Origin of the sequence: Saccharopolyspora sp. NPDC000359 (genome assembly GCF_040300525.1) — a bacterium.
GTDB lineage: Bacteria > Actinomycetota > Actinomycetes > Mycobacteriales > Pseudonocardiaceae > Saccharopolyspora.
Window position 1 is genome coordinate 1 of sequence record NZ_JBEPDU010000047.1, and the last position, 56,712, is coordinate 56,712.

Below are 56,712 nucleotides of genomic sequence, written 5' to 3' on the forward strand. Positions count from 1 at the left end.
CCCAAGCCGGGCCGGTGCGGCACACCTTCCCCCCGCCACCAGCCGCACCGGCCCACCCCGGTGGCCGGGCGCGACCCCCTCCCCACGCCCGGCCACCACCCCTACAACCGAACCCGGTCAGAAAACGAAAGAACCCTCCTCGGCCGAGGCGAGGAGGGTTCTTCATGCCGTGACGATCACTCCGGCGGGATGAACGCCGTCTGGATCATCTGCGGGCCGCCCCGCAGGCTGCGGCTCACCAGGGTGCCGCGGCCCGCCGGGAGCTGGCGGGACTTGATGTTCGCCACCAGCTGGCCGTCGTCCTTGTTCGCGCTCATCGCCAGGCCCGGAGCCGACGTCTCGCGCATCTTGCCGATCAGCGGCTCGTACAACGCACGCCCAGCGCCACCGGAGTTGCGGGCCAGCACGATGTGCAGACCCACGTCGCTGGCGGTCGGGATGAACTCCGCCAGCGGCGCCAGCGGGTTGTTGCCCTGCGGTGCGACCAGCTCGTAGTCGTCGACGATGACGAACAGCTCCGGACCCTTCCACCAGGAGCGGTTCTTCAGCTGCTCCTGCGTCACGTCCGGACCCGGCAGGCGCTTCTTCAGCGACCCGACCACGTCCTTGACGTTGCCCTTGAGCTGGTCGGCACCCACCGAGTACTCCAGCAGGTGGCCGGTGTTGAGGAAGCCCAGCATCGTGCGGCGGTAGTCCACCAGCAGGATGAGCGCTTCCTTCGGCGTGTACCGCTCGGTGATGCCCTTGACGATCGTGCGCAGCAGGGCCGTCTTGCCGGACTCCCGCTCGCCGAACGCATAGAAGTTCGGCTCGGCGGCGAAGTCCAGGTACACCGGGTGCAGGCCGTCCTCGTTGATGCCGATCGGCACCAGCTTCGGGTTCGGCTGCTGCTCCGGCCGCGGCAGCTGCTGGTAGGGCAGCAGCTCCGGCAGCAGGCGGACCTGCGGCGCCGGACGGCCCTTCCAGGAGCTCTTGACCCGGTTCACGAAGTCCGCGACACCGTCGGAGACGTCGTCGTTGTAGAGCTCCCAGCCCATCCGCGGGGCGCGGACCGGCTTGCCCTCGTCGATCTCCCGCTTGACCTGCTCGATCTCCGCCTCGACGCGGTCACCGATCTTCTCGCTGTCCACGCGGGGCAGCGCGGTCAGGAAGTGCAGCTTCGAGCTGTGCATACCGCGGCCCGGCCGACCCTGCGGCACCTTCACCGCGAACTTGCGGTCGACCTCCGACTCGCTCGGGTCACCCAGCCGCAGCTCGATGCGGGTCTGCATCAGGTCCTTCATCGCCGGGCGGATCTCCGCCCAACGCGCGGCCGTGACGAACACGTGCACGCCGTAGGCCAGACCGTTCGCCGCCAGGTTCAGCACGTCCTGCTCGAGGGCCTCGAACTCCTCGCGGAACGTCCGCCACCCGTCGATGATCAGGAACGCGTCGCCGAACGGGTCGTCCTCGAACTCACCGCGGCGGCGCTTGTTCCGGTAGTCGTTCATGCCCTCGACGCCGTGCTGGGCGAAGCGGGCTTCCCGCTCGGCCAGCATCGTCTTGAGCTCGGCGATCGACCGGCGGACGGTGTCCGCGTCGCGGCGGGTGCCGTAGCCACCCATGTGCGGCAGGCCACGCAGCGCGCCGATCGAACCACCACCGAGGTCGATGCAGTAGAACTGCACCTCCTGCGGGGTGTGGGTCAGCGCCATCGAGGCGATCATCGCGCGGACCGTGTTCGACTTGCCCGCACCGACACCGCCGACGATCGCGCCGTGACCCCCCTGACCGCTCAGGTCGAGGATCATCGGGTCCTGGCGCTGGTTGTACGGCACGTCGATCAGGCCCACCGGGACCTGCAGGCGACCGCTGCCCGCGTAACCGGCGGCGGTGTAGCCGCGGTCGTCGGTCTGCTGCAGCGGCGGCAGCAGGCTGTCCAGCGTCGGCGGGGTGTCCAGCGGGGGCAGCCACACCTGGTGGGCGGGCGGGCCCTGGCCGTGCACCTTGTCGATGACGATCTGGAAGTCGGTCGGGTCGAGGTCGCTCTTCTTCTCCTCCTTGACCTCTTCGACGACCGGCTTCTCCGGCTCCTTCGGCTTCTCCACGTAGTCCGGGATGAAGAAGCGCGGCATCTTGTCACCGGTGACCGGCGAAGCAGCACCCTTGAGCGCGGGGCGCCGACCGCTGGTCTGGTGCAGGTGACCGGACACGAACGCGGCGCGGAACCGCTCCATGCCGTTGGGGTGCTTCAGGTACCCGTGACCACCGGTGGCCGGCAGGTCCGCGGCGTCCGGCACGCCGATCGCCGCGCGGGACTCGGCCGCGTTGAAGGTCTTCAGACCGATCCGGTACGACAGGTGGGAGTCCAGACCGCGCAGCTTGCCCTCTTCCAGCCGCTGGGAGGCCAGCAGCAGGTGGACCTGCAGCGATCGGCCCAGACGACCGATCATCACGAACAGCTCGGCGAAGTCCGGCTGCTGGGCCAGCAGCTCGGAGAACTCGTCGATGACCACGAACAGCGCGGGCAGCGGCTCCTGGCAGCGCTCGTCGCCAGCCTCGCCCATCTTGCGGTAGTCCCAGACGTTCTTCGCGCCCGCCTTGTTCAGGACCTCCTGGCGGCGGTTCATCTCACCGGCCAGCGCGTCCTGCATGCGGTCGATCAGCGAGCCGTCGCCCTCCAGGTTGGAGATGTTGGCCGACACGTGCGGCGCCGGGTCGAACCCGTTGAACGTCGCACCACCCTTGAAGTCGACGAGCACGAAGTTGAGCATCGACGACGAGTGGGTGGCGATCAGGCCGAGCACGATGGTGCGCAGGAACTCGGACTTACCGGAACCGGTCGCACCGATGCACAGGCCGTGCGGGCCCATACCGCCCGAGGCGGTCTCCTTGATGTCCAGGTGGACGATCTCGCCCTGCTCGCCGGGGCCGATCGCGACGCGGTACAGGTCGTCGCGGGACCGCGGCCGCCAAGCCTCGTTGAGGTCGAAGGTGACGACGTCACCGGCCAGGCCCAGCTGCTCGATGTAGTTCAGCGGCGTGGTCAGCGGCTCGTAGCCGCCGCTGTCCGCCTCCGACGCGCCCGCGCCACCGGCGACCCGGTACGGGGACAGCTGGCGGGCCAGCGCCGCGGCCTCCTCCATGGTCAGCGAGTCCGGCTTGCCGAACCACTCCACGCCGCTGCCGCCGCGGGCACCGATCCGCTCCTCCTCGACGACCATCCGCATGCCGCGGCGGGCGGTGAGCTGGCCGAGCAGGTCGGACAGGTCGATCATGGTGACACCCGCGAGGCCGCCCTCGACGTAGAGCGCCTCCTCGCGGCTGATCTCGGCGTCATCGATGATGATCACGATGTGCGGCTGGCCGTCCGGCGGCGCCGCGTTGCGCTGGAAGCGCGGGCGCTCGGCCAGCTGCTCGGAGAGCATCTGCTCGATCGCGGCCAGCGAACCGGCCATCAACCGCATCTGGCCGATGCCGTCGGTCTCGGTCGGGTGCTGCGCGTGCGGCAGCCACTTCACCCACTCCCACTCGGTGCGCGCGCGACCACTGCTGGCGACCGCGATCATCACGTCGTCGGGGGTGTGGAAGGCGGCCAGCTGGCACACCATCGCGCGGGCCAGCGACCGCACCAGTTCCTTGTCGCCCTGCAGGCCGACCGCGGCGAAACCGCGCAGCGAGGTGGCGATCGGCAGGTCCGGCACCAGCGAGTGCGCCCGGACGAAGCGGCGCAGCGCCAGCGTGGTGATCGGCTCCAGCTCGTCGACCGGGCCGGTCTGCGGCGGCACCAGGCGGGTCTCCAGCCGCTGCGAACCGCGACCCACGCGCACCTGGCAGAAGTCGTTGTCGTTCGGGCGTCGCTCCCACATGCGGCGGCTCGGACCGGCCGCCAGCGACCACAGGGTCTGCGGGTCCGGGTGCACCCACTCGCGCGCCAGCCGCTGCTCGTCGGCGGCCTCCCGCGCGCGGTCCCGCATCTGACCGAGGTACCGCAGGTAGTCCTTGCGGTCCTCGTTCATCTCAGCCTTCTTCTGGCTGCCTTCCTTGCCGCCACCAGCCATCATCCCGAAGGTTGAGATGAGCATCATCATCGGCATCATCATCATCATCGGGTTGTTCTGCGCCCGCTGGAGCATGAAGACCATCATTCCCAGCGAAGCGACGATCATGACGGCCGGGAGGACCTTCTGGACGATGTTGCCCGGAATCGTCCGCGGGATCTCCGGCGGTGGTTCGAGGTGCACCTCCCCGCCCGGTGGCCTGGGAGCGGCCAGGCGTGGCGTTCGCTTGAACTGCAGCGTGCTCACCGGACGCAACAACCTTTCCGTGTCAAACGTGCTCTCGATGTCGCGCCCAGCATTCTGCACAGCTGCGGCGCCACCGGCGGCGGGGTGGGAGTCGGACGTGACCAAGCAGATACGAAGTCGTTGGCACGAGTTCCGCCAAACCCGCCACCCCTCGACGGTCGGTGTGGCCATACTAGGGGCGCTCTCCGACCGGGCGGGTGGGTTTCGGAAGAAAAACCGGTCTTGGTTGGATCGAGCCCCAGACCGACAAATGAACGCAAGGCAATCAACCTCAGGGAGTAGGGGGCCCAAGTGGCGACCGGGACCACGGTGTTCAGCCGCGTGACGGTGGTGGCGCCTACAACTCGCATCGACCTGGCGCTGCCTTCCGACGTGTCGGTGGCAGACCTGCTGCCGATGCTGCTGGAAATGGCCCGCGAGACGGCCCCGGACGGCGGTTCGCGGCACGGCGGCTGGGTCCTGGCCAGGCTTGGCGACAGCCAACCGCTCGAACCGAACCAGTCACTGTCCGCGCAGGGCATCGTGGACGGCGACATGCTGCAGCTGCGGCGCGGCGCGGACAACCCGCCGCCGCCGCTGTACGACGACGTCGTCGACGCGCTCGCCGAGGCCGAGCCCGGCAGCTACCGGCCCTGGACCAAGGAAACCGCGGCGAAGGTCGGGCACACCGCCGGTGCGCTGGCGATGATCGGCGCGGCCGCGGCGCTCGGGCTGGCCGGACCGGCCGGGCTGCTGCACAGCATGGACCTGACGACCTCCGTCGTCTACCAGATCGTGGCCGCCGTGATCGGCGTGGTCGTGGCGATCTTCGCGACCGGCGTCGGCTCCATCGTGACCCGCGCGTACGCCGCGCCGACCACCGGCACCGTGATCGCGGCCGCGGGCGGTCTGCCGTTCGCCTTCGTCGCGGGCTTCAACATCGTGCCGGGCAACGCGCTGGAACCACGGCTGTTGCTGGCCAGCGCGCTGACGCTGATCTTCGCCTCGGTGGCCATCATGGTCATCGGCGCGGGCATCGTGACGTTCATCGCCGCGGCCACCGCGGGCGCCTTCGGCACCGTGGCCTTCATCATCGCGACGCTGGTGCCGCAGGCGAACTCGGCGGGCATCGCCGCCGGTGCCGGTGCCATCGGCCTGGCGGGCATCTCGCTGCTGCCGCGCATCACCATCCAGCTCGCGAAGCTGCCGCTGCCGCACGTGCCGGGCAGCGCCGAGGACCTGAAGGAAGACACCGGCTTCCCGGACTACCGGATGATCGAGAAGCAGACCGGGCTGGCGCACCAGTACATGACCGGCCTGATCGTCGGCTGCGGCGTGGTCGCCGCCATCGGCGCCGTGGCCGCCGCGGCGTTCAACCCGATCTGGGGCGCGGCGTTCGCCGTCGTGGTCTCCGCGGTGCTGCTGCTGCGCGGTCGCAACTACGCCAACGGCAGCCAGGCGATCGCGCTGCTGTTCAGCGGTCTGCTGTCCTCGCTGGGCGTGACCATCGGCCTGCTGGCGCAGGTCGGGACGATGCCGATCGCGGTGGCTTGGGTGTTCCCGCCGCTGCTGCTGCTCGGCGTGCTGTCGATCATCTTCGGCGTGGTGTTCCCGAACAAGCGGTTCTCCCCGGTGCAGCGCCGCATGGTGGACATCCTGGAGGCGGTCCTGATCGCCCTGGTGCTGCCGCTGGCCCTGGCCGCGATGGACCTCTACATGTACATCCGCGACCTCAACATCAACTTCTTCTGAGGAGCGGCTCGATGCGCTCAAGGTTCTCCCGCAGCACGCTGCGCACTTCCGCGCTGCTCGCCGCGGTCGGTGTCCTCGCGGTCGGTGGGCCGACGGCACCCGCGATGGCGCAGACGGTCGGTCCGCCCGAGCTGGACGAGTCCCAGCAGGCCCCGCCCGGCCTGCAGAGCTACCCCACCTACGAGCAGACGCAGCAGTGCATGCAGGGCAACCCCGGCGGCGGCCTGATCGAGGAGAAGTCGTGGGCCCAGCTCGTGCTCGGGTTCGAGCGGTTCCACGATGAGGGGCTCACGGGCGCGGGCAGGTCCGTCGCGGTCATCGACACCGGCGTGAACCAGCACCGCTGGTTGGGCAACCTCCGCGACGGTGGCAGCAGCGTCCCGGGCGGTGCGCTCCAGGACTGCGACGGGCACGGCACCATCGTGGCGGGCATGATCGGGGCCGACGCGAACCCGACGCACCAGACCAGCTTCGTCGGGATCGCACCGGACGCGGCGATCGTCTCCATCCGGCAGCAGTCCGCCCTGTGGGCCGACAAGGAGTCCGGCAAGACCATCGGCGACACCCAGACCATGGCGCAGGCCATCAACCGCGCGGTGGAACAGGACGTCGACGTCATCAACATCTCCCAGTCGTCCTGCCAGCCGATCGCGCGGGCCTCCAACCCCGGCGACTCCGGCAACCAGCAGCTGCAGACCGCGGTCAAGCGCGCGTACGACGCCGGGATCGTGGTGGTCGCCGCGGCGGGCAACGTCGGCGGCACCTGCCAGAAGAACCCGACCGGCAGCCCCACCACGGCGGTGCTGCCCGCCTGGTTCGACGACTGGGTGCTCACCGTCGCCTCGGTGAACGAGCAGGGCGCGCCCTCGGAGTTCACCGTGCCGGGGCCGTGGGTGGACGTGGCCGCACCGGGCGAGAACCTCATCGCGCTCGACCCGGGGGCCGGCGGCACTGGGCTGGCCAGCCAGATCGCGCACGGCCAGGACGGGCAGATGGGTCCGATCGAGGGCACCAGCTTCGCCGCCCCGTACGTGGCCGGGCTCGCGGTGCTGATCAAGCAGAAGTACGAGGAGCAGGGCAAGCCCCTCACCGCCCAGCAGATCATGGACCGGATCAAGCAGACGGCGCTGCACCCCGGTGGTCCCGACGGGCGCAACGACATCGTCGGCTACGGCATGGTCGACGCTGAGGCCGCACTGAGCGACGTGGTCCCGGCGGAGTGGGGCAAGAAGGACCCGCCGCAGAAGCAGGCCCGCCTCGGCGCCGACGTGATCCCGCAGAAGGACTACCCGGCCCTGATCGTCGCCCTCGGCGGTGCGGGTGCGGGCATCGCAGCGATCGTCTTCACGGCCTTCCTGACCAACGCGGTCCGCAACGTCCGAGCCCGAACCCGAGGCAACGGCTAACCTCCTGACAGGAAACGGCCCGGTGTCCACTCCGGACACCGGGCCGTTCTGCACCCACCCCTCGTGAGCGGCAACGGTGGCCCCAACAACCATCCCCACTCACGACCCGAACACACCCTCTCGTCAGCGCCAACGGTGGCCCCAACAACCATCCCCACTCACGACTTCGAAGCACGACCTCGTGAGTGGCAATGGTGGTTCTTGCCACCGTCACCGCTCACGAGGTTCTGGTGCGGTTCAGATCAGCTTTTGCTTCTGGGCTTGGGAGGTGGGGCGTCGCCGACCGATGCCGTGCCGGTTCTGGGCTTGGGCGGGGGCGCGTCGCCCACCGAGGCCGTGGCCGTCTTCGGCTTGGGGGGTGGGGTTTCGCCTGCTGATGCCGTGGTTGTTCGTGGCTTGAGCTGGGGGACGTCGGTGGCTGGTGCCGGGGCTGGTTTGGGGGTTTCGTCAGCGGTCTTGGGGTGGAGGGCGTCGTCGATGGACTTGCGCGGTTTGTCGGACTGGAAGACCGAGGGGAGGTCCAGCTTGCCCTTGCGGGCCACCGGCTCCTGCGGCGGCTGATTCTGGTTCTGCGGGGAGGCGCCGAAGACCGGTGGGGCCGTTTCCGGGGGCGTGCCGAACAGCTCCTCCGGCTTGGACTTCAGGCGGGACTGGTTCTTGCGGTCCTGGCCCGCGCCCTGCGCGCCGCCCATCATCCCGCCCATCGGCATCATGCCGCCGTACATCCCGCCGGTCGCTGAGGCACCCGCACCTGCGGCGACTGCACCGCCAGCGACCGCGCCACCGGCGACCGCAGCAGCAGGCGGCGCGGCCGCCGAGGGCTCGCCGGCCGCGGTTCGGCCGCCTTCCGGCAGCGGCGCTTCAGCGGTAGCCGCGGTAGCACCACCGACCGTGCCAGCACCACCACCGCCAGCCACACCGGCGCCAGCGCCACCGCCAGTCGACCCGGCGCCAGGCGAACCAGTCTCGGCCTCGTCTCCCGTCACGCCCTCGCCGGTCTCGCCACCAACTTGACCGGCCCCGGCCTCGCCACCACCCGGGCTGGTCCCGGCCTCGCCGCCAACTTGACCGGCCCCGGCCTCGCCACCATCCGGACTGGTCCCGGCCTCGCCACCGTCCGGACCGGCCCCGGTCTCGCCACCGCCGGTTGCTCCGGGGTCACCGACTGCTCCGACGGCTTCCGCCTCGGTCGCCGCTGGGGGCGGGGTGGGGGCGTTGAAGTCCCAGGCCTGCGCGGGCATCCGGTTGTCGAACTGGACCGATCCCGTCGAGCGGCCCGCCTGCAGGTCCTCGCAGAACCGGGCGAACGCGCGATAGGTGTCCGAAATGGACTCCGCCAGCTCCAGCGCGGGCTTGGCGAGCTCGCCCAGGTGCTTGCGGGCGCGCTCAGGTCCGGCCTCGGGGTCCAGCAGCGCCGCGGACACCGAGTCCGCCGCCTCCGCGACCAGATCGCTGAGGTCGTCCACCTGCTCCTGCACGCCTTCGACGGTGTGCTCCAGCACATCCGCCAGCGCGCGCATCGCGTCGATCAGGTCGTGGCCCGCCAGCCCGACCTCCCGGATGTGCGCCAGGAAGGCGTCGGCGTCCGCGCCCTGCCAGGCCGAGTCGATGCCACCGAGGCGGCCCTGCACGTCCCCGGTCGCCTGCTCGATCGCGTCCGCGGTCTTGCGCCAGGTGCGGGCCGCCTCGCGCAGGTCCTCGTGGTGACCGACCAGGTCCGCGAGCTGCGCCGGGATCGAGTTGGCGAAGTCCAGCTCGCGTGCGGACCGCCTCAGGTAGTCGAGGTGCTCGGCCACCGCGTTCTCGTCGCGCGCCATGTTCAGCTCCCCTGCTTCCGGATCTCGACGGCGCCGTCGTCGTCGCCGCTGGTGTGGAAGTCCACGACCTCCCGCAGCTCGTCCCCGGCGCGGGTCAGCGCCTCGCTGGCGCGGCGGCTCTGGTCCACCAGCAGCTCGACCAGCCGCTGGTAGGACTCGGCGGCACCGGCGCTGCGCCCGAGCTCGCCGAAGGACTCCGGGGCCAGCTCCGCGGCGGCCAGCTCCTGCGGTGCGGTGGCGATCTCATCACCCGCCGTGCGCACTTCCCGCGCGTACGTGGCCAACCATTCGACATCGACCCGGATCCCCGACATCCGGCACCTCCCGCGTAGCTCGCTTCAAGTCGTCGGCAGCAGCGCGTGCTCCTGCTCGTGAGGCGGACATCCAACTTGCCCCGCCCCGGGTTCCCAGCGCAATGCCGCCGCCGGAAAACCCCCTACTACGACGATCCGCCCGCAGCATCACCGTTGCTGCGGGCGGATCGCTTGTTCTCTCGGACGTTCGAGCTGGCCTGTTCGGTTCCCCTCCGGCTGGGCCGGGAGCGGGTCAGCTGCCCGCTTGGGCCATCCCGGCCTGCTGCTGCGGGTTCTGCGGCGGGCGGTTCACGCCCGGCCCGACCGGGACCGCGTCGTAGGTCATGCTGGCGTTGGCCGGGTCGAGGAAGTCCCCGTTCGGCAGCACCTGCGTCAGCCAGGACGGCCCCGCCTTGATGTCACCGCCCCCGCCGATCACGCCGAGCCCCTGCGCGGTGGCGACGTCCTTGATGCCGTACTGCACGCCCTGGTCGGAGACCAGGAAGATCGGGCCGCTGTCGGCGCCTGCCTCGTTCGGCGTGCTGCGCACCACGGCCGCCTTGCCCGCCGGCATGTAGAAGTAGTCGACCTGCGGGCCGGTGCCGTCGTACTGCGCGAGCTTCACGGCCGCCTTGGCAGCCGGGGTGCCCTTGTTCAGGGTCGCCGTGATGTGCTGGTCACCGTTGACGTTCTTCCAGCTCAGGCACGAGGTGTCGGCCCGCTGGAAGCTGACCGGCTGAGGCACCGCGATCGGGTAGCCGGAGACGTTGATCTGCTCGTTCTCGTCGGCCTCCTCGGCGTCGGTGATCGCACCGGTCGCGTTCGGGATGTCCTTGCTGCCCTGCTGGTCGGCGTGCAGCACCGCCGCCGCGCCCTCGCTGATCCGCTGCTTGCCGCTGGGCAGCAGCACGTAGAACTCGTCCGGCTGGCCCGGGACCGTCCGGCGCACCACGTCGCCGACCTTGCGGTTGGTCATGTAGCCCTGCAGCGGATCACCAGCGTTCTCGATCTTCGGCACGTGCAGCGGGGCGACGTCCGGGATCGCGTTGAGCATGTTGGTGCTGATGGTCCGCGGCGTCGCGCCCCGCAGGCCGTACATGTCGCGCACGGTGGTCTCGCTGCGGTTGACCAGCGACTTGACCACGCGGGTGTGCGGCTTGCCGGGCAGGTCCTCCACCCGGTAGATCAGGTACTCGTTCTGGGACGCCGGGTCCTTGACGAACAGCGACTGGTCCGGCGCCAGCTCGGTGCCGTGGTTGCCGTCACCGCCGATCACCGTCGTCTGGACCTTGGTCGCCGCCTCCACCCGGGCGTCGTTGAGGGTGTCCTTGACCTGTCCGACGTCGCAGATCGCCCACGACGCCTCGGCGATGTTCTTCGCGTCCGGCAGGTAGGTCGGGGCGTTGACCAGGCCGGTGAGCGAACCGCGCGGGAAGTCGCCCAGCGCCGACTCCTTCACCACCGTGGTCGGGACCGCGCCGCTGCCCTGCCCGCCGCCCTGCGCCATCACCAGCAGCTTCGCCGAGGCCACGTTGAGCATCGGGATGAGCCGCTTCTCGGCCTGCTCGTCCGAGGTGACGACGAAGACAGCGCCGGTCTCCTTGCCGATGACGATGGAACCCGGCTGCGGCACCGAACCCTTGCCGCCGAACAAGCCCCACACCAGGAACCCGATGCACGCGATCGCCGCGAGCACCGCCCCGGCGATCGTGGCCCGCTTGTGCGAACCCATCGGATCGTGGAGCATCACCGCGTCTTTGCGCACCAGCGCCGACTCCATGCGTCGGAGCACGAACCGGTACGCCTGAACCTGTGACTTCGTTGTGGGTGTTGATGCCATTCTTCGCCTACAGCTCTCCCGTCCGAGGTACGGTTTCGCAGGATAGTCGCAGAGAGATGCCGAATGGGTGCGGTTCGACCGAGTCCGTCAGTATTCTCTCCACGCGGCTCATCGAAGATTCGCGTCCCGCGCGCCGAGTGCCGCACCTACCTGCGAGGGGGAGAGACCGAACGGATGTCCGTGACCACGCAACATCCGGCCCAGCCGAAAGCTCCCGGGCCCGCCAACCCGCCCCGCGCTCGCATCCGCGCGCGACGGCGGCGGATCAACGGCGTAACGCTCGGCGGCATCCCTGCGGCCAACATCGTGCTCATCGAGGTGGGCCTCGCCGTCGGGCTCATCCTGACGATCGTCGGCGCGAAGCTGGACCTGGTGCAGGTGCTGCTCCCGGTCGGTGGCGGAATCGCGCTGCTGTCGATCATCATCGCGCTGCTGCGGCGCCGCGGCCGCTGGTTCACCCAGTGGTTCGGCCTGGTCCTGGAGTACCGCGGCCGCAACCACACCCGGGTTTCCCACCCGGCCAACGTCGACGCCATGGAACCGGCCGAGGACAAGGACGGGGACGGCATCATCGGCCCGGACGAGAACCACCGCGTCGCGCTGCTGCGGCTGGTCGTCGAGGACCTGGTGATCGCCCGGACCCAGGACCACGACCGCAACCCCGTCGGCATGTCCTGGCACAACGGCAAGTGGACCGGCGTGTTGATGGTGGAGCCGCCGCCGTCGCTGCTGAACCCCGTTGACAGCGCGCCGAACCTGCCACTGGGCGTGCTCGCGCCCTGCCTGGAGGACCGCGGCGTGGTGCTCGACGCGATCCAGGTCATCTGGCACTGCTACCCGGGCAGCGCGGCACTGCCGTCGAACTCCCCGGCGCTGAACTCGTACCTGGAGGTCCTCGGTCGGCTGCCCGCGGCGGCGCGGCGCACCACCTGGATCGCGGTGCGGCTGGACCCGCAGCGCTGCGCCAAGGCGATCGGCGAGCGCGGCGGCGGCATCCTGGGTGCGCAGCGCGCGCTCATCGGTGCCATGTCGCGAGTCCGCAACGCCTTGGAGCGGCAGGGCATTCCGAGCCGCCCGCTGGACCCGGACGAGCTGCTGCAGGCCGGGATCTCCTCGGCCGAGCTGCACAACGTGCTCGGCTCGCAGCGCCCGGTCGGCCTCAAGGAGCGCTGGGACGGCGTGACCGCGGGCGGCGTCGGCCACTCCAGCTACGCCATCACCGGTTGGCCGAGCCAGATGAACGACAGCCTGAACGCGCTCACCGGCATCCGCGCGCTGTCCACCAGCATCGCGCTGTCCATCTCGCCGGTCGGCGAGGAGGGCGAGGTCGGGCTGCGCGGGCTGGTGCGGGTCAGCGCCCGGACCCCCGCCGAGCTGGACACCGCCGATGAGCGGCTGAAGGCGATCAGCAACCGACTCGGGCTGACCCTGACCCCGCTGCGCGGCTCGCAACTGGCCGGTTACGCAGCGACGCTGCCGCTCGGAGGTGCGGCATGAGCCGAAGCAGAACGATCGACGTCCCCGGCAACAAGGCGGCGGCACCGGAGTTCCTGGTCACACCGGAAACCCTGGACGCCATCGCCCCGTCCGGCGACCGCGGCGGGGTGATCATCGGCTCCGACCCGCAGAACGAGGCGGCGGCGGCGTCGATGCTGCGCCCGCATCCGACCCGCATGGTCACCGTCGGTGGCCTGTACCTCGCCCGGCAGCTGGCGCTGCGCGCGATGGCCACCGGCGCGTGGGTGATCGTGGCCACCGGGCGCCCGGGCGCGTGGAAGATGCTGGAGCGGGCGGCCGGGCAGACCCCGGACGGCAAGCCGGTGCCGCTGGTGCAGATCCGGCGGTTGGCCCCGTTCGACCTGCCGCGGTCCTCTGAGGACACCCCGCTGCTGGTGATCCACGACGGCGGCGCGGTCCCGCAGGAGCTGTTCCCGCCCCGCGCCCCGTGGCAGACGACGATGTACGTCCTGCCCTACCTGCACCCGCAGGTGAGCAGCGGCACGGCGGCGAACACGGCGGACCTGGTGCTCCTGCAGCGCCTCCCGCTGAACCAGGCCCAGCTGGCCCAGCGCATCTGGAGCCTGATGAACCCGCAGGTCCAGCAGCTGACGCAGCTCAAGGACGACCAGGTCATCGCCCTCGGCAACATGACGTGGACCATGCTCCGCCTGGTGACGAACAAGAAGGAGCAGGAGATCCTCGGCCCCATCCGCCGAGGCGACTGACCCTGAACTCCGCGGAAGAAGCCCCGGCCACCCGGCCGGGGCTTCTTCGTCTCTCCCCCTCTGCACCGGGGCGATGCGATTCCAGTGGAAATCAGGCATCAAATTCCATCGAAATCGCGGGATACCTGGACACGGTGGACGACTTGTCCAAGGTTTTGAGGTGTTGTCCACATCCTCCGGCGTGTCGCGGTCCCGACACACCGGTGTTTACAGTTTCAATTGAAACTGTAAATCTACATCGGGAGACGGAACTGCTGGAAGGCGTGGAGTGTCCGAAGTGGTCAGTCGAGGCAGAACTCGTTGCCCTCGGGGTCGGCCATCACGATGTGCCCGGCGCTGAACGGTGGGGCCGGTTCGTGGCGGCGGACCCGGGTCGCGCCGAGCGCGACGAGGCGCGCGCACTCCGCTTCCAGCGCCGCCATCCGCTCCTCGCCCTGCAACCCGGGTGCCGCGCGGATGTCGAGGTGGACACGGTTCTTGGCCACCTTGCCCTCCGGCACGCGCTGGAAGAACACCCGCGGACCACGGCCGTCCGGGTCCTCGACCGCCGACCGGGCGTTGCGCTCCTCCGCCGGAACACCCACCCGCGCGAGGAACTCGTCCCACGCGGCCAGCGGATCTTCGCCCGCCGCCAGCTCGACGCCCGGCGGACCGGGGATGACGTAGTCCAGCGCGTCACGCCAGAACACCGACAGCGCCCGCGGGTCGTGCGCGTCGAAGGTGACCTGGACCTCGCGGCTCATCGGACGTTCCCCTTCGAGTGCAGGTGGAGGTCGCGCAGCAGGCAGACCTCGGACAGGTGGTGCAGGACCTCGCGGTTGATGTGCAGGACCAGCTCCGCCATCGACCGGTCGGCGAACGGGCCTTCCGCTTCCCCACACGGTTCGGCGAGCCCGTCCTCACCGAGGGACTCGACCCCCGCCAGCCACGCGGCGAACTCCGCGTCGAGCTGGTCCAGCGCCTCGGCCGCGGTCGCCGCGTACTCGAACGACACGTAGTCGGTGGGCGTGCGCCCGAAGTGCGAGGCGTTGCGCATCGCGAGGACGCCGACGACCACGTGCCCGAGCCGCCAGGCGATGGTGGTGAACGGTGCCGGGTCGGGCGCGGGGAACGCGAACTCGATGATCATCGAGCCCGCACCGCCCTGGACCGGCGCGCTGCTGGCGCCGCGCGGACGCACGCTCCAGCAGTCGGGGACGGGTTCCCAGAAGTACTCCTCGTCGGTGAGCCCGGCGAGGCGCGGGCGCAGCTGCTCGGTCCAGTGCCAGGTGAGCTGGTCCCGCAGCAGGGGGTTCCACAGCTGGTCGGTCATGCCTAGTCGACCTCTCCACGTCGTCCAGTGGTGCCCGGGACCGAGGTCTCGGATGTCATGCGGACATCGTCACCGATATCGCGGACAGGTGCGTTCCGCGATCCGTGCGAGGATTCGCCCATGAGCGTTGCGGGGACGACCGAGCGGGTCCTGCGGCTGCTGGCGCTGCTCCAGCGGCGGCCGTCCTGGACCGCCACCGAGCTGGCCGCCGAACTCGGCGTCACCGACCGCTCGGTGCGGCGCGACGTGGAGCGCCTGCGGGCCCTCGGCTACCCCGTGCACGCGACCGCGGGCGTGGGCGGCGGCTACCAGCTCGGCGCGGGAACCCGGCTGCCCCCGCTGCTGCTCGACGACGAGGAGGCGATCGCGACGGCGGTGTCGCTGCGCATGGCCTCCGGCGGCACGGTCGCCGGCGCCGGTGAGGCGGCGCTGCGCGCCCTGGCGAAGCTCGACCAGGTGATGCCGCCGCGGCTGCGCGCCGAGGTCCGCGCGGTGCACAGCGCCACTGACACCCTCGTCGGCCCCGGCACCGAGATCGACGCGGACCTGCTGGTGACGCTCGCCCGGGCCTGCCGCGACAGCGTCCGCGTGCGCTTCCGCTACGCCGCCCGCAGCGGAGAACGCGAGCGGGCGGTCGAACCCGTCCGCATGGTCGCCACCCGCCACCGCTGGTACCTGATGGCCTTCGACGTCGACCGCGACGACTGGCGCACCTTCCGCCTGGACCGGATGCACGACGTCACGGCCACGACCTGGCACTTCCACCCCCGGGAGCACCCGGACCCGGCCGCCTACGTCCAGCACGCGACCTCCGAGGCCCCGTACCAGCACCTGGCCCGGGTGCGGCTGCGGGCCACCGCCGCCCAGGTCCGCGACCGGGTCCCGCCGCAGGTGGCGAAGGTCGAGGACGCCGAGGACGGTTGGTGCACCCTCACCGCGGGCGGCAACGACCTCACCTGGCTGGCGATGCACATCGCCGCCCTCGGCCTCGAAACCGAGGTCCTCGAACCCCCGGAACTCCGCACAACAGCCCAGCACCTGGCCGAACACCTGGCCGCCATGGCCGCGCACCCACGCACGTCCTAAGTGGGCGCTGGAGGCGGAGTTCCACTGAATCGCGTACCACCGCAGGCCATCCAGGCAAGGCGGCCCACCACGGGCAGTCCCGGGGCCGGTCAGGGGCGGGTGCGGACCGCTCGGGTCTGGGCGGCGCGGGCTTCGAGGTCCTCGTCCGCCGGGTAGTCGACCGCCGTGAGGGTCAAGCCGTGGGCGGGGGCCACTGCGGTGGTGCGGGTCTCCGAGCCGAGGACCTCGGCGGGCCAGGGGGTCCTCCGGCGGCCGTCGCCGACCATCAGGAGGGTGCCCACCAGGCTCCGGACCATCGAGTGGCAGAAGGCGTCCGCGCTCACGTGCGCGACGACCAGGTGGTCGTCGACGCGCTCCCACTCGAAGCGCTGGAGCTCGCGCACCGTCGTCGCGCCCTCGCGCGGCTTGCAGTACGCCGCGAAGTCGTTGAGGCCCAGCAGGTCTTGGGACGCCGCGTTGAGCGCGGCCACGTCCAGCGGGCGGTTCCAGGCGAGCGTGTCGCGGCGGCGCAGCGGATCAACACCCCAGGGCGCGTCCGACACCTGGTAGCGGTAGTGGCGCCGCAGCGCCGAGAAGCGGGCGTCGAAGGCCTGCGGGACCACGCGCGCGCCCAGCACCCGCACGTCCGCGGGCAGGATCCGGTTCCACCGGTGCACCATCCGCGCCAGGTCCGGAACACCCTGCGCGTCAACGGGAACCCGCCCGGCACCGGGCTCGTGGGGCACCGCGTCCAGGTGCACGACCTGCCCCGTCGCGTGCACACCGGAGTCCGTGCGACCAGCCACCACCACCGACCGCGGCACGGCCTGGCCGGGCGGCTGCTTCGCCAGCGCGTCCTCCAACAACCCCTGCACGGTGCGCTGACCCGGCTGCTTGGCCCAGCCGCAGAAGTCCGTGCCGTCGTAGGAGACGTCGAGGCGCACGCGAACGAGCCCGCCGTCCCCAGCGGAAACGGCGGGCTCGTGCACAGCACTGCGTGCCTGAATCAGGACTCGTCCTTCTTCTCGGCAGCGGTGTCCTCGGCCTTGGCCTCGGTCTCGGCGGACTCCGCCGGGGCCTCAGCAGCCTCGGTCGCCTCGGCCGCGGGGGCCTCCTCGACCTTCGGCTCGTCCTTGGCGAACTTCGTGCCGCGAGCGGCCTCCGCCTCGGTGGTGACCAGCTGCTCGGTCACCAGCGCGATGACGGCCATCTTCGCGTTGTCACCCTTGCGCGGCATCGCCTTGATGATGCGCGTGTAGCCGCCGGGGCGGTCCGCGAAGTGCGGGCCGATCTCGGCGAAGAGCTTGTGCACGACGTCCTTGTCGCGGATGGTCTTCAGGACCTCGCGACGGTTGTGCAGGTCACCCTTCTTGGCCTTGGTGATCAGCCGCTCGGCGAGCGGCCGCAGCCGCTTCGCCTTCGCCTCGGTGGTGGTGATCCGACCGTGCTCGAACAGCGCGGTGGCCAGGTTGGCCATGATGAGCCGCTCGTGCGCCGGCGACCCGCCGAGACGCGGACCCTTGGTCGGGGTGGGCATCGGTTGCTCCTCTCAGGGCGCGCCGGAACCCCGGACGCGCAACACAGCTACAGCTGCTCTGTCTCCGCGTAGTCCTGACCGTCGTCGTAGCCGTTGTCCTCGACGGGCCCGACCGAACCGACGGTGGCCTCCTCGGAGGACCAGCCCTCGGACGGGTACTCGGCAGCCGCCGCGGACGGGTCGAACCCGGGCGGGCTGTCCTTGAGCGCGAGCCCAAGGCCGGCCAGCTTCATCTTGACCTCGTCGATGGACTTCGCACCGAAGTTGCGGATGTCCAGCAGGTCGGCCTCGCTGCGCGAGACCAACTCGCCGACGGTGTGGATGCCCTCCCGCTTGAGGCAGTTGTAGGAGCGCACCGTCAGGTCGAGGTCCTCGATCGGCATCGCGTAGGCCGCGATCGTGTCCGCCTCGGCGGGCGACGGGCCGATCTCGATGCCCTCGGCATCGACGTTGAGCTCGCGCGCGAGCCCGAACAGCTCGACGAGCGTGCGACCGGCCGACGCCACCGCGTCCCGCGGGGTGATGGACGGCTTGCTCTCCACGTCGAGGACCAGCTTGTCGAAGTCCGTGCGCTGCTCGACACGGGTCGCCTCGACCTTGTAGGTCACCTTCAGCACCGGCGAGTAGATCGAGTCCACCGGGATGCGGCCGATCTCGGCGCCGGTCTGCTTGTTCTGCATCGCGGGGACGTAGCCACGACCACGCTCGACGACGAGCTCGATCTCCAGCTTGCCCTTCGCGTTCAGCGTGGCGATGTGCAGATCGGGGTTGTGCACCGTGACACCCGCCGGCGGCACGATGTCCGCGGCGGTGACCTCACCCGGGCCCTGCTTGCGCAGGTACATCGTCACCGGCTCGTCTTCCTCGGAGCTGACGACCAGCTCCTTGATGTTCAGGATGACGTCGGTGACGTCCTCCTTCACACCCGGAATCGTGGTGAACTCGTGCAGCACACCGTCGATGCGCAGGCTGGTGACCGCCGCCCCCGGGATGGAGGAGAGCAGCGTGCGGCGCAACGAGTTGCCCAGGGTGTAGCCGAAACCCGGCTCCAGCGGCTCGATGACGAACCGGGAGCGCGTCTCCGACACCACCTCTTCGGACAGTGTGGGTCGCTGGGAGATGAGCACTTGACTTTCCTTTCCTCACGGCGCCCGCTATTTGACGCCGATGGAATGGCGTGCCCGCGTTGCGCGGGCCGGTGGCGGATTCCTGCACCGCCACCGCTGGCTGCGAGCCGCCGACGACCGCAGCGGCGGCCGTCGGCGGGACGCGTCACTTCGAGTAGAGCTCGACGATGAGCTGCTCGGTGACCGGGGTGTCGATCTGCGCGCGCTCCGGGCGCTGGTGCACCAGGATTCGCAGGTTCGAGGGCACGACCTGGAGCCAGGCCGGGACCGGACGCTCGCCCAGGGTCTCCTTGGCGATGATGAACGGCGTGGTGCCCAGGGACTTCGGCTTGACGTCGATGATGTCCCACTTCGAGACCTGGAAGCTGGGGACGTTCACGCGCTTGCCGTTGACCGTGAAGTGGCCGTGGCTGACCAGCTGCCGCGCCATGCGGCGGGTGCGGGCCAGGCCAGCGCGGTACACGACGTTGTCCAGCCGGGACTCCAGCAGCTGCAGGAGGTTGTCACCCGTCTTGCCCGGGCGCCGGTTGGCTTCCTCGTAGTAGTTGCGGAACTGCCGCTCGAGCACGCCGTAGGTGAACCGGGCCTTCTGCTTCTCCTGGAGCTGCAGCAGGTACTCGGTTTCCTTGATGCGCGCGCGACCGTGCTGCCCCGGCGGGTACGGGCGGCGCTCGAACGCCTGGTCACCGCCGACGAGGTCAACCTTCAGACGGCGGGACTTGCGGGTCGCGGGACCGGTGTAACGAGCCATCTTTGTTCCTTACTCCTTTCCCGCGACTCAGACCCGACGACGCTTCGGCGGGCGGCAGCCGTTGTGCGGCTGCGGGGTGACGTCCTGGATGGTGCCGACCTCGAGACCGGCCGCCTGCAGCGACCGGATCGCCGTCTCGCGACCCGAACCCGGGCCCTTGACGAAGACGTCGACCTTCTTCATGCCGTGCTCGGCGGCCTTGCGGGCCGCGTTCTCGGCGGCCATCTGCGCGGCGAACGGGGTGGACTTGCGGGAGCCCTTGAACCCGACGTGGCCCGCGGAGGCCCAGCTGATCACCGCACCGGTGGGGTCGGTGATCGAAACGATGGTGTTGTTGAACGTGCTCTTGATGTGCGCCTGGCCGTGAGCGACGTTCTTCTTTTCCTTGCGCCGCACCTTCTTGACGGCACCAGCGCGCTGCTTGGGTGGCATAGCTTTAGCTGACTCCTAGCGAGGCTTACTTCTTGGCCTTCTTCTTGCCGGCGACCGTCTTCTTCGGGCCCTTTCGGGTGCGGGCGTTGGTCTTCGTCCGCTGCCCGTGCACCGGGAGGTGGCGGCGGTGCCGCAGCCCCTGGTAGCAACCGATCTCGATCTTCCGGCGGATGTCGGCCTGGACCTCGCGGCGGAGGTCACCCTCAACGCGGTAGTTCTCCTCGATGAAGTCGCGCAGCTTGGTGAGCTGCTCGTCATCGAGGTCGCGCGGCTTGGCGTCCGGCGAGACGCCGGTCCCGGCGAGGATCTCCTTCGCCCGGGTCTTGCCGATGCCGAAAATGTAGGTGAGCGCGATCTCCATGCGCTTCTCGCGCGGGAGGTCGACTCCGACGAGCCGTGCCATGCGGCTCCTTCTCCTTCTGTCAGTCCAGGTCTGCTCCCGCCCCGTCCCCGCAGCAGCGGGGCCCCGGCCTGGTCCGGGGGTCAGCCGACCCACTCACGGGTCGATTGGCGGCGGGAGTTCCTCCGTTGTCGTTTTCGCGACTGGCGCGAGTCAGCCCTGACGCTGCTTGTGTCGGGCGTTGTCGCAGATCACCAGCACCCGCCCGTGACGGCGGATGACCTGGCACTTGTCGCAGATTCGCTTCACACTCGGCTGGACCTTCACGGTCGTGCTCTCCTGCTCGAACGCGTGTCCGGGATCCCCCGAACACCGTGGAGGTCACTTGTAGCGGTAGACGATGCGCCCACGGGAAAGGTCGTACGGCGAGAGCTCCACCACGACCCGGTCCTCAGGCAGGATGCGGATGTAGTGCTGGCGCATCTTGCCACTGATGTGTGCGAGGACCTTGTGGCCGTTCTCCAACTCGACGCGGAACATCGCGTTGGGGAGTGGCTCGATCACCCGACCCTCGACCTCAATGGCCCCGTCTTTCTTGCCCATGTCCTCCGCGTTTCGTGACGGTGACGGTTTGCGGACCTAAGTCCCTGCCGCCGGCACCGGAGGACCCGGCACCCGCGACGGACGCACGCCTGCCCCCGGTCCGGAACCCGCGGAAGCCCCGTCCCGCACACTCGGGAACGGTTAACCAGGCACAACGAACCGACGTCAGGAGCGCGCCGATGTTCCATCGTACGCGCCGCCGATTCACCCCTCCACATCGGGGCAGCTCAAGGCGGTTCCGCACACCCAGCGTAACCGGCCCTCGCCCCCGGTCCGCGGCGCCACCGCGCTGGCTTGCGGGGGTGCTCCCGGCCTCACTACGTTCGATCAATCAGACGAAACCGCGGTCGAGGCCCCCCACCCGGCAGAACCGAGGAGCAGCGTGACATCCCAGCAGGACCGACGCGATCCGCGCACCGCGCCGTGGCTGGACCAGGCCACCCGGACCGCCCACCGCAAGCTCGGCGAGTACCGGACCTTCCTCCGGAGCGCGGTGCGCAACCCCAGGGTGGTCGGCGCCGCCACCCCAACCTCGGCCGCCGTCGCGGCGACCGTCGCCCAGGTGGTGCCCACCACCGGCACCCCCGTGGTGGTCGAGCTGGGCCCCGGCACCGGCTCGCTGAGCGACGGCATCCACGCCCGCCTGCCGCAGGGGGCGCGGCACCTCGGCATCGAGCTCGGCGAGGGCATGGTCGAGCACCTGCGGGCGCACAAACCGTGGCTGGAGGTCGTGCACGCCGACGCCAGCGACCTGCTGGCCCTGCTGGACAAGCGGGGCATCACCCGGGTCGACGCGGTGATCAGCAGCATCCCTTGGTCGCTGATGCCCGGCGGTGCCCAGGACCACCTGCTGCGCCAGGCCGCGGAGGCCCTCGCCCCGCATGGCGCGTTCACCGCGCTGACCTACCTCCCGGCCGACCGGACCCCCGGCGGCCGCCGGTTCCGGAACCGCCTGGAGCACGTCTTCGACGAGGTGCTCACGCACACCACGTGGCGGAACCTGCCGCCGATCCTGCACTACGTCTGCCGACGCCCACTGCAGTGACCGCTGCCCCACCCCTGTTAGCGGAGGCTCCCGGGCGCCCGTCGGCGCATCCTCGGGGCATGAGTCCGGCACGACAGTCAACCACGCAGCGCGACGACCCGACTCCGCTCCGCCATACACGGCGACTGGCCGTGAACGGTTGCCCGCTGCGGTGCGTGGAGGGGTTAACGTCGCGGCGTTCCACTGGATGGTAGGAGAAGGCGTGAGCAAGCGAAGGAAGCTGCGCGAGTACTGGACGTTCCTCAACAGCGCAGCGCGGCAGCCGTCCACGGTGGGTGCTGTGCTGCCGACGTCCCGGTACGTCGCGGAGGCGGTGGCCTCGGTGGTGCCCAGCTCGGGCACACCGACCGTGTTGGAGCTAGGACCGGGCACCGGGGCGCTCAGCGGACCGATACAACGGCGCCTCGGGGAAGGCGCCCGGCACCTGGCCGTCGAAATCGACCCGAACATGGTCCAGTTCCTGGAGCGCACCAAGCCGTGGCTGGAGGTGATCGAGGGTGATGCCACCCACCTGCGCAAACTTCTCGACGCGGCGGGTGCGGACCGGGTCGACGCGGTGATCAGCAGCATCCCCTGGACGCTGCTGCCCCCGGACAAGCAGCGGGAGCTGCTGCACGAAGCGGCCTCGGTGATGTCGGCCGACGCGGTGTTCACCACGGTCACCTACTCGACGACGCTGTGGCGGTCCTCGACCCGCGAGTTCGTCAACGCCCTGCACGACACGTTCGACGAGGTCATGCCCAGGTCCACGATCTGGCGCAACGTCCCCCCGGCCAGGGTCTACGCCTGCCGCCGCCCGAAGTGACCCGCGACCTGCGACTTCAATGGAATCCACGCATCCGGTTCCCATTGAGGTGATCTCAGCAAGCGTCCCGACGCATCACCGGCGTGTCGGGTGCCCGACACACCGGTGATTACAGTTTCAGTTGAAACTGTAACCGTCCCCCACCCCTCCGACGACGCGTCGCCACTCTTGCGCACCCGAAGTGAGGGCACCCTTCACCGGCCCAGCCGGAGAAGGCGCTCTTCACCAACGCCCGCGATCGGCGCTGGGTGTCGGTGGAGGCGGTATCGGCGCCTGCCTGGGGTTGCAGTTTCAGTTGGAACTGTGAATCATCCGGCGACTCGCCTGCGCGGGTCCGGTGAGATCACCTCGATGGAATCGCACCTCGCACCCCACCGGCCCGGACACCCACGCGTGATCCCGACGCACAGGAATCCGAGGGCCGGGACTCCGGCGCACGGACTTCGGGACTCCGGTGCGCGGGTTCCGGTGGGCGTCCGAGGGGGCACTCCGGGGTTGGTGGCTCATCCGCGCGATTTTTACTGAGGTTGGATGTCCCACTTCAACGGAAATCGCGGTTGGAGTGGTCTTGAGCCGACCGGGTTCCTGGACGGGTCCCGGGTGGGCGTCAGTCCTCGGGGGCGGTGAGGACCCAGGGGCCGTCTTCGGTGATGGCGACCGTGTGCTCCCAGTGAGCAGCTCGGGAACCGTCGGCCGTGACCACGGTCCACTCGTCGTCGAGCTCCTCGGTCTCCGCCGTGCCCAGCGTGAGCATCGGCTCCACCGCGATCGCCATGCCCACGCGCAGCTTCGGCCCGCGCCCCGGCTTGCCGAGGTTCGGCAGGAACGGCTCCATGTGCATCTGGGTGCCGATGCCGTGGCCGCCGTACTCGGCGATGATCCCGTACGACCGGCCGTCGGCCTTCGCCGCCGCGAGCGCCGCGGACTCCACCGCGTGCGAGATGTCGGTCAGCCGGTTACCGGCCCGGACCTGCTCGATCCCGGCCCACATCGACGCCTCGGTGGCAGCCGACAGGGCGCGGTCCGCCGCGCCGACCTCGCCGATCGCCAGGGTCACCGCGGAGTCGCCGTGCCAGCCGTCCAGGATCGCGCCGCAGTCCACCGAGAGCAGGTCGCCCTCGGAGAGGACCTCGTCGCGCGACGGGATGCCGTGCACGACCTTCTCGTTCAGCGAGGCGCAGATGGACCCCGGGAAGCCGTGGTAGCCCTTGAAGGACGGCACCGCCCCCGCGTCGCGGATGGTCTGCTCGGCGAGCTCGTCCAGCTCACCGGTGCTCGCCCCGGCCTTGGCCTGCGCGGTCACCGCGGCCAGCGCGCGGGAAACCACCAGGCCCGCCGCGCGCATCGCCTCGATCTCGCCACGAGACTTGAGCTCGATGCCCTTCCCCCGACGCAACAACGCACTCACCTTCGCAAAGAATCTTCGGATTGCCCGGACGCGGCGCTGCCGGCCCGGGCTGCCGCGTCCGGCTCAGCCGCGGTCGCGGAGCGCGTCCAGCGCCCGGGCGGTGATCTCCTCGATCGAGCCCACCGCGTCGATCTTGAGGATCCGGTCCTGGTAGTAGGACAGCAGCGGCTCGGTCTCCTCGCGGTAGACGGCCAGCCGGCGGCGGATGACGTCCTCGGTGTCGTCCGAGCGGCCGCGCGCCAGCATGCGCTTGACCAGCTCCTCCTCCGGCACGTCGAACTGCAGCACGGCGGTCAGCTCAGCCCCCTGCTCCGCCAGCATCTCGCGCAGCACGTCGGCCTGCGCGGTGTTGCGGGGGTAGCCGTCCAGCAGGAAGCCCTTGGCGGCGTCGTCGTCGGCGAGGCGGTCGCGCACCATCTCGTTGGTGACCTCGTCCGGGACCAGCTCACCCGCGTCCATGTAGCTCTTGGCCTTCTGGCCGAGCGGGGTCTCGTTGCCGATGTTGGCGCGGAACAGGTCTCCGGTGGAGATGTGCGGAACGCCGAGCTGCTCGCTCAGCACGGCCGCCTGGGTGCCTTTGCCCGCACCCGGCGGGCCGACGAGAACCAATCGCACCAAGGGTCTGCCTCCGAATCAATCCGATCGCACGCCAACTCCTGACGAGCGCTGCGCGGCGCCCACCTGCCTGCGAGCGACCGCTGCTCCTCAACCCCACGCATGGACCTGGGTCGCACCAGCCATGCCGGAACCTGCGGTTTCCGGGCACGGCGAAGCCGCGCCCGGACCGCTCAGCTTACCGGAGGAATCCCTCGTACTTGCGCTGCGTGAGCTGGCTCTCGATTTGCTTCACGGTGTCCAGGCCCACGTTGACCATGATCAGCACCGCGGTGCCGCCGAACGGGAAGTTCTGGTTCTGGCCCTGACCACCGGTGAGGCCGAGGAAGAAGTTCGGCAGGATCGCGATGATGCCCAGGTACAGCGCGCCGGGCAGGGTGATCCGGGAGAGCACGAAGTTCAGGTACTCGGCGGTCGGCCGCCCCGGGCGGATGCCCGGGATGAAGCCGCCGAACTTCTTCATGTCGTCGGCGCGCTCCTCCGGGTTGAACGTGATCGACACGTAGAAGTACGCGAAGAAGACGATCAGCGCCATGTACAGCAGGATGTGCACCCAGCTGGACGGGTCGACGATGTAGGTCTGGATGAACCGGGCCCACCAGGTGTCCTGGTTGCCGGCCAGCTGGCCGATCAGCTGCGGCAGGTACAGCAGCGAGGAGCCGAAGATGACCGGGATGACACCCGCCTGGTTCACCTTCAGCGGCAGGTAGGTGGAGGTGCCGCCGTACATCCGGCGGCCGATCATGCGCTTGGCGTACTGCACCGGGATCCGGCGCTGGGCCTGCTCGATGAACACGACCGTGCCGATGATGACGACCGCGAAGCCGCAGACCACGGCGAACACCAGGCCGCCGTGCGACTGCAGGATGGCGCCGCCCTCGGCCGGGATACGGGCCGCGATGGAGACGAAGATCAGCAGCGACATGCCGTTGCCGATGCCGCGCTCGGTGATCAGCTCACCCATCCACATCAGCACCGCCGCACCGGCGGTCATGACGACCACGATGGTGATGAGGTTCAGCACCGAGTCGTCCGGGATCGGCGAGACCGAGCAGCCCTGGAACAGCTGGCCGCGCACCGCGAGCGCCACCACGCCGGTGCCCTGCAGGATCGCCAGCGCGATCGTCAGGTACCGGGTGTACTGGGTCAGCTTCGCCTGCCCGGCCTGGCCTTCCTTCTTCAGCTGCTCGAAGCGTGGGATGACCACCTGCAGCAGCTGGATGATGATGCTCGCGGTGATGTAGGGCATGATGCCCAGCGACAACACCGACAGCTGCAGCAGCGCGCCACCGCTGAAGAGGTTGAGCAGGGAGTAGACGCTCTGCGAGCCGCTGCCCTCGATCTGCTCGATGCACTGCTGGATGTTCGGGTACGACACCCCGGGAGAGGGGATCGTCGCGCCGAGCCGGTAGAGCACCACCATGCCGAGCGTGAACAGGATCTTGCGGCGCAGGTCCGGCGTCGCCAGAGCCGAGCGGAAGGCGCCGAGCACGCGAACCTCCTGTACGCGAGCCGGTCGAGACCGGCCGGGGAAAGATGCGGCAAATTTCCGCAGCACCCGTTCATCACGGCACTGCCGGGGCGACTCTAGCAGGCCGGGAGCCCGCCACGTTCGGCGACCGAAGCCTCACACCTGATCACGGGGTACGCCGACGGCGAACACCTGGGCATTCACAGTTTCAACTGGAACCGCGAACCCCCGGCGACCTGCACCTTCCGCCGAACCCCGGCCCCTGCAACAGGTTTCACCACAGTTCCAACCGGGGCTGTGGTCCACAGGGGACGGTGCAGGCCGAGATCTTTTCACCTGATCGGTGGGAAAAACGGTGAGGGCCGGTCGACTCGACGTCGACCGGCCCTCATCGGTGCTGCTTCGTCAGCGGTCCAGCTTGGTGACCGAACCACCCGCAGCGGTGATCTTCTCCTGGGCGCTGCCGGTGAACGCGTGCGCGGTCACCTCCAGCTTGACGCCCTCGAGGTCCCCGTCGCCGAGGATCTTCACCAGCTCGTTCTTCTTGACCAGGCCCTTGGCGACCAGCTCGTCGATGCCGACGGTGCCACCCTCCGGGAACGCCTGGGCCAGCCGACCGATGTTCACACCCTGGTACTCGGTGCGGAAGCGGTTCTTGAAGCCGCGGAGCTTCGGGAGCCGCATGTGGATCGGCATCTGCCCACCCTCGAAGCGGGGGGAGACGTTCTTCCGGGCCTTGGTGCCCTTGGTACCGCGACCGGCGGTCTTGCCCTTGGAGGCCTCACCGCGGCCGACGCGGATCTTGTCGCGCTTGGCACCGGGGGCCGGACGCAGGTCGTGCAGTTTGATGACCATGTCAGTCGACCTCCTCGACCGTCACCAGGTGACGGACGGCGTTGATCATGCCGCGCACGTTCGAGTCATCCGGACGCACCACGGACTGACGGATCTTGCGCAGCCCGAGGGAGCGCATGGTGTCGCGCTGGTTCTGCTTGCTGCCGACCAGACCGCGAACCTGGGTGATCTTCAGCTGTGCCATGTCGGTCAGACCCCCTGCCCGGCAGCACGCGCGCGCAGGATGAACGCCGGAGCGACGTCCTCGAGCGGCAGGCCACGACGAGCCGCGACCTCCTCCGGCCGCTGCAGCTGCTTGAGCGCGTTGACCGTGGCGTGCACGATGTTGATCGGGTTGTCGCTGCCCAGCGACTTGCTCAGCACGTCGTGGATGCCGGCGCACTCCAGCACCGCGCGCACCGGGCCACCGGCGATGACACCGGTACCGGCGCTGGCCGGGCGCAGCAGCACGACACCGGCCGCCTCCTCGCCCTGCACCGGGTGGGTGATGGTGCCGCCCAGGCGCGGGACGCGGAAGAAGTTCTTCTTCGCCTCCTCGACGCCCTTGGCGATGGCCGCCGGAACTTCCTTGGCCTTGCCGTAGCCGACACCAACCATGCCGTCACCGTCGCCGACGACGACCAGCGCGGTGAAGCTGAAGCGCCGACCACCCTTGACGACCTTCGCGACACGGTTGATGGTCACGACGCGTTCGAACTGCGGGGTCTTCTCTTGGGCCGCCCCGCCACGGCCGCCGTCGCGGCGGTCCCGGCGGTCCTTGCCGCCGGACTCCCCGCCCTCACGCCGAGTGCGTCCAGGCATCAGGCGTCCCTTCCGTTCTCGTTCTCAACCACTTGTCAGAACTCCAGTCCGCCGTCACGCGCGGCGTCCGCCAGCGCAGCGACCCGACCGTGGTAGTCGTTGCCGCCGCGGTCGAAGACGACCTTCTCGATGCCGGCGTCCTTGGCCCGGGCGGCGACGAGCTCGCCGACCTTGGTGGCCTTGGCCTTCTTGTCGCCCTCGAACGCGCGGACGTCGGCTTCCAGGCTGGTCGCCGACGCCAGGGTGTGCCCCTTGGTGTCGTCGATGACCTGGGCGACGATGTGGCGCAGCGACCGGGTCACGACCAGGCGCGGGCGCTCGGCCGTGCCGAGGATCTTCTTGCGGATGCGCGTGTGCCGCTTGGCGCGGGCAAGCCGACGCTTGGTCGAGATGTCCTTGCCCACCGGCTTGCGCTTGGTAGCTGTCGTCTCGCTCATGGTCACTTACCCGTCTTCCCGACCTTGCGGCGGATGTTCTCACCTGCGTAGCGGACACCCTTGCCCTTGTACGGGTCGGGCTTGCGCAGCTTGCGAATCCTGGCCGCGATCTCGCCGACCAGCTGCTTGTCGATGCCCTTGACCGACAGCTTGGTCGGGCCGTCAACGGCGAACTGGATGCCTTCCGGCGGCTCGATCACGATGGGGTGGCTGTAACCGAGGGAGAACTCGAGGTTCGATCCCTTCAGCAGCACGCGGTAACCGACGCCGTGGATCTCCAGGGCCTTCTCGTAGCCCTGGCTGACCCCGATGATCATGTTGTTCACCAGGGTCCGGGTGAGCCCGTGCAGCGAACGGCTCTCCCGCTCGTCGTCCGGGCGCTTGACCAGCACCGCACCATCTTCGTCCCGCTCGACGACGATGGGTTCGGCGACCTGGTGCTGCAGCGTGCCCTTGGGGCCCTTCACCGTCACCGCCGGGCCGTCGATGGTCACCTCGACGCCGGAGGGGACGGTGATCGGCAGCTTTCCGATGCGCGACATTGCCGCTCCTCCTCCCTTACCAGACGTAGGCGAGGACTTCCCCGCCCACGCCCTTCTTCATGGCCTGCCGGTCGGTCAGCAGACCGCCGGAGGTCGAGATGATGGCGACGCCCAGGCCACCCAGCACCTTGGGCAGGTTGGTGGACTTGGCGTAGACCCGCAGACCGGGCTTGGAGACCCGGCGCAGGCCCGCGATGCTCCGCTCGCGGTTCGGGCCGTACTTGAGCTCGACGACGAGCTGCTTGCCCTTGTCGCCCTCCTCGACGCGGGAGCCGGACACGTAGCCCTCCCGCTTGAGGATCTCGGCGATGTTCGCCTTCAGCTTGGAGTGCGGCATCACGACCTCGTCGTGGTATGCCGAGTTTCCGTTGCGCAGACGCGTCAGCATGTCTGCGATCGGATCGGTCATCGTCATGACCTGCTCAACCTTTCTCGTCTGGTTCCGATGGGCCCCGACCGGACACCACCCGCGGGTGGCGCGTCTGGGCCCTGGCCTGGACGAAGTTCGGGAGCCCGGCCCGGGGGCCAGCTCCTAGTCATTTCGCGTGCAAGCACGGCTCAGAGCCGCGGAGCGTGGGCATCAGCCCTGGTAACGCCTGCTGAGGGTACCGGTAGCCGGCATCACCCCAGCAGGCGGGCACGTCACCAGGAGGACTTGCTCACGCCGGGCAGCTCGCCCGCGTGCGCCATCTCGCGGAAGCACACCCGGCACAGCCCGAACTTGCGGAACACCGCTCGCGGACGCCCGCAGCGCTGGCAGCGGGTGTAGCCGCGAACGCTGAACTTCGGCTTGCGCGAAGCCTTGATAACCAGCGCCTTCTTGGCCATCGCTCAGTTCTCCTTGAACGGGAAGCCCAGGTGCTTCAGCAGCGCCCGGCCCTCCTCATCGTTGGTGGCCGTGGTCACGACGGTGATGTCCATGCCCCGCGGACGGTCGATGCTGTCCGGGTTGATCTCGTGGAACATCGACTGCTCGTTCAGGCCGAACGTGTAGTTGCCCCGGCCGTCGAACTGCTTCGGCGACAGGCCGCGGAAGTCGCGGATGCGCGGCAGCGCGATGGTGACCAGGCGGTCCAGGAACTCCCACATCCGGTCGCCGCGCAGGGTGGCCCGCGCGCCGATCGGCATGCCCTCGCGCAGCTTGAACTGCGCGATGGACTTGCGGGCCCGGCGGATCTCCGGCTTCTGACCGGTGATGGTGGCCAGGTCGCGGACCGCGCCCTCGATCAGCTTGCTGTCCCGAGCGGCGTCGCCAACACCCATGTTGACCACGACCTTGACCACGCCGGGCACCTGCATGACGTTGGAGTACTGGAACTCCTCGTTCAGCGCCTGGCGGATCTCTTCGCGGTAACGGGTCTTGAGCCGCGGGACGATCTTCTCAGCGGTCGTCATGATCAGATGTCCTTACCGTTACGACGAGAGATGCGAACCTTCTTGCCGTCCTCACCGATGCGGTAGCCGACTCGGGTGGGCTTGCCGTCGGAGTCCACGACCATCACGTTGCTCACGTGGATCGGCGCTTCCTGGGTCACGATGCCACCGGACTGCGCGCCACGCTCGGTCCGCGAGACCTTGGTGTGCTTCTTGATCCGGTTGACACCCTCGACCAGGACCCGCTGCTCCTGCGGCATGGCCTTGATGACCTTGCCCTTGGCGCCCTTGTCCTTGCCGGAGATGACGACGACCGTGTCGCCCTTCTTGACCTTCATCAGATCGACACCTCCGGGGACAGTGCGGTGGTCCGGTTGTCGAACCCCGTGTCGCGCCGTGTTGCTTGGACCTTCATCACAAGACCTCCGGCGCGAGCGAGATGATCTTCATGAACTTCTTGTCGCGCAGCTCTCGGGCGACCGGCCCGAAGATGCGGGTACCGCGCGGCTCACCGCCCGGCTTCACCAGCACCGCAGCGTTCTCGTCGAACCGGATGTAGGACCCGTCCGGACGACGCTTCTCCTTCTTCTGCCGGACGATGACGGCCTTGACCACATCGCCCTTCTTGACGTTGGCACCGGGGATGGCCTCCTTGACGGTGGCCACGATGATGTCCCCGAGGCCCGCGTAGCGGCGACCCGACCCACCGAGGACACGGATCGTGAGGATCTCCTTGGCCCCGGTGTTGTCGGCGACGCGCAGTCGCGACTCCTGCTGGATCACGTCTTTCTCCTGACCCTAAGTACTCGGGCTCGGTTGCCCGAGCACACTCTGGCGCGCCAAATTGCCGACCTGACGCGCGCGGTCAACTTCCGGCACGAGGCCCGGCCGGCCGCTGGGTCTCCCCCGCGGCCGACCGGGCCGCACACCTTCGTCTTACTTGGCCTTCTCGAGGATCTCGACGAGCCGCCAGCGCTTGCTGGCCGACAGCGGCCGAGTCTCCATCAGCAGCACGCGGTCGCCGACACCGGCCGTGTTGGCCTCGTCGTGCGCCTTGACCTTGCTGGTCTGCCGCATGACCTTGCCGTAGAGGGCGTGCTTCTTGCGGTCCTCGAGGGAGACCACGATCGTCTTGTCCATCTTGTCCGAGACGACGTAGCCCTCGCGCACCTTGCGGCGGTTGCGCTCCACGCCCTGACCTTCCTTCTCGCTCATGCCGCGCCCTCCTCAGCGCCTTCGGGGGAAACCGTCAGGCCCAGTTCGCGCTCTCGCATGATCGTGTAGATCCGGGCGATGTCCTGCCGGACCGTGCGCAGCCGCCGGTTGTTGCTCAGCTGACCGGTGGCCATCTGGAAGCGGAGGTTGAACAGCTCCTCCTTCGCCTCCTTCAGCCGCTGGACGAGCTCCTCGTCGTTGAGTTCGCGGAGCTCGGAAGCGGTGACACCCGCTGCCATCAGAAGTCACCACCCTCGCGGGACACGATCTTGCACTTCATCGGGAGCTTGTGCGCCGCACGGGTCAGCGCCTCGATCGCCGTCTTCTCGTTCGGGAAGGTCAGCTCGAACATGATGCGTCCGGGCTTGACGTTGGCGACCCAGGACTCCGGCGAACCCTTACCGGAACCCTGACGGGTCTCGGCGGGCTTCTTGGTCAGCGGGCGGTCCGGGAAGATGTTGATCCACACCTTGCCGCCACGCTTGACGTGCCGGGTGATCGCGATACGGGCCGACTCGATCTGGCGGTTGGTCACGTAGCCGTGCTCGATCGCCTGAATGCCGTACTCACCGAAGCTGATCTTGGTGCCACCCTTGGCGAAGCCCTTTCGCTTCGGTGCGTGGCTCTTGCGCCACTTCACCCTGCGTGGGACGAGCACGTCTCAGCCCTCCGTCTTCTCTTCAGCCGCAGCAGCCTGCGGCTGCTCGCCCTCCGCGGCCTTGTCGGCCTTGGCGGACTTGTCAGCTGCAGCGCGGTCCGCGCCGCCGGAGCCCCGGCGACGACCACCGCGGTCGGAACGGCCACCGCGCTCACCGCGGTCGCCGCCGCGCGGCGGACGGACCTCGGACTCCTGCTGCTTCTGCTTCAGGCCACCGACCAGCTCGCCCTTGTAGATCCACACCTTGACACCGATGCGGCCGAAGGTGGTGCGGGCCTCGAAGAAGCCGTAGTCGATGTCCGCGCGCAGCGTGTGCAGCGGAACCCGGCCCTCGCGGTAGAACTCCGAGCGGGACATCTCCGCGCCGCCCAGGCGACCGCCGCACTGCACCCGGATGCCCTTGACCTGCGGCGAGCGCATGGCCGACTGGATGGCCTTGCGCATCGCGCGCCGGAAGGACACGCGGTTGGACAGCTGCTCGGCCACGCCCTGCGCGACCAGCTGGGCGTCCGCCTCGGGGTTCTTGACCTCGAGGATGTTGAGCTGGACCTGCTTGCCGGTCAGCTTCTCCAGCGCACCGCGGATGCGGTCCGCCTCGGCACCGCGGCGGCCGATGACGATGCCCGGCCGAGCGGTGTGAATGTCCACCCGGACCCGCTCGCGGGTGCGCTCGATCTCGACCTTGGAGATCCCAGCGCGCTCCATGCCGCGAGACAGCTGCCGGCGGATCTTGACGTCCTCCGCGACGTACTCCGAGTACTGCTTGTCGGCGTACCAGCGGGACTTCCAGTCCGTGGTGATGCCGAGTCGGAAGCCGTGCGGGTTGATCTTCTGACCCACTACCGGGCACTCCCCTTCTGGCTCTTTCGGGACTTGGTCGCCGCCTTCGGCCGGGACTCGACCTCGACCGTGATGTGGCTGGTCCGCTTGCGGATCCGGTACGCGCGGCCCTGCGCACGCGGCCGGAACCGCTTCAACGTCGGCCCCTCGTCCACGTACGCGTGGCGCACGACCAGCGTCTCCGGGTCGAGGGAGAGGTTGTTCTCAGCGTTGGCGATCGCGCTGGCGAGCACCTTCGACACCGGACCGCTGGCGGTCTGCGGCGCGAACTGGAGCACGGCCAGGGCGTCGGCGGCACTCCGGCCCTTGATGAGCTCGACCACGCGGCGCGCCTTCATCGGCGACACGCGGACGAACCGGGCCCGCGCCACTGCGTGCGGGAATTCCTCCGCAGCAGTGGAGTCGGTACGGGCTGTCATCCTGCTACCCCTTGCTCTTACTCGTTCGTGTCACAGACCCGCTCAGCGGCGGCGCGACTTCCGGTCTTCCTTGACGTGGCCCTTGAAGGTTCGGGTCGGGGCGAACTCGCCCAGCTTGTGCCCGACCATCGCCTCGGTGACGAACACCGGGACGTGCTTGCGGCCGTCGTGCACCGCGAAGGTGTGGCCCAGCATGTCCGGGATGATCGTGGACCGGCGGGACCAGGTCTTGATCACGGTCTTCTTGCCCGACTCGTTCAGCGCGTCCACCTTCTTGAGCAGGTGGTCGTCCACGAACGGGCCCTTCTTCAGGCTGCGTGGCATGTTTGCTTACCTCCCTGCTCAGCGCTTCTTGCCGGTGCGACGGCGGCGGACGATGAGCTTGTCACTGGGCTTGCGGCGGCGGGTGCGGCCCTCCGGCTTGCCCTTCGGGTTGACCGGGTGGCGACCACCGGAGGTCTTGCCCTCACCACCACCGTGCGGGTGGTCCACCGGGTTCATGACGACACCGCGGACGGTCGGGCGCTTGCCCTTCCACCGCATGCGGCCGGCCTTGCCCCAGTTGATGTTGGCGTGCTCCGAGTTGCCGACCTCGCCAACGGTGGCCCGGCACCGCGCGTCCACGTTGCGGATCTCGCCCGAGGGCATCCGCAGCTGGGCGTACGGGCCGTCCTTGGCCACCAGCTGCACCCGGGCACCGGCCGAGCGAGCGATCTTCGCGCCCTGTCCGGGGCGGAGCTCGATCGCGTGGATCACGGTGCCGGTCGGGATGTTGCGCAGCGGCAGGTTGTTGCCCGGCTTGATGTCGGCCCGCGCACCGCTCTCGATGGCGTCGCCCTGCTTGACCCCGTTCGGCGCGATGATGTACCGCTTCTCGCCGTCGGCGTAGTGCAGGAGCGCGATCCGAGCGCTGCGGTTCGGGTCGTACTCGATGTGCGCGACCTTGGCCGGCACACCGTCCTTGTCGTTGCGGCGGAAGTCGATCAGGCGGTAGGCCCGCTTGTGGCCGCCGCCCTTGTGCCGCGTGGTGATCTTGCCCTGAGCGTTGCGGCCCGCCTTGCGGTTCAGCGGCCGCACCAACGACTTCTCCGGCTCCGACCGGGTGATCTCGGCGAAGTCGGACACGCTCGAGCCGCGACGACCCGGCGTCGTCGGCTTGTACTTGCGAATGCCCATGGTTAACGCAACCTCGTCCTCATCAGCCCTCAGGCGGCCGGTCCGCCGAAGATCTCGATCGGCTTGCTCTCCGGCGACAGGGTGACGATCGCCCGCTTGGTGTTCTTGCGCTTGCCGAAGCCGGTGCGGCTCCGCTTGCGCTTGCCCTCGCGGTTGATCGTGTTGACGCTGGTGACCTTGACGTCGAAGATCTTCTCGACCGCGATCTTGATCTCGGTCTTGTTCGAGCGCGGGTCCACCAGGAAGGTGTACTGCCCCTGCTCGAGCAGCCCGTAGCTCTTCTCGGAGATCACCGGCGCAAGGATGATGTCTCGCGGGTCGGCGCTCACTGCTCTGCCTCCTCTGCGGAAGACGCGGCGGCCTTGACCGACCGGCCCTTGACCGGGCCCGCGACGAAGCGCTCGAACGCGGCCTTGGTGAACACCACGTCGTCGCTGTTGAGCACGTCGTAGGTGTTCAGCTGACCGGGGTCGATCAGGTGCACGTTCTGCAGGTTCCGCAGGCTCAGCCACGAGGTCTCCTCCTCGTTGCGGTTGAGCACAACCAGAACCTTCTTGGCCTCGGTCCAGTTCCGCAGCGCGGTCTTGGCCGACTTGGTGGACGGCTGCTCGCCGCCGACCACACCGGTGACCACGTGCAGCTGGCCGGCGCGAACCCGGTCGGAGAGGGCACCGCGCAGCGCGGCGACCTTCATCTTCTTCGGGGTCCGCTGGGAGTAGTCCCGCGGCTGCGGGCCGTGGACGGTGCCACCGCCGGTGAACTGCGGGGCGCGGATGGAGCCCTGGCGGGCGTTGCCGGTGCCCTTCTGGCGGTACGGCTTCTTGCCGCCGCCGGACACCATGCCGCGCGTCTTGGTGGCGTGGGTGCCCTGGCGCGCGGCGGCCAGCTGGGCCACCACGACCTGGTGCATCAGCGCCACGTTGGCCTGCACGTCGAAGATCTCGGCGGGCAGTTCGACGGTGCCGTCGGTCTTACCGTCCGGGGTACGGACGTCGAGCGTCAGGCTCATCACGCACCACCCTTCGCAGGACTCTTCACCAGGACGAGGCCGCCCTTCGGGCCGGGCACTGCGCCCTTGATCAGCAGCAGGCCGGTCTCGGCCTCCACCTTGTGGACCTTCAGGTTCTGGGTGGTGACGCGGTCACGGCCCATGCGCCCGGCCATCCGCATGCCCTTGAACACGCGACCGGGGGTGGCGCAGCCACCGATGGAACCGGGCTTGCGGTGCACCGCCTGGGTACCGTGGCTCGCGCCCTGGCTGCGGAAGCCGTGGCGCTTGATGGTGCCCGCGAAGCCCTTGCCCTTGCTGGTGCCGACCACGTCGACCACGGCGCCCGCCTCGAAGAGGTCGGCGCTGATCTCCTGGCCCAGCTCGTACTCGCCGGCGTCCACGGTGCGCAGTTCGACGACGTGGCGGCGCGGGGTGACACCGGCCTTGGCGAAGTGGCCGCTCCGCGGCTTGTTCACCTTGCGCGGGTCGATGGCGCCGAACGCCAGCTGCACGGCCGAGTAGCCGTCCTTCTCGGGGGTCCGAATCTGGGTCACCACGTTCGGCCCGGCCTGCACGACGGTCACCGGGACGACCCGGTTCTTGTCGTCGAAGACCTGGGTCATGCCGAGCTTGGTGCCCAGAATCCCCTTGATCTGCCTGTCAGACATGAGTCTCGTTCTCTCCGCTACCTCGTCGCCGCGCCTTACTGGATGTTCACGTCGACGCTGGCCGGCAGGTCGATGCGCATCAGCGCGTCAACCGTCTTCGGCGTCGGTTCGAGGATGTCGATGAGCCGCTTGTGCGTCCGCATCTCGAAGTGCTCCCGCGAGTCCTTGTACTTGTGCGGGGAGCGGATGACGCAGTAGACGTTCTTCTCCGTGGGCAGCGGCACCGGCCCAACGACCCGAGCGCCGGTGCGCGTCACGGTCTCGACGATCTTGCGCGCAGACGCGTCGATCGCCTCGTGGTCGTAGGCCTTGAGCCGGATGCGGATCTTCTGTCCCGCCATAGTGGCTTGCCGTTCCTCTAGTCTCGTGCCGCGGTTTGGTCTTGGGTGCGGGTGCACCGCACCGGTGCCCCACGCGGCCTCAGCCTGGTGTGGTCCCCGATCCGGGAGCCGCCACAGCTCTCAGTCCGCCCCTGTTCAGGTATCTGGTGCCCGGTACACGCGGTCGGGCGTGTCGCCCAGCTACCGCACACCGGTCCCCTCGAACGTCGCCGATGGGGTGGGCCTCGCGGCCCGTACACCTTCTTTCGCCCTGTTCGGTCCGCCTACCGGGAACCGGTGGCATCAGCACCGCGGGAGCGCGGTCCTGAACCGGAACAAGGGCCCGAGGCCCTCGCAGCAAGGCGGCCGGACCTTCGAACTGCTTCGAATTTCCAGCCGCCCTGAACGAGCAACCCATACAGGATGACACACGAGCTGTGCCAGCCAAAATCGGGGGTCGCTTTCGGCGACCGAGGTCACCGAGAACGCAGAGGACCCGCCCCCGCCGGAGCGGAGGCGGGTCCTCGCCACGTCACTTGATGATCTTGGTGACGCGACCGGCACCGACGGTGCGGCCACCCTCGCGGATGGCGAAGCGCAGACCCTCGTCCATCGCGATGGGCTGGATCAGCTGCACCGACATGGCGGTGTCGTCGCCCGGCATGACCATCTCGGTGCCCTCGGGGAGGGTCACCACACCGGTCACGTCGGTGGTGCGGAAGTAGAACTGCGGACGGTAGTTGTTGAAGAACGGCGTGTGCCGCCCGCCCTCGTCCTTGGACAGGATGTAGACCTGCGCCTCGAACTCGGTGTGCGGGGTGGTGGTGCCGGGCTTCACGACGACCATGCCGCGCTCGACCTCTTCGCGCTTGACGCCGCGGATCAGCAGACCCACGTTGTCGCCCGCCTGGCCCTCGTCGAGCAGCTTGCGGAACATCTCGACACCGGTGACGGTGGTCTTGATCGGCTTGTCCTTGATGCCGACCATCTCCACCTCCTCGTTCACCTTGATGACACCGCGCTCGATGCGGCCGGTGACCACGGTGCCGCGGCCGGTGATCGAGAAGACGTCCTCGATCGGCATCAGGAACGCCTTCTCGACGTCGCGGACCGGGTCCGGAACGTTCTCGTCAACGGCGTCCATCAGCTCGACGATCTTGTTGGCCCACTCGTCGTCGCCCTCCAGCGCCTTCAGCGCGGAGACGCGGACCACCGGCACGTCGTCGCCCGGGAACTCCTGGGCGGACAGCAGCTCGCGGACCTCCATCTCGACGAGCTCGAGGATCTCCTCGTCGTCGACCATGTCGGACTTGTTCAGCGCGACCAGGATGTAGGGCACGCCGACCTGGCGGGCCAGCAGCACGTGCTCGCGGGTCTGCGGCATCGGGCCGTCGGTCGCCGCGACCACCAGGATCGCGCCGTCCATCTGCGCGGCACCGGTGATCATGTTCTTCACGTAGTCGGCGTGACCCGGAGCGTCGACGTGGGCGTAGTGACGCTTCTCGGTCTGGTACTCGACGTGCGCGATCTGGATGGTGATGCCGCGCTCGCGCTCCTCCGGCGCCTTGTCGATCTCGTCGAACGGCGTGAAGGGGTTCAGCTCCGGGTACTTGTCGTGCAGAACCTTGGTGATGGCTGCGGTGAGCGTGGTCTTGCCGTGGTCAACGTGACCGATGGTCCCGATGTTGACGTGCGGCTTGTCCCTCTCGAACTTCGCCTTCGCCACTGGATTGTCCTCCTGGACTTGTTAACTTTCCGCCGTACGACTTGGTGTGCCAGGCGGAGTCCTGTCGGGTAGGTGACGTGCGGACCGCTTCCCTCGCGGGTGGTGGCCCGCACGCCGCCGAACTGGAGGGGATTGCTCCCCCGGGTCGCCTTCGCGAGGCGTCGCCCGAGCTCGGCCCCGGTGACCCGGGACCGAGCAGCGGTTCACTCGCCCGTTGCCTTGGCGATGATCTCCTTAGCCACGTTCGAAGGAACCTCGGCGTAGGAGTCGAACACCATCGAGTAGTTGGCCCGCCCCTGGGTCTTGGACCGCAGGTCGCCGACATACCCGAACATCTCCGACAGCGGCACGAGGGCCTTGACGACGCGGGTACCGCTGCGCTCCTCCATGGCCTGGATCTGGCCACGGCGGGAGTTCAGGTCGCCGATGACGTCGCCCATGTAGTCCTCGGGCGTCGTCACCTCGACCGCCATCATCGGTTCGAGCAGCGCCGGGGAGGCCTTCGCAGCGGCTTCCTTGAGCGCCATCGAACCCGCGACCTTGAACGCCATTTCCGACGAGTCGACCTCGTGGTACTGGCCGTCGAGCAAGGTCACCTTCACGCCGACCAGCGGGTAGCCGGCCAGCACGCCGTACTGCATCGCGTCCTGCGCACCCTGGTCGACCGACGGGATGTACTCCCGCGGCACCCGGCCACCGGTGACCTTGTTCTCGAACTCGTAGGTCGGGGCGTCGGATGTCTGCTCGATCGGGTCGAGGGCGATGATCACGCGCGCGAACTGACCGGAACCACCGGTCTGCTTCTTGTGCGTGTACTCGTACTTCTCGATCGACTTGCGAATCGTCTCGCGGTAGGCCACCTGCGGCTTACCGATGTTCGCCTCGACCTTGAAGTCGGTCTTCATCCGGTTGACCAGGACCTCGAGGTGGAGCTCACCCATGCCCTTGATGATGGTCTGACCGGTCTCCTCGTCCAGCTTGACCTGGAACGTGGGGTCTTCCTCAGCGAGCTTCTGGATCGCCGTGGACAGCTTCTCCTGGTCGGCCTTCGTCTTGGGCTCGATGGCCACCTCGATGACCGGCGCCGGGAAGGTCATCGACTCCAGGACGATCGGGTTCGCCGCGTCGCACAGGGTGTCACCGGTGGTGGTGTCCTTGAGGCCGATCACGGCGTAGATGTGACCCGCCTGGATCTCGTCGACCGGGTTCTCCTTGTTGGAGTGCATCTGGAACATCTTCCCGATGCGCTCCTTCTTGCCCTTGGTCGAGTTGATGACCTGGGAGCCGGAGGCGACCTTGCCCGAGTAGACGCGGACGTAGGTCAGCTTGCCGAAGAACGGGTGCACCGCGATCTTGGAGACCAGCGCGGCGAACGGCTCGTCGATGCTCGGCTTGCGCTCCGCCGGGGTCTCGCCGTCCTGCAGGGTGCCCTGCACCGGCGGGACGTCCAGCGGCGACGGCAGGTAGTCCACCACCGCGTCGAGCATGGGCTGCACGCCCTTGTTCTTGAACGCGGTGCCGCACAGGACCGGGAAGGCCTCGCGGCTGTTGGTGAGCTTGCGGATGCCGGCCTTGATCTGGTCCTCGGACAGCTCCTCGCCGCCGAAGTAGGCCTCCATCAGGGCCTCGTCGGTCTCCGCGACGGCCTCGACCAGCTTCTCGCGGTACTCCGCGGCCGTCTCGGCGAGGTCGGCCGGGATCTCCTCGACGGCGTAGTCGGTGCCCTTCTGGACCTCACCACGCCAGGTCAGCGCCTTCATGCGGACCAGGTCGATGACGCCCTCGAACTCCGACTCGGCGCCGATCGGCAGCTGGAGGACCAGCGGCCGGGCGTTGAGGCGCTCCTCGATGGTGCGGACCGTGTAGTAGAAGTCCGCGCCCAGCTTGTCCATCTTGTTGACGAAGCAGATGCGCGGGACCTCGTACTTGTCCGCCTGGCGCCAGACCTGCTCGGACTGCGGCTCAACGCCTTCCTTGCCGTCGAACACCGCGACGGCACCGTCCAGGACGCGCAGCGAGCGCTCCACCTCGACCGTGAAGTCGACGTGGCCGGGGGTGTCGATGATGTTGATCTGGGTGTCGCCCCAGAAGGTGGTGGTAGCAGCCGAGGTGATGGTGATACCCCGCTTCTGCTCCTCCTCCATCCAGTCCATCGTCGCGGCGCCGTCGTGCACCTCGCCGATCTTGTACGTGATCCCGGTGTAGAACAGGATCCGCTCGGTCGTGGTGGTCTTGCCCGCATCGATGTGGGCCATGATGCCGATGTTGCGGACCTTGGTCAGGTCTGTCAGCACGTCGCGTGCCACGAGTTTCTTCCCCGTTCCCTACAGCAGGTGCAAGCTGTCGTGAATCGGTGCGCCAAGGCGGGCAAGAGCCACCCGGACGTCACCAGCGGTAGTGCGCGAAGGCCTTGTTGGACTCCGCCATCTTGTGCGTGTCTTCGCGCTTCTTGACGCTCGCGCCGAGGCCGTTGCTGGCGTCCAGCAGCTCGTTCATCAGGCGCTCGACCATGGTCTTCTCCCGGCGCTGCCGCGAGTAGGAGACCAGCCAGCGCAGCGCGAGGGTGGTCGAACGACCGGCACGCACCTCGATCGGCACCTGGTAGGTCGCGCCACCGACGCGGCGGCTGCGGACCTCCAGGGTCGGCTTCACGTTGTCCAGGGCACGCTTGAGCGTGACGACCGGGTCGGTACCGGTCTTCTCGCGGCAGCCTTCCAGCGCGGCGTAGACGATCCGTTCGGCCAGCGAACGCTTGCCGTCCACCAGGACCTTGTTGACCAGCTGCGTGACCAGCGGCGACCCGTACACCGGGTCGGCGTGCAGCGGCCGCTTCGGGGCCGGACCCTTGCGGGGCATCAGCTCTTCTCCTTCTTCGCACCGTACTTGCTGCGAGACTGCTTGCGGTTCTTCACACCCTGGGTGTCAGCGGAACCGCGGAGGATCTTGTAGCGCACACCGGGCAGGTCCTTCACACGGCCGCCACGAACGAGCACGATCGAGTGCTCCTGCAGGTTGTGACCCTCACCGGGGATGTAGGCCGTGACCTCGATGCCGCTGCTCAGCTTGACACGGGCGACCTTGCGCAGGGCCGAGTTGGGCTTCTTCGGGGTGGTCGTGTACACGCGGGTGCACACGCCACGCCGCTGCGGGCTCCCCTTGAGCGCCGCGGTCTTGGTCTTCGCGACCTTGTCCTGGCGGCCCTTACGGACCAGCTGCTGGATGGTGGGCATGGACCGGCTTTCTGTCAGCGTTCGCGTCTTCTGGTACTCGACCAAGCGGCCGCTCGTTCGAGCTTCGGCGTGCCCTGGCGTCGAGCACCTGTCAGGCACTGTGTTTCGGGACTCCCCCCGCACCACGAGGTCGGGCGTGTCGCCCTCTCCTCGGCCTCTGCGGCGCTGATGCGCCCCGACGGGAACGACCCCGGAGGGGTTGTCGAGAGGAGTTCCACACATCCTCGGCGCTGGCGCAGTCGCCCGGGGGCGGGGACCACGTCATGCACGGGCATGCGGATCGACCCGATGGGTGTCGGGTCCGATAAACAAAGATACCTGCCCCGTTCTCAGAGGGTCAAAACGGGGTCCCCCTTGACCTGCTCGATCACCCGGCGCTGCCGCTGCGCCACCTCGGAGTGCGAGCTCGCGTCTGCGTTTCCCCGCCACTGTACCCACCGGGACAAGGGCGTCCCGGTGGGCGAGATGGATCACAGTTCGGCCGGTGCCGGTGCTCAGACCTCGACCAGCCAGCCGTCGGCGACCAGCGTCCGCACGTCGTTGGGCAGCACGAAGGCGGTGCCGCCGCCGACCTGGCCGAAGTCCGGCTTGGCCACCCCGGAGATGACCTCGAAGCCGCTGACCACCCGGTACCGGTGGTACTCCCCGGGCTGCTGCTGCGGCGGGACCGACCGCTGCGGCAGCGTGGTCCCGGCCACGAAGACGGTGTTGCCGGTCGGCTCGCCGAACCGGTCGACCTCGTCCCCGGTGCGCAGGGTCACCAGGAGCTTGTTGTCGTAGGCGGCCAGCGGCGGCTCGCCGGGGAACGGTTCGTACCGGCACTCGAAGTCCTGCAGCGGCTCGTCCGGCTCGCGCAGGAAGCGCTTGCGGGTGAGCGACATCGCACCGATCAGGTGAGCGGCGGCGGCGTAGGGGTCCGGGAAGGTCGAGCGGTTCCGCACCTCGCCCTCGTCCACGCAGAACACCACCCACCAGCCGTCGGAGCCGCGCAGCATGCTCCAGCCGCCCTCCAGCGGCTCCTCGAAGCTGTAGAAGCGGGTGCTCATGCCCATCGCGCTGATGAAGCCGCGGGCGATGTCGATGGCCTCGGCCGGGTCGTACTGCTGCAGCGCGTCGGGGTCGCCGCCGAGCACGAGCGCCTTGGCCTCGGCGGCCGCCCGGTCGGCCACCTGCCCGGGCGGCTGGTGGTTGCGGCCGCGGATGTGGTCGAGGAACTCCCGCGGCGGGGCGACGTCGTGCTCGTCCAGGTAGTAGGCCAGGGCCAGCGGCCACACCCAGGTGCCGTCGGTGTGGAACTGCTTGGGCACCGCTGGCGGGCGCTGCGGGTCGAGCTCGTCGGGGTCGCTGCTGTACGCGCGCAGCAGGATCTCGCCGCCGTGCAGGTAGTGCGCGACCAGCCGCTTCTCCACCGAGGTCAGCGCGGGCCGGTGCACCAGCGGGCGGCCGTCGGCGTCGCGGCCGTCGAACACCTGGGCCATCCGGACCGGCGCGGGGCGTGCGGACTCGCGGTGCTGGCCGTAGTGCTCCCAGGCCGGGTTGAGCAGCCAGCCCGGCGCGGTGGTCCGCGGGTAGTAGCGCAGCTCCTCGTAGTGCGCGCGACCGTCCTCCGGACCGATGAGCCAGCTGGGCTCGTCGTGCCCGGTGCTCAGGTCGGCGCCGTCCTGGTCGAGCTGGAGACGCGCCGTGGTCCACGCCCCGGTATCCGGCCGGTAGGTGATGTCCCGGTGCCGCCGGAGCGCGTCGACGACGTCCTGGGTGGGGATCCACCGGTGCTCGGCGTCGGTGGTGGCGGTGATCTCGATGCGGGTGCCCAGCGCGGCGCAGTCGACGACCACGCGCTGCCAGCCGTCCGGCAACCCGGCGACGACCGCTTCGCGCAGTGCCCACTCCAGGTCGCGCTGCTGCTCGGCGCGGTCCGGGAACTCCCCGTAGGACGCCGGGGCCGGGAACTCCGGCCGCACCGGCGCGGGGTCCTCGTGCAGCGCCACCAGCACCTCGCCGAGCTGGTCGAGCGGCACCGGCTGGTCGCGGCCCGCCAGCACCGCGCCCTGCTCGCCCAGCTCGCGCAACGGCCAGTGCGCCCCGTCGACCAGGGCGTGCGCGCCGGGGACCGGCACCCCCAGGATCATTCGTCCTCCCCCTCGGACAACTCGTCGTGCCTGACTCCGGTGAACCGCCGCGGCGCCGGCTTGGGCGCCGGGAACTCCGGCCCCGGCGCGGCGGCGACCGGCTCCGGTGCCGCGGACCAGTGCGGGCGGACCGGGTAGCGCTCGTTCCAGTCCTCGCTGGTGGGCGGCTCGATCGCGGCCGGTCCGGGCTGGAAGGCGTCCCGGCCGAACTCGGCGACGCAGTCCAGCGCGGCCTGCTCGACCACGTCGCGCAGCTCCAGGTCGGCCAGCCAGTCGACCGGCAGCGCCGCGACGCCGTGCAGCGCGCCGACGATGTTGCCGCAGATAGCACCGGTCGAGTCGCTGTCGCCGCCGTGGTGCACGGCGATCCGCAGCGCCTGCTCGACGTCCTCGCCCACCAGCGCCGCGCAGACCGCGATGGCCAGCGCCTCCTCCCCGACCCAGCCGCCGCCGAGCCGCTCGGCGACCTCCTCCGGCGTCGGCTCGCCCGCCTCGGCCAGGTCCACCGCGGCCTTGAGCGCCGCGGTGGTCTCCTCGTGGTCCTCCCAGGTCTCCAGGACCTGCAGCGCCAGCCACACGCCGTCGTCGAGGCCGCGGCCGAGCAGCGCCTGCTGGACGATGACCGCCAGCGCCCCGGCGGAGTGGTAGCCGGCGGGGTGGCTGTGCGTCAGCGCGGCGGTGCGGGCGGCGAGCCGGAACACCTCGGCGGGGTCGGTGGACCACAGCGCCGCCGGGGCGGCGCGCATCACGCCGCCGCAGCCCTTGGAGTCGTTGATCCGCTCGGTGAACGACCCGGCCGGTCCCCCGTCGCCGAAGCGGGCCAGCGCGCGCCACACGGTCTTGCCGGGCGCGCGGGTGGCGAACAGGCCGGGCACCTCGATCAGCCAGCCGTCGGGCGCCGGGTAGTCGGCCAGGAACGCACCGGCCGCGGCCTCCCACTCCACGCCCTGCGTGTGCAGCCAGCGCTGGTAGGCCAGCTGCACCTCGGGCAGCGGGTCGTCGCTGCCGAGCATCCGGTTGGCGATGCTGCCGCGGATCAGCCCCTCGGCGGTGAACAGCGTCATCTGGGTGTCGTCGGTGATCGCCCCGCGCACGCCGTAGGCCTCCCGCAGACCGGACGGGCCGTCGGGCCCGAAGCGCGCGGTGATCGCCTCGGCGGTGATGAACTCCAGGTCGGAGCCGAGCGAGTCGCCCAGCGCGCCGCCGAGGAAGCAGCCCAGCACCCGCTCGGTCAGCGACGGGGCGCTGTCCCCCGGGCCGTCGGCCTTGGCGTGCCCGCCACGGGGCCTCGGCGCGGGGGACGCCAATTCCCCGGTCGAGGAGGCGGCATTCGACGGCTCCCCTGGGGTTCCGGCGTCGTCGTCCTGGTCGGAGCCCTGGTCGTCGTCCACTTCGGACCGGTCGGTGTCGCGGTCGGGCGGATCGACGTCGTCCGCCGGGGTCCCCGGTTCCGCCGCCAGCGCGACGTCCTCGTCGGGCTCGGCCGGTTCGAGGTCGATCGGGGCACGCGCGGGCGGCTCCAGGTCGACCGGCTCACGTTCCACCGTGACCTGCGAGGTGGCCGAAGCCTCCTCCACCGAGGCGGCGTCGTCCTCCACCGGCGCTGCGGTCACACCGGTGACGCGTTCCGGCTCATCGGCCTCGGGCCCGCGGTCGGCCGGTTCCTGGTCCGCAGGCTCGCGATCCACAAGCCCGCGATCCGAAGGCTCACGACCCGAAAGCGCAGGTTCGCGATCCACAAGCTCGTGACGCACAGACTCACGGCCCACCAGCTCACGGTCCACAAGTTCGCTGTCCAGAGGCTCGTGATCCACAACCTCACGGTCCACAGGCTCACGACCCGCAGACTCACGATCCGCAAGCCCGCGATCCACAGACTCACGGCCCACCAGCTCACGGTCCGCAGGCTCTCGCTCCGCGACCTCGTGGTCCGCCGGGTCGTGGTCTGCCGGGTCGTCAGTGGCCGATTCCGGCGCGGCAGCAGTGGGAACGGGCTCGTCTGTCGGTTCCGCCGGGTCTGGGTCGGTGTCCGGTTCCGGGGCTTCGTCGACGTCCGGGGCCGCGAACCGGCTCGCACCAGCCGACTCCCGAACCACCCGCTCCGCGAGCTCCCGGTCAGCGGTGTCGTCCTGCTCGGCCCACTGCGACGCGGCGGCAACGGCACCGGCGTCCGGAACGGTGATCCGCCCGACCTCCGCCGATGCGCGAACGATCCGCTCCGCGAGCTCCTGGTGGTCCTGGGACTCCGCCGCGCCGTTCGACTCCGGGGCATCGCCGTCATCGGCCGCCCCGCGATCGACCGGCTCCGCGGTCTCCTGCTCACCCACCTCGTCGTCCAGCTCCGCGCCGGAGACCGGCTCCGCCGGGACGGGCTCCGCAGCCTCGCCAACGCCAAGCCCCGCTCGCGCCTGGTCGACGGCGGCTCCGTCCACCGCAGCACCGGAGTTCGGCGCGGGCGAAGCTTCCTCCAGGCCGTCAGGCTCGACTTCGAAGTCCTCCTGCGGCTCCTCCACCGGCGCGAGGTCGGTGACCGGGACGCCGCTCCGCCCGCCTGCCACGCCGTCGAAGTGCTCCGCGAACGCCTCCGGCTCCGCAGCCTCTTCGAGGTCCGCCGACTCGCGGCCGAAGTCGTCCAGGTCAGCAGCCGGTTCCGGCACGGCAGCGACCGCGGCGACGTCCGGGACGGCCTCCGCCGCCCCACCAGCGGCCCGCTCCGCGGACTCGTCCGCACCAGCGGCCCGCTCCGCGGCCTGGGCGGAGGTCTCCGGCTCGGCCACCGGCTCCGGTGCCCCGGCGACCTCCGCCGCGGACGGCACGACGATGCGCCCTGCGGTGCTGCGGGCCTCGTTCGGTGGCGGGAAGGCCCCGACCTGCGGCGCGTCCCGGTCGTCGATGGCGGGCAGCACCGCGGTGGTCTCCGCCGGGGTTTCGGCGGAGCGCAGGTTCGGGACCGGGATCGGCCCGGTGCTCGACGGGTCGCCCACCGCGAAGTCCGCGCGGGCGGACGGGAACGTCGGTGCGCCGATGCCCGACGAGCGGGGGCCCTGCTGCGGCTGGCCCTGCGGGGGCGTGTCGACGTCGTCCTGCACGGGCGGCAGGATCATGGTCTGCTCGGCGGCGCCTTCGACGGTGTGCGGCGCGGTGAGCTCGCGCGGGCCGGGCCGGGAGCCCGGCACGTAGCGCTGGGCCCACTGCGGCGGCGGTGGCGGCGCGAACGCCTCGGTCGCATCGGCGCAGAGGACCTCGATGACCTCGCGCAGTTCGAGCTCGTCCAGCCAGCGCGCGGGAATCCCGCCGACGCCGTGGATCGCACCGGCCAGCTGCCCGGCCAGTGCACCGGCCACCGCGCTGTCGCTGGAGTGGTTGACCGCGACCCGCAGCGCGTCGGCGAAGTTCCGGGTGCTGCCCACCGCGGCGAGCGCGATGCCGAGCTCACCGGGCTTGTTCTCGGTGTCGAACTCGATGTCCACGTCGGCCGGGGAGGGGCGCACGCCCCGTTGCCCGACGAACATCGCGGCGTGCACGGTCCGCCGGACGTCGGCGGCGACCTCGCCCGGGGCGGCGGTGCCGAGCCGGTCCCGGTCGGAGGCGGCCACCGCGTCCCACAGCGGCACCCCGCGGATCAGCTGCGCCAGCACGTCGCCGTGCAGCCCCGCGGCGGCGACCGCGTTGCGACCGGAGGTGAAGATGTGCGCGATCGCGGAAGCAGTCGAGCAGACGACCCCGGGCATGTTCGACCACACCATGGCGGGCGCGGCCAGGACCGCGTACTCCGCCGAACCGTCCACATCGGTCGGCGGGTGCACCAGGCCGTCCGGGCCGACCGGGGCCAGCCGGGCCAGCCGCCCGAGCAGCGCGATCGCCGAGCCGTCCGGGTTGCGGGTCGAGTACAGCTCGGGTCGGCCGAGCAGCCAGCCGGTGGGCGAGGGTTCGGTGGCCAGGTGGGCGGCCATCGCGTGGTCCCACGGCACGCCCTGCGTGTGCAGCCAGCGCAGGTAGTTGGCGAGCACGAGCTCCTTCGGCAGCCACCCGCCGCTGACCGGGTTGGCCGCCTTCGCCCGCAGCATGGCTTCCAGGGTGAACGCGGTGAGCTGGGAGAGGTCGGTGACCGCGCCGCGCCGCCCGTACCCGTCCAGGTAGTCGACGACGCCCTGCGGGCCGAACCACTGGTGGATTTCGGCGGCGCTGGCGTGCCGCACGCCAGCGCCGAGCGCGTCGCCGACGGCCCCGCCGAGCATGGCTCCGCGGAAGCGTTCCGCCCACGACAGCTGCGGCGGTCGAGCGTCGGTCATCGCGATGTCTCCCTCGTGGTCACCAGGCCGGGTAGCGCCGCGTCCAGGCCGGATCGGTCGGCGGGCCGGGGCTGAACTCGGCGAGCGCATCCCGGGCCAACGTCTCGATCACCTCGCGCAGCTCCAGGGCGCCGAGCCACTCCGGCGGAACGGCCCGAGCCCCGTGCAAGGCCCCCGCAATGTTGCCGCACACGATCCCCGTGGAGTCCGAGTCCCCCGAGTGGTTGACGGCCAGCAACAGCGCGTCCCGCAGGTTATCCGTGGCCAGCGCGGCGTAGAGCCCGATCGCGAGAGCTTCCTCCCCGACCCAGCCCTGCCCGAGGGTGTCCTTGATCACCTCCGGCGCGACCGGTCCCCGCTGCGCGAGCTCGACGGCCCGGTCCAGGACCGCCAGCTGCTCCTCGTGCCCCCGCCACCGCAGCAGGAGTTCCCGCGCGACCCGCACGGCCTCCGGGAGCGGAACGTCGCGGATGAGCTGGTGCACGACCACGGCGAGCACCCCGGCGGAGAGGTACCCGCTGGGGTGGCTGTGGGTGAGCGCGGCGGTGCCGACGGCGGCGTAGAAGACCTCGGCGGGATCGTGCGACCACACCGCGACCGGTGCGGCCCGCATGACGCCCCCGCACCCCTTGGAGTCGTTGATCGCCGCCTGCGGGGTGGCGTGCTGGTGCGTCTGCGCGAACCGCGCGAGCGCGGACATGCACGTGCTGCCCGGAGCGCGCGCGGCGAACAGCGCGGGGTTGGTGATCAACCAGCCGTCGGGCTGCTGCAGGTGCTGCGCGTAGGGGCCACCGGCCCGCTGCCACGGCTGGTTCTGGGTGTGAAACCACCGCTGGTAGGCGTGCTGCACCTCGGGCACCGGATCGTTGTCGACCGGCTTGATGCGCCGAGCGACGTGCGCGCGGATGAGCCCTTCGAGGGTGAACAGCATCATCTGCGTGTCGTCGGAGATCTGCGCGACGCCGTCCCGAAGCACCGGCTCGGTGAGCCCGGAATCGCCGTGGTTCCGCCGAATCATGTCGATGTCGTGGAACTCGATGGCGTACCCGAGAGCATCCCCAACAGCCCCGGCCAGCATGGAACCCATGAACCGCTCACCCGGGTCCGGCGGCGGAGCGGGTTGGGCGGGGGCCTGGGGTGCGGGTTGCTGAGGTTGGGCGGGCTGCTGGGGGTGCGCTGCCTGCGGCGCGGGCTCCTGCGCGGCGGGCTGCGGTTGCTGCTCAGGCTGTTGGGGCTGGGCGGATGCAGGCTCGGCCCCTGCTCCGCTGCCCGGATCCTGCTGGCGTTCCTCGGCTTCGAGCTCCTCGAAGGCCCTCAGCAGCGCCTTCCCCTCGATGTCCGCCTGGTGCCGCTCACCCACGTCGATGACCAGGTCGACTTCCTCGAAGGCCTTCCTGAGCTGGGCGACGGAGGCCCTGACCTTGTGCTCCCGCTCGGGGAGGTACTTGGGGCTGGAACCGGCCACGAGCGCGGCCTTCCCGCCGAGGTTGAGGGCTGAGGGCACGCCGTCCTCGTGCGCGAGCAGCGCGACCTCGGACCGCGCCACCGTCATCAGCATCGACCGGTCGGACACGTACCCGGTCGCCCACATGTGCAGGACGCCTTCCAGCATGCTCTCCGGCCGCGGGAAGCCCAGCGTGGTGGGGCTCGGCCGGTAGTCGGCGTTCACCGAGTACCGGCTGGTGAGCGTGCCGTCCTCGTCGACCCAGTAGGCGCCGATCCAGGCCTGCTCGGGGACTTCCTCCCGCGCCGACTCCCGGTACATCTGGTCCGGCACGGAGAACCAGCTCCCCGGCTGCCGGGCGGCGGCCGCGCGCATCTCATCGGTGACCTCGGGAGCGGAGATCTCGATGGCCCGCGACCCGATGATCTGCAGGTCCATCTGCTCGCCCTTGGTGAAGATCCGCACGTTCCGCTCGACGAGCAGCGGCAGCAACCGGTACCCGTTGGCCCGCACGGTCCCCGGCGCGAAGTCCGCACCCCCGAGCTCCGGCACGGCGCTCTTGTGCGTGCAGACCCAGATCTGCGCCTTCTCCTGCCCCTCCAACCGGAAGTCCGCGGGCTGCGAAGACCCCGGCCCGGTGACGACCAGGAGATCGGCGACCAAGAACTCCCGGTAAACGTCCTCGACCGACCCCTGCTCCGCGGCGAACCGCCCAATCGCCTGCTCCAGCGCGGTCATCTCCAGCGGCTGACCCATGTCCCCCTCCACATCCCCGGCACCCGGGCTCACCTGCACGTCCTGATCACTCTCGTCAACGAAGACGTCCTGGTCAAAGGCGATCGACGTCTCACCCGGCGATTTAGGTCGCATCGGCGTGAGTTCTGAGACGTACCCCGTCGGATAGCGGCGATGCCAATCAGCGTCGTCGATGGGCAGCCGACCGAACTCAGCCGCAAGGTCCTTGCCAAGCTGGAGAGCGACACCTTGGAGACTCGCTGGGAGACCGTCTCGCAGGATTCCTGAAGCTCCGTCGGACCAGCCCTTAAGCGCACCGCACAACGCAGCGGCGGAGCGGCCGTCATGCCGCCACTGCGCGGCCGTGCTGATGGCTTCAGCCCACGATTCACTCGAAGAAGCTGCGAACAGCGCCACTGCGAGGGCTGCGACCGGACCTGCTTGGTCGAAGTGCTCGTTCACCAGAGCAGCCCTGTCCACTGCCTCAGCAGGTGAAGCCGATGCCAGTCGGATCGCCGCCTCCAGCCATTCGACTGCTGCTTGGCTCTCCGGCAATCGTTCGAGCTCCGATAGAGCACGTCCGGCTGTCGTCGCCCAGAGGGGCTCGAACGGCCGGTTCCGCAGGAGCGCAGCGAATGCCACTGCCGCCAAGGAGAATTCCACGCTGTCCAAAAGAGCTTGCGCAACGGCCAGCACAGGTTCGCCAGCCGAATCCTCTCCATCCGAGATGAAGGCCAGCGGTGCAGCCGCCACCAGCATCGAAGTGGCATCGACCGGCGTATCGGAATGCCAATCAGGCGCTTCGCGCAAACGAGGGTCTGCCGCCAACCATCCTGACGAGGTGTCCAGCGCCAGATCATCGGACCTGCGGATCAACATTTCCAAACGCCGTTTGCCCGCTGACAGCTGCACTGCGACATCAGCTCTACCGGTGCGACGCAGCGCGGTGCGTGAACGAATCACGGACTCCGCAGCGAAAAAGGCCGCGGCGGTGCGAAGCGAAGCCGTGCGCTCGTCCGCAGCACCTCGCACATCACCGGCCATGGCACCCAACAGCATCCCGGCGCACCGGTTCTCCAGCTGCGCGAGAACCTTCCGACTGCGGTTGAACGGACTCGCGAACATCGGCGTGAAAGCCGCTCGGTGTCCGATCGGCGTGATGTTCCCCTTCTCCCCGGATTCGATCGCGCGCAGCACCAGGGTTTCGGACAGCGACTGACTGGTGACATCGGATCTGACCTGCCGCCAAGCGGTCAGCGCTACCAGCTCCGACGAGCTCAACTTCGTGATGTTGGCGCGCTCAGGAGCAAGCCCGCGAACGCGCGGGACCACTCGCCTGATCCACACGAGTGCTCTGCGGCCGGCCAAGCCGCGCGCCATACCGCGCCATACCCGCAACGCCCGCTGCTCGTCCGGCTCAAGAAGCACTTGGATCGTCCTGAATCGCGCCACTCAGTCAGCCCTCATCCGAGATCGCCGCTCACTCAAAGCTGTTGCGGGTACTTCCTCAGCCATGCGTCGTTCTCCGGAGCTTCGGCGCTGGTGAACTCCACCAGCACATCGCGGACCAATGCTTCGAGCCCCTCTCTCCACTGGAGCCCGGCGAGCCAATCCTCGGGAACGACGCGGACGCCGTGGGCCGCACCCATAATCGCCCCGCAGACCGCGGCAGGCGTTGTGCTGTTCCCGGACCTGTTCACCGCGATTCTGACGGCCTGCGCGTAATCATCCGGAGCCGCCAGAGCCGCGGCCAAGCCGATGGCCAACGCTTCGTCAGCCCGCCACCCGAGCCCGAGCCGATCTTCGATCGTCTGCGTCGTCACCCGCCCGACCTCAGCCAGGTCGAGGGCTCGTTCAATAGATGCCCGGGTCTCGTCGCAGCCCTCCCAGCGCTGCAGCTGAGCCAAACCAGTGTCGATCGCCGACCTCAGCGAGACGCCCCGAGCCAGCTCACCGCACAAGATCGCGAGGACACCAGAGGGCAGATACCCGGTGGGGTGACCGTGTGTCATGGCCGCGATGTCCGCTGCCAGGTTGAAGACTCGCTCAGGCACATCCGACCACAAGAACGCAGGTGCGGACCGGAGAAGCGCGCCGGTGCTCTTGGACTGGTTCAGCGGCGTGTCGAAGTTGCTGATCCCCTGGGACGCGTTCTCATCGGTGGCCCGCGCGAACGCAGCGATGGCTTCGAGGTTGTCACGGTCCGGCGACCGTTGCGCACGCAGCTCGGGTTGGGTGACCAACCAGCCACCGGGGTCAGGAATCGACTTGCGAAAGGCTGCGGGGAGGGTTTCCCGCCACTCCATCCCCTGGGTGTGTAGCCACCGCGCGTAAGACATCTGCAGTCCGCCCCGCGTGTGGAAGTACTCCTCGAACCGTCGCCGGCGGAGCTGAATCCTGCTGATGATCAGCCCCTCCAAGGTGAAGGCGAGAAGCTGGGTGTCATCGGTGAAGCTCCCGGGCACCCCGAACGCCGACCCAAGCCCCGCCACCCCGTTCGGACCGGCCTTCTGCTTGATAGCGACCCAGTCATCGAACTCGACGGGAGCGCCGATCGAGTCCGCGACCGCACCTCCGAACACGACTCCCGGCAGAGCCTCCTTGATTCGCACGGCGGCTTCCGGGCTGTAAACCGGTAGATCACGGACTGTCGTCGCGACCGGCGAGGCCTCTTCGCCCATCGGTGCGAGTCCGATGCGTTCGGACAGCTGGCCCAGGAACTCGCGAGTCGCGGGTGACAGGCTGACGTACCCGGAGCGGTACATGCGCCATGCCGCGATGAACTCGACCTCGTCGACGTTCAATGCCACCTGCACGGCGCCGGGCTCCTCACGCGCTCCGCCCTCAAACGTCATTCAGGTCTCCCCACCCGCGAACCACGAAACCGGCGCTGAAAGCGGTCATTCGGCCGCATCGAGCACAACGTTGCCTTCTTCTCGAGTCCCAACTGGTGATCCGCTACTCACCACGCCGGATAGCGCTGCAGCCACGCCTGGTCGTTGGGCGGCCCGGGGCTGAACTCGGCGAGCGCGTCGTTGGCCAACGTCTCGATGACCTGGCGGAGCTCCAGCGTGTTCAGCCACTCCTGCGGAATCGCGCGAGTTCCGTACAGGGCTCCGCCGATGTTGCCCGCCACGATCCCGGTCGAGTCCGAGTCGCCCGAGTGGTTCACCGAAAGCAGCAGCGCGTCCCGCAGGTTGTCGGTGGCCTGCACGGCGTAGAGGCCGATCGCGAGGGCTTCCTCGCCGACCGCGCCCCGGCCCAAAGTGCTCTCGATCTCCTCCGGGCTGACCGGCCCCCGCCTGGCCAGCTCCACCGCATTGTCGAGAGCTCGCAGCTGCTCCTCGTGCCCACGCCACCGCAACAGCAGATCCCGCGCCAGCCGAACGCTGTCCGGCAACGAAACGTCCCGGATCAGCTGGTGCACGATCACGGCCAGCACACCGGCCGACAAGAACCCGCTGGGGTGGCCGTGCGTCAGCGCAGCGGTGCCCACAGCGGCGTAGAACACCTCAGCCGGATCGTTCGACCACACAGCGACCGGCGCAGCACGCATCACGCCGCCGCAGCCCTTGGAATCGTTGACCCGGTGCTGCGGAGTGGGGTGCTGGTGCGTCTGCGCGAACGTCCGCAACGCCGAGATGCAAGTTCTCCCCGGGCCGCGCTGCTGGAAGAGCCCGCGGTTCGTGATCAGCCAACCATCAGGCTGCTGGAGCTGCCGGGCATACGGCCCACCAACCTCGTGCCACGGATGCCCCTGCGTGTGGAACCACCGCTGATACGCGTGCTGCACCTCGGGAACCGGATCGTTGTCCACCGGATTCATCCGCCGAGCGACGTGCGCCCGAATGAGCCCTTCCAACGTGAACAGCATCATCTGCGTGTCGTCGGAGATCTGCGCAACGCCATCCCGAAGCACCGGAGCTGTGAGGCCAGCGTCCCCGTGATCACGTCGAATCGTCCCGATGTCGTGGAACTCGATCGCATACCCGAGAGCATCCCCAACGGCCCCGGCAAGCATCGACCCCACGAACCGCTCACGGGGGTCAATGGGGTTCTGGGGCGCCGCTGGGCGATTGGCTTCCCGGTGCTGCTCTCCCAGTTCAAAGGGGAACACGTCGTACTTCGCGCGGTATTCCTCGATGGACTGCTCGCTGGTGACGACATCCCACAGCTTGTGAACGAAGTATCCGCGATCGGTCGTGTGCACGACGTACGCCAACCCGATGTCGTCCACATTGAGCGGGGAACCCAATTCGCCGACGGCTGCGCGCACGCGGTCGACAGCCTGTTCACGAGAGACGACAGCGGACCGCAGCTCCGATTTCGGGTGAGCCTGGTCCAGGGCTGTCGGATCGACACCGGCAACCTCGGCTACCTGCGCCTTGAACGCCTCCGGCATGTCACTCGCGCAGGACAGCAGCGACGTGGCCAGTTCATACTTCTTGTTCTCACGACGCTTCTCCGGGATGTCCGGAGAGGTGATCTCCGCAATCCTGTTGGCAAGGACGATCGCCCGCACCTGCCAGGGCATCGCACGCAAGTGCTCCAGGTAGACGGAAAACACAAGCGCTTTCCGAGCCCCTTCCGGCGGCTCCGGACTCGTTGCCGACCTCAGCAGCTTCGCCACCACGGCGCCGTCGTCGGGGAACGTGGTCACCTTGGTCCGCATAGCAGCGAACATCGGGTCGACACCGTGGAAGGCCGCTGCCGCGGCGAGGACATCCGGATCTGCGATGCCACCTCGCAGCAGAACCTCAACAGCGGTGATCGAAAGATCAGTGACAACGGCTTGACGGGGTGAAACATCGGTGCTCAGACCGCCCCACTCGGCCAATGCCTGTTCAACCGCGGCGAAGGTCGTTTCGTCCACCAGCTGGGCAAGACGTGCGCTCTGCCGCCTCCATGCCGGAGGGCCGACCTCAAGCCCGCCGTCGGAGTTTTCCACGAGCAACTGGCGACCCCGCAGGGCAGTTACCAGTTCCCCTACCGGGAACCGCGCCTGCAACCCAGCACTCCCGTTGAGGACAACAGACACGTCCGGGGGGAGGTTGCGCAGGATTCTCGGGAGGTACAGCACCTCCACGTGCACGTCCCCGGGCACCACACTTCGTGTGGTGTACGCCACCAGGCAAGGACCGTTCTCCGAGTTGAGAAGCATCACATGGCCCTCTGGTGTTACGAGAACGGGCAACACCGCCCTGGCGACGAGCCCGAGGAGCTCGTCCTGGCCGAGTCGACCAGCCATCGCCGCGCGCATCCCTTGGTCGGTCATGCTCGCGGGCGGCTCCCCCAACTCGATCTGCGATGGCCGGTAGTTGGGATTGGCCTGGTAGTCACCGATCTCGCCGTTCTCGTCAACCGCGAAGGCGCCCTTGATCGCATGCGCTGGAACGTCGCCGTTCGGGTCGTACGCGGAATCGATCACATATATGTAGCCGCCAGCCCGGAGCCTTGCTTCTTCCCGCATCGCAGGCGTGATCGGAGGCACTTCTGGCCGCCCGTCGTCCGGCATGCTCATCGGCTGTGACCTTTCCAGTAATGCGGGTTAGGGACCCGGGCGATGACGTCACCGGTTTTCGGATCGATGATGATGCACGTCTTGATGAACCGGACATCGATTTCCCTGACGAAGCCGACTTCGTCCTCGCCTCTGGTTCCCAAATTCATCGCGGCGATATCTACGCCGCCGGGCGCGTCGATCTCGTACACGTACGACTCTTCCCGGGATGGTCCGGCCATAGCCCGGTCACGAGCGTGTTCATAGCTTCGAGTGGTCGCAACGATCTGCCCTTGGGACATATCCAGGTGCTGATGCAGGTTAACTCGGTCACCCCTCCCCTGAAACCCTCTCGCCTCCGCGAAGACCTCCTCAGGAGGGCGGTTGTCATGTCGGTACAGCAGATCACGGTCGGTGCGCCACACCACCTGGCGGCGTTCGTATCCGCCCTGGACCAAGGACTGCTCGATCCTGCTCTGGTCCAGCTCGGTGTCGCGTGATACGTGGCCTAGCGGATCGTCATAATCCGGCTCCTTGTTCACCAGTGGCGCAGGCCCAGAGGTGTCTGCAAGGGTGCCGTCGCCCTCGACCTCGCTCCTGTGACCGGGTCTATCCGGGTCGCCGGTTTGCTGCGTTCCCTCGTGCTCGTAGCGAACGTGCGCTGCTTCCGGTTGCTGCGGGGCTTCGGCTGTCCTCCCGGTGGACGGCGTGGTGTGGTGGCCAACCGGAATTGGCGAGTTCGGGCTACTTGGCGACGGGCCGTCCATCCTCGGGCCCGAGACGTCCAGCGGAGGCGTTGGACGGCGTGGGCTGCCGACGTTCGGGTATGGGCCAGGCTGTGTGGGGCCTGGCTGGTTTTGGCGGGGGTCCGAGACGTCGTACGGCCTCGGGGCCGGTTGTCCAGGTGCTTGCTGGGACCGTGGGCCCTGCGGGCCGTGGGCCGGGGTGTGCGGTCCCTGGGGGCCAGGGCCGTTGAAGGTCGGGCGGCCGCTCTGCTGGGGCATGCCCTGCGGTTGTTGCGGGCCGCGTGGGGGCTGAGCCGCAGGTGGCGGGGTCGGCCCGGACTGCTGCGGACCTCGTGGAGGCTGTGCCACCGGGGGCTGTGGTTGGCCCGGGGCTTGCTGGTGCATGCCTCCTGGGTGTTGGGGCTGCGGGTAGCCGCCTCCCTGCTGGTATTGCGGGCCACCCGGCTGATTACCCGCACCCTGCGGGTACTGCGGGCCGCCCTGGTTGTTGCCGACGCCCTGCTGG

56 protein-coding genes (1 of these 56 only partly in view) are annotated in these 56,712 nt (G+C 69.3%); 8 read left to right on the top strand and 48 right to left on the bottom strand.

The genetic code is table 11. The features are described 5' to 3' along the window. Positions 1–176 precede the first annotated feature (176 nt). Entirely contained in the window at positions 177–4,286 is a 4,110-nt protein-coding gene (gene eccCa / locus ABT324_RS25850; protein WP_351182714.1) for a type VII secretion protein EccCa, read from the bottom strand. A gap of 291 nt (positions 4,287–4,577) precedes the next feature. On the opposite strand from eccCa, the gene eccD reads away from it, so the two are divergent. Beyond that, on the top strand, positions 4,578–6,017 hold the full coding sequence (eccD, locus tag ABT324_RS25855) for a type VII secretion integral membrane protein EccD (RefSeq protein ID WP_351182716.1): 1,440 nt from the start codon (positions 4,578–4,580) through the stop codon (positions 6,015–6,017). Positions 6,018–6,028: 11 nt separating this feature from the next. Continuing rightward, positions 6,029–7,423 (top strand): type VII secretion-associated serine protease mycosin, encoded by a 1,395-nt coding sequence (gene mycP, locus ABT324_RS25860; protein WP_351182718.1) that lies wholly within the window; start codon positions 6,029–6,031, stop codon positions 7,421–7,423. Between the two features lie 242 nt (positions 7,424–7,665). Here the strand turns inward: mycP and ABT324_RS25865 are convergent, their stop codons facing one another. The 3 genes from ABT324_RS25865 to eccB all read right to left on the bottom strand — a co-directional run bounded on the left by ABT324_RS25865 (position 7,666) and on the right by eccB (position 11,373). Continuing rightward, positions 7,666–9,240 carry a WXG100 family type VII secretion target gene (locus tag ABT324_RS25865; protein ID WP_351182720.1) on the bottom strand — a complete coding sequence of 525 codons (1,575 nt, stop codon included), beginning with the start codon at positions 9,238–9,240 and terminating at the stop codon, positions 7,666–7,668. 2 nt (positions 9,241–9,242) lie between these two features. Continuing rightward, a complete protein-coding gene (locus ABT324_RS25870) occupies positions 9,243–9,554 on the bottom strand; it encodes a DUF2563 family protein (protein ID WP_351182722.1) in 312 nt (103 codons plus the stop codon). A 232-nt stretch (positions 9,555–9,786) separates the two neighbouring features. Further along, positions 9,787–11,373 (bottom strand): type VII secretion protein EccB, encoded by a 1,587-nt coding sequence (eccB, locus tag ABT324_RS25875; RefSeq protein WP_351182724.1) that lies wholly within the window; start codon positions 11,371–11,373, stop codon positions 9,787–9,789. Between the two features lie 174 nt (positions 11,374–11,547). On the opposite strand from eccB, the gene eccE reads away from it, so the two are divergent. Together eccE and ABT324_RS25885 are read left to right on the top strand one after the other, a co-directional pair. Next, entirely contained in the window at positions 11,548–12,870 is a 1,323-nt protein-coding gene (eccE, locus tag ABT324_RS25880) for a type VII secretion protein EccE (protein WP_351182726.1), read from the top strand. Then, on the top strand, positions 12,867–13,598 hold the full coding sequence (locus ABT324_RS25885) for a hypothetical protein (protein ID WP_351182728.1): 732 nt from the start codon (positions 12,867–12,869) through the stop codon (positions 13,596–13,598). The genes eccE and ABT324_RS25885 overlap by 4 nt, the downstream gene beginning before the upstream one ends. A 281-nt stretch (positions 13,599–13,879) precedes the next feature. Here ABT324_RS25885 and ABT324_RS25890 read toward each other — a convergent pair whose 3' ends face one another. Next, positions 13,880–14,341: a VOC family protein gene (locus ABT324_RS25890; protein ID WP_351182730.1), complete on the bottom strand. Its 462-nt coding sequence runs from the start codon at positions 14,339–14,341 to the stop codon at positions 13,880–13,882. Then, positions 14,338–14,910 carry a DinB family protein gene (locus ABT324_RS25895; protein WP_351182732.1) on the bottom strand — a complete coding sequence of 191 codons (573 nt, stop codon included), beginning with the start codon at positions 14,908–14,910 and terminating at the stop codon, positions 14,338–14,340. Before ABT324_RS25895 ends, ABT324_RS25890 begins: the two co-directional genes overlap by 4 nt. Before the next feature lie 120 nt (positions 14,911–15,030). Here ABT324_RS25895 and ABT324_RS25900 point away from each other — a divergent pair, with 120 nt between their 5' ends. Further along, the gene (locus tag ABT324_RS25900; RefSeq protein WP_351182734.1) at positions 15,031–15,996 is read left to right on the top strand and encodes a helix-turn-helix transcriptional regulator; all 966 of its coding nucleotides are present in this window, start codon (positions 15,031–15,033) and stop codon (positions 15,994–15,996) included. A gap of 89 nt (positions 15,997–16,085) precedes the next feature. On the opposite strand, the gene truA is transcribed toward ABT324_RS25900, so the two are convergent. The 8 genes from truA to infA all read right to left on the bottom strand — a co-directional run bounded on the left by truA (position 16,086) and on the right by infA (position 20,765). Then, positions 16,086–16,919 (bottom strand): tRNA pseudouridine(38-40) synthase TruA, encoded by an 834-nt coding sequence (gene truA / locus ABT324_RS25905; RefSeq protein ID WP_502949796.1) that lies wholly within the window; start codon positions 16,917–16,919, stop codon positions 16,086–16,088. A 62-nt stretch (positions 16,920–16,981) separates the two neighbouring features. Further along, the gene (gene rplQ / locus ABT324_RS25910; protein WP_351182738.1) at positions 16,982–17,512 is read right to left on the bottom strand and encodes a 50S ribosomal protein L17; all 531 of its coding nucleotides are present in this window, start codon (positions 17,510–17,512) and stop codon (positions 16,982–16,984) included. 47 nt (positions 17,513–17,559) lie between these two features. Beyond that, positions 17,560–18,639 (bottom strand): DNA-directed RNA polymerase subunit alpha, encoded by a 1,080-nt coding sequence (locus ABT324_RS25915; RefSeq protein WP_150067136.1) that lies wholly within the window; start codon positions 18,637–18,639, stop codon positions 17,560–17,562. Between the two features lie 145 nt (positions 18,640–18,784). Then, the gene (gene rpsD / locus ABT324_RS25920; RefSeq protein ID WP_150067135.1) at positions 18,785–19,390 is read right to left on the bottom strand and encodes a 30S ribosomal protein S4; all 606 of its coding nucleotides are present in this window, start codon (positions 19,388–19,390) and stop codon (positions 18,785–18,787) included. Between the two features lie 27 nt (positions 19,391–19,417). Next, positions 19,418–19,822: a 30S ribosomal protein S11 gene (gene rpsK / locus ABT324_RS25925; protein WP_093155193.1), complete on the bottom strand. Its 405-nt coding sequence runs from the start codon at positions 19,820–19,822 to the stop codon at positions 19,418–19,420. Between the two features lie 25 nt (positions 19,823–19,847). Then, positions 19,848–20,225, bottom strand: a complete 378-nt coding sequence (gene rpsM / locus ABT324_RS25930) for a 30S ribosomal protein S13 (protein ID WP_351182740.1) — start codon at positions 20,223–20,225, stop codon at positions 19,848–19,850. Positions 20,226–20,375: 150 nt separating this feature from the next. After that, on the bottom strand, positions 20,376–20,489 hold the full coding sequence (gene rpmJ / locus ABT324_RS25935; protein ID WP_010315372.1) for a 50S ribosomal protein L36: 114 nt from the start codon (positions 20,487–20,489) through the stop codon (positions 20,376–20,378). A gap of 54 nt (positions 20,490–20,543) precedes the next feature. After that, entirely contained in the window at positions 20,544–20,765 is a 222-nt protein-coding gene (gene infA / locus ABT324_RS25940) for a translation initiation factor IF-1 (RefSeq protein ID WP_009948665.1), read from the bottom strand. Positions 20,766–21,147: 382 nt separating this feature from the next. Between infA and ABT324_RS25945 the strand changes: the two genes are divergently transcribed. After that, a complete protein-coding gene (locus ABT324_RS25945; protein WP_502949797.1) occupies positions 21,148–21,810 on the top strand; it encodes a class I SAM-dependent methyltransferase in 663 nt (220 codons plus the stop codon). Positions 21,811–22,012: 202 nt separating this feature from the next. Next, positions 22,013–22,615 carry a class I SAM-dependent methyltransferase gene (locus tag ABT324_RS25950; protein WP_351182742.1) on the top strand — a complete coding sequence of 201 codons (603 nt, stop codon included), beginning with the start codon at positions 22,013–22,015 and terminating at the stop codon, positions 22,613–22,615. Positions 22,616–23,222: 607 nt separating this feature from the next. Here ABT324_RS25950 and map read toward each other — a convergent pair. The 31 genes from map to ABT324_RS26105 form a co-directional block, all read right to left on the bottom strand. After that, positions 23,223–24,014: a type I methionyl aminopeptidase gene (gene map / locus ABT324_RS25955; protein ID WP_351182744.1), complete on the bottom strand. Its 792-nt coding sequence runs from the start codon at positions 24,012–24,014 to the stop codon at positions 23,223–23,225. Between the two features lie 72 nt (positions 24,015–24,086). Then, a complete protein-coding gene (locus ABT324_RS25960; RefSeq protein WP_351182746.1) occupies positions 24,087–24,641 on the bottom strand; it encodes an adenylate kinase in 555 nt (184 codons plus the stop codon). 175 nt (positions 24,642–24,816) lie between these two features. After that, entirely contained in the window at positions 24,817–26,130 is a 1,314-nt protein-coding gene (gene secY / locus ABT324_RS25965; protein WP_351182748.1) for a preprotein translocase subunit SecY, read from the bottom strand. A gap of 384 nt (positions 26,131–26,514) precedes the next feature. After that, entirely contained in the window at positions 26,515–26,964 is a 450-nt protein-coding gene (gene rplO / locus ABT324_RS25970; protein ID WP_351182749.1) for a 50S ribosomal protein L15, read from the bottom strand. Position 26,965: 1 nt separating this feature from the next. Beyond that, complete coding sequence (rpmD, locus tag ABT324_RS25975) at positions 26,966–27,148, bottom strand: 50S ribosomal protein L30 (RefSeq protein WP_351182750.1); 183 nt, start codon at positions 27,146–27,148, stop codon at positions 26,966–26,968. Positions 27,149–27,153: 5 nt separating this feature from the next. Beyond that, positions 27,154–27,765 carry a 30S ribosomal protein S5 gene (rpsE, locus tag ABT324_RS25980; protein ID WP_351182751.1) on the bottom strand — a complete coding sequence of 204 codons (612 nt, stop codon included), beginning with the start codon at positions 27,763–27,765 and terminating at the stop codon, positions 27,154–27,156. Positions 27,766–27,800: 35 nt separating this feature from the next. Beyond that, positions 27,801–28,202: a 50S ribosomal protein L18 gene (gene rplR, locus ABT324_RS25985; protein WP_351182752.1), complete on the bottom strand. Its 402-nt coding sequence runs from the start codon at positions 28,200–28,202 to the stop codon at positions 27,801–27,803. Between the two features lie 2 nt (positions 28,203–28,204). Then, the gene (gene rplF / locus ABT324_RS25990; protein ID WP_351182753.1) at positions 28,205–28,744 is read right to left on the bottom strand and encodes a 50S ribosomal protein L6; all 540 of its coding nucleotides are present in this window, start codon (positions 28,742–28,744) and stop codon (positions 28,205–28,207) included. 16 nt (positions 28,745–28,760) lie between these two features. Next, positions 28,761–29,159, bottom strand: a complete 399-nt coding sequence (gene rpsH / locus ABT324_RS25995) for a 30S ribosomal protein S8 (RefSeq protein WP_351182755.1) — start codon at positions 29,157–29,159, stop codon at positions 28,761–28,763. Between the two features lie 227 nt (positions 29,160–29,386). Next, a complete protein-coding gene (locus ABT324_RS26000) occupies positions 29,387–29,572 on the bottom strand; it encodes a type Z 30S ribosomal protein S14 (protein WP_195141715.1) in 186 nt (61 codons plus the stop codon). Between the two features lie 3 nt (positions 29,573–29,575). Continuing rightward, positions 29,576–30,139 (bottom strand): 50S ribosomal protein L5, encoded by a 564-nt coding sequence (gene rplE, locus ABT324_RS26005; RefSeq protein WP_351182757.1) that lies wholly within the window; start codon positions 30,137–30,139, stop codon positions 29,576–29,578. Positions 30,140–30,141: 2 nt separating this feature from the next. Further along, a complete protein-coding gene (gene rplX / locus ABT324_RS26010) occupies positions 30,142–30,456 on the bottom strand; it encodes a 50S ribosomal protein L24 (protein WP_093155211.1) in 315 nt (104 codons plus the stop codon). A gap of 76 nt (positions 30,457–30,532) precedes the next feature. Further along, positions 30,533–30,901: a 50S ribosomal protein L14 gene (gene rplN, locus ABT324_RS26015; protein ID WP_150067120.1), complete on the bottom strand. Its 369-nt coding sequence runs from the start codon at positions 30,899–30,901 to the stop codon at positions 30,533–30,535. Between the two features lie 153 nt (positions 30,902–31,054). After that, positions 31,055–31,333 carry a 30S ribosomal protein S17 gene (gene rpsQ / locus ABT324_RS26020; RefSeq protein WP_150067119.1) on the bottom strand — a complete coding sequence of 93 codons (279 nt, stop codon included), beginning with the start codon at positions 31,331–31,333 and terminating at the stop codon, positions 31,055–31,057. Beyond that, on the bottom strand, positions 31,330–31,572 hold the full coding sequence (rpmC, locus tag ABT324_RS26025; protein WP_270929395.1) for a 50S ribosomal protein L29: 243 nt from the start codon (positions 31,570–31,572) through the stop codon (positions 31,330–31,332). The genes rpsQ and rpmC overlap by 4 nt, the downstream gene beginning before the upstream one ends. After that, on the bottom strand, positions 31,572–31,991 hold the full coding sequence (rplP, locus tag ABT324_RS26030; RefSeq protein ID WP_351182759.1) for a 50S ribosomal protein L16: 420 nt from the start codon (positions 31,989–31,991) through the stop codon (positions 31,572–31,574). Before rplP ends, rpmC begins: the two co-directional genes overlap by 1 nt. A 3-nt stretch (positions 31,992–31,994) precedes the next feature. Then, on the bottom strand, positions 31,995–32,831 hold the full coding sequence (rpsC, locus tag ABT324_RS26035; RefSeq protein ID WP_351182761.1) for a 30S ribosomal protein S3: 837 nt from the start codon (positions 32,829–32,831) through the stop codon (positions 31,995–31,997). Beyond that, a complete protein-coding gene (gene rplV, locus ABT324_RS26040; RefSeq protein ID WP_029536138.1) occupies positions 32,831–33,250 on the bottom strand; it encodes a 50S ribosomal protein L22 in 420 nt (139 codons plus the stop codon). The genes rpsC and rplV overlap by 1 nt, the downstream gene beginning before the upstream one ends. Positions 33,251–33,292: 42 nt before the next feature. After that, entirely contained in the window at positions 33,293–33,574 is a 282-nt protein-coding gene (gene rpsS / locus ABT324_RS26045; protein ID WP_093155222.1) for a 30S ribosomal protein S19, read from the bottom strand. 18 nt (positions 33,575–33,592) lie between these two features. Continuing rightward, a complete protein-coding gene (gene rplB / locus ABT324_RS26050) occupies positions 33,593–34,426 on the bottom strand; it encodes a 50S ribosomal protein L2 (RefSeq protein ID WP_150067117.1) in 834 nt (277 codons plus the stop codon). Between the two features lie 29 nt (positions 34,427–34,455). Further along, a complete protein-coding gene (rplW, locus tag ABT324_RS26055; protein ID WP_270947601.1) occupies positions 34,456–34,755 on the bottom strand; it encodes a 50S ribosomal protein L23 in 300 nt (99 codons plus the stop codon). After that, positions 34,752–35,435, bottom strand: coding sequence for a 50S ribosomal protein L4 (gene rplD / locus ABT324_RS26060; RefSeq protein WP_150067115.1), 684 nt, complete (start codon positions 35,433–35,435; stop codon positions 34,752–34,754). The genes rplW and rplD overlap by 4 nt, the downstream gene beginning before the upstream one ends. Next, entirely contained in the window at positions 35,435–36,085 is a 651-nt protein-coding gene (gene rplC, locus ABT324_RS26065) for a 50S ribosomal protein L3 (protein ID WP_351182763.1), read from the bottom strand. The genes rplD and rplC overlap by 1 nt, the downstream gene beginning before the upstream one ends. 35 nt (positions 36,086–36,120) lie before the next feature. Then, positions 36,121–36,426 carry a 30S ribosomal protein S10 gene (gene rpsJ / locus ABT324_RS26070; protein WP_009948626.1) on the bottom strand — a complete coding sequence of 102 codons (306 nt, stop codon included), beginning with the start codon at positions 36,424–36,426 and terminating at the stop codon, positions 36,121–36,123. A gap of 511 nt (positions 36,427–36,937) precedes the next feature. After that, positions 36,938–38,131, bottom strand: a complete 1,194-nt coding sequence (gene tuf / locus ABT324_RS26075) for an elongation factor Tu (RefSeq protein ID WP_351182765.1) — start codon at positions 38,129–38,131, stop codon at positions 36,938–36,940. Positions 38,132–38,334: 203 nt separating this feature from the next. Beyond that, positions 38,335–40,437, bottom strand: coding sequence for an elongation factor G (fusA, locus tag ABT324_RS26080; protein ID WP_351182767.1), 2,103 nt, complete (start codon positions 40,435–40,437; stop codon positions 38,335–38,337). Between the two features lie 79 nt (positions 40,438–40,516). Next, positions 40,517–40,987 (bottom strand): 30S ribosomal protein S7, encoded by a 471-nt coding sequence (gene rpsG / locus ABT324_RS26085; protein WP_150067111.1) that lies wholly within the window; start codon positions 40,985–40,987, stop codon positions 40,517–40,519. After that, the gene (rpsL, locus tag ABT324_RS26090) at positions 40,987–41,361 is read right to left on the bottom strand and encodes a 30S ribosomal protein S12 (RefSeq protein ID WP_093155402.1); all 375 of its coding nucleotides are present in this window, start codon (positions 41,359–41,361) and stop codon (positions 40,987–40,989) included. The genes rpsG and rpsL overlap by 1 nt, the downstream gene beginning before the upstream one ends. Positions 41,362–41,855: 494 nt before the next feature. Further along, positions 41,856–43,490 (bottom strand): TNT domain-containing protein, encoded by a 1,635-nt coding sequence (locus ABT324_RS26095; RefSeq protein ID WP_351182769.1) that lies wholly within the window; start codon positions 43,488–43,490, stop codon positions 41,856–41,858. Next, positions 43,487–47,782 (bottom strand): ADP-ribosylglycohydrolase family protein, encoded by a 4,296-nt coding sequence (locus ABT324_RS26100; RefSeq protein WP_351182771.1) that lies wholly within the window; start codon positions 47,780–47,782, stop codon positions 43,487–43,489. The genes ABT324_RS26095 and ABT324_RS26100 overlap by 4 nt, the downstream gene beginning before the upstream one ends. 19 nt (positions 47,783–47,801) lie before the next feature. Then, a complete protein-coding gene (locus tag ABT324_RS26105) occupies positions 47,802–49,982 on the bottom strand; it encodes an ADP-ribosylglycohydrolase family protein (RefSeq protein ID WP_351182773.1) in 2,181 nt (726 codons plus the stop codon). A gap of 706 nt (positions 49,983–50,688) precedes the next feature. Here ABT324_RS26105 and ABT324_RS26110 point away from each other — a divergent pair. Beyond that, positions 50,689–51,180 carry a hypothetical protein gene (locus tag ABT324_RS26110; RefSeq protein WP_351182775.1) on the top strand — a complete coding sequence of 164 codons (492 nt, stop codon included), beginning with the start codon at positions 50,689–50,691 and terminating at the stop codon, positions 51,178–51,180. 265 nt (positions 51,181–51,445) lie between these two features. Here the strand turns inward: ABT324_RS26110 and ABT324_RS26115 are convergent, their stop codons facing one another. The 3 genes from ABT324_RS26115 to ABT324_RS26125 form a co-directional block, all read right to left on the bottom strand. Further along, entirely contained in the window at positions 51,446–52,816 is a 1,371-nt protein-coding gene (locus ABT324_RS26115; RefSeq protein WP_351182777.1) for an ADP-ribosylglycohydrolase family protein, read from the bottom strand. A 107-nt stretch (positions 52,817–52,923) separates the two neighbouring features. Beyond that, on the bottom strand, positions 52,924–55,482 hold the full coding sequence (locus ABT324_RS26120) for a type VII secretion system-associated protein (RefSeq protein WP_351182779.1): 2,559 nt from the start codon (positions 55,480–55,482) through the stop codon (positions 52,924–52,926). Next, on the bottom strand, positions 55,479–56,712 hold the 3' portion of the coding sequence (locus ABT324_RS26125) for a DUF8616 domain-containing protein (RefSeq protein WP_351182781.1). 1,298 nt of this gene lie beyond the right edge of the window; only the last 1,234 of its 2,532 coding nucleotides appear in the window; its start codon lies off the right edge, out of view; it ends in the stop codon at positions 55,479–55,481. Before ABT324_RS26125 ends, ABT324_RS26120 begins: the two co-directional genes overlap by 4 nt.

What these genes read in the sequence shown, in the direction of transcription:
- mycP (WP_351182718.1), top strand. Translation starts at nt 6,029, where the DNA reads ATGCGCTCAAGGTTCTCCCGCAGCACGCTGCGCACTTCCGCGCTGCTC.
- ABT324_RS25865 (WP_351182720.1), bottom strand. Translation starts at nt 9,240, where the DNA reads ATGGCGCGCGACGAGAACGCGGTGGCCGAGCACCTCGACTACCTGAGG.
- ABT324_RS25870 (WP_351182722.1), bottom strand. Translation starts at nt 9,554, where the DNA reads ATGTCGGGGATCCGGGTCGATGTCGAATGGTTGGCCACGTACGCGCGG.
- eccB (WP_351182724.1), bottom strand. Translation starts at nt 11,373, where the DNA reads ATGGCATCAACACCCACAACGAAGTCACAGGTTCAGGCGTACCGGTTC.
- eccE (WP_351182726.1), top strand. Translation starts at nt 11,548, where the DNA reads ATGTCCGTGACCACGCAACATCCGGCCCAGCCGAAAGCTCCCGGGCCC.
- ABT324_RS25885 (WP_351182728.1), top strand. Translation starts at nt 12,867, where the DNA reads ATGAGCCGAAGCAGAACGATCGACGTCCCCGGCAACAAGGCGGCGGCA.
- ABT324_RS25890 (WP_351182730.1), bottom strand. Translation starts at nt 14,341, where the DNA reads ATGAGCCGCGAGGTCCAGGTCACCTTCGACGCGCACGACCCGCGGGCG.
- ABT324_RS25895 (WP_351182732.1), bottom strand. Translation starts at nt 14,910, where the DNA reads ATGACCGACCAGCTGTGGAACCCCCTGCTGCGGGACCAGCTCACCTGG.
- ABT324_RS25900 (WP_351182734.1), top strand. Translation starts at nt 15,031, where the DNA reads ATGAGCGTTGCGGGGACGACCGAGCGGGTCCTGCGGCTGCTGGCGCTG.
- rplQ (WP_351182738.1), bottom strand. Translation starts at nt 17,512, where the DNA reads ATGCCCACCCCGACCAAGGGTCCGCGTCTCGGCGGGTCGCCGGCGCAC.
- rpsD (WP_150067135.1), bottom strand. Translation starts at nt 19,390, where the DNA reads ATGGCTCGTTACACCGGTCCCGCGACCCGCAAGTCCCGCCGTCTGAAG.
- rpsK (WP_093155193.1), bottom strand. Translation starts at nt 19,822, where the DNA reads ATGCCACCCAAGCAGCGCGCTGGTGCCGTCAAGAAGGTGCGGCGCAAG.
- rpsM (WP_351182740.1), bottom strand. Translation starts at nt 20,225, where the DNA reads ATGGCACGGCTCGTCGGAGTCGACCTCCCGCGCGAGAAGCGCATGGAG.
- infA (WP_009948665.1), bottom strand. Translation starts at nt 20,765, where the DNA reads ATGGGCAAGAAAGACGGGGCCATTGAGGTCGAGGGTCGGGTGATCGAG.
- rplO (WP_351182749.1), bottom strand. Translation starts at nt 26,964, where the DNA reads ATGGTCATCAAACTGCACGACCTGCGTCCGGCCCCCGGTGCCAAGCGC.
- rpmD (WP_351182750.1), bottom strand. Translation starts at nt 27,148, where the DNA reads ATGGCACAGCTGAAGATCACCCAGGTTCGCGGTCTGGTCGGCAGCAAG.
- rpsE (WP_351182751.1), bottom strand. Translation starts at nt 27,765, where the DNA reads ATGCCTGGACGCACTCGGCGTGAGGGCGGGGAGTCCGGCGGCAAGGAC.
- rplR (WP_351182752.1), bottom strand. Translation starts at nt 28,202, where the DNA reads ATGAGCGAGACGACAGCTACCAAGCGCAAGCCGGTGGGCAAGGACATC.
- rplF (WP_351182753.1), bottom strand. Translation starts at nt 28,744, where the DNA reads ATGTCGCGCATCGGAAAGCTGCCGATCACCGTCCCCTCCGGCGTCGAG.
- rpsH (WP_351182755.1), bottom strand. Translation starts at nt 29,159, where the DNA reads ATGACGATGACCGATCCGATCGCAGACATGCTGACGCGTCTGCGCAAC.
- ABT324_RS26000 (WP_195141715.1), bottom strand. Translation starts at nt 29,572, where the DNA reads ATGGCCAAGAAGGCGCTGGTTATCAAGGCTTCGCGCAAGCCGAAGTTC.
- rplE (WP_351182757.1), bottom strand. Translation starts at nt 30,139, where the DNA reads ATGACGACCGCTGAGAAGATCGTCCCGCGGCTCAAGACCCGTTACCGC.
- rplX (WP_093155211.1), bottom strand. Translation starts at nt 30,456, where the DNA reads ATGAAGGTCAAGAAGGGCGACACGGTCGTCGTCATCTCCGGCAAGGAC.
- rpsQ (WP_150067119.1), bottom strand. Translation starts at nt 31,333, where the DNA reads ATGAGCGAGAAGGAAGGTCAGGGCGTGGAGCGCAACCGCCGCAAGGTG.
- rpmC (WP_270929395.1), bottom strand. Translation starts at nt 31,572, where the DNA reads ATGGCAGCGGGTGTCACCGCTTCCGAGCTCCGCGAACTCAACGACGAG.
- rplV (WP_029536138.1), bottom strand. Translation starts at nt 33,250, where the DNA reads ATGACAGCCCGTACCGACTCCACTGCTGCGGAGGAATTCCCGCACGCA.
- rpsS (WP_093155222.1), bottom strand. Translation starts at nt 33,574, where the DNA reads ATGCCACGCAGCCTGAAGAAGGGCCCGTTCGTGGACGACCACCTGCTC.
- rplB (WP_150067117.1), bottom strand. Translation starts at nt 34,426, where the DNA reads ATGGGCATTCGCAAGTACAAGCCGACGACGCCGGGTCGTCGCGGCTCG.
- rplD (WP_150067115.1), bottom strand. Translation starts at nt 35,435, where the DNA reads ATGAGCCTGACGCTCGACGTCCGTACCCCGGACGGTAAGACCGACGGC.
- rplC (WP_351182763.1), bottom strand. Translation starts at nt 36,085, where the DNA reads ATGTCTGACAGGCAGATCAAGGGGATTCTGGGCACCAAGCTCGGCATG.
- rpsJ (WP_009948626.1), bottom strand. Translation starts at nt 36,426, where the DNA reads ATGGCGGGACAGAAGATCCGCATCCGGCTCAAGGCCTACGACCACGAG.
- rpsG (WP_150067111.1), bottom strand. Translation starts at nt 40,987, where the DNA reads ATGCCCCGCAAGGGTCCGGCCCCGAAGCGGCCGCTGCACGCCGACCCG.
- rpsL (WP_093155402.1), bottom strand. Translation starts at nt 41,361, where the DNA reads ATGCCCACCATCCAGCAGCTGGTCCGTAAGGGCCGCCAGGACAAGGTC.
- ABT324_RS26095 (WP_351182769.1), bottom strand. Translation starts at nt 43,490, where the DNA reads ATGATCCTGGGGGTGCCGGTCCCCGGCGCGCACGCCCTGGTCGACGGG.
- ABT324_RS26100 (WP_351182771.1), bottom strand. Translation starts at nt 47,782, where the DNA reads ATGACCGACGCTCGACCGCCGCAGCTGTCGTGGGCGGAACGCTTCCGC.
- ABT324_RS26105 (WP_351182773.1), bottom strand. Translation starts at nt 49,982, where the DNA reads ATGGGTCAGCCGCTGGAGATGACCGCGCTGGAGCAGGCGATTGGGCGG.
- ABT324_RS26110 (WP_351182775.1), top strand. Translation starts at nt 50,689, where the DNA reads ATGAAGGCCAGCGGTGCAGCCGCCACCAGCATCGAAGTGGCATCGACC.
- ABT324_RS26115 (WP_351182777.1), bottom strand. Translation starts at nt 52,816, where the DNA reads ATGACGTTTGAGGGCGGAGCGCGTGAGGAGCCCGGCGCCGTGCAGGTG.
- ABT324_RS26120 (WP_351182779.1), bottom strand. Translation starts at nt 55,482, where the DNA reads ATGAGCATGCCGGACGACGGGCGGCCAGAAGTGCCTCCGATCACGCCT.